Source organism: Streptomyces sp. NPDC052701 (assembly GCF_040678355.1).
Taxonomy (GTDB): domain Bacteria; phylum Actinomycetota; class Actinomycetes; order Streptomycetales; family Streptomycetaceae; genus Streptomyces.
The window spans coordinates 1-47218 of the sequence record NZ_JBFATO010000047.1; the positions used below are offsets into that span (position 1 = coordinate 1).

43 protein-coding genes are annotated in these 47218 nt (G+C 73.5%); 13 read left to right on the forward strand and 30 right to left on the reverse strand.

Going from position 1 to position 47218, the window contains the following annotated elements; translation table 11 throughout:
- Positions 1-387: 387 nt before the first annotated feature.
- Positions 388-996 (reverse strand): TetR/AcrR family transcriptional regulator, encoded by a 609-nt coding sequence (locus AB0L29_RS32520; protein WP_365832411.1) that lies wholly within the window; start codon positions 994-996, stop codon positions 388-390.
- A 177-nt stretch (positions 997-1173) separates the two neighbouring features.
- Between AB0L29_RS32520 and AB0L29_RS32525 the strand changes: the two genes are divergently transcribed.
- Both AB0L29_RS32525 and AB0L29_RS32530 read left to right on the forward strand, forming a co-directional pair.
- Positions 1174-1566, forward strand: coding sequence for an ester cyclase (locus tag AB0L29_RS32525; protein ID WP_365832413.1), 393 nt, complete (start codon positions 1174-1176; stop codon positions 1564-1566).
- Positions 1567-1655: 89 nt separating this feature from the next.
- Positions 1656-2342 (forward strand): SDR family NAD(P)-dependent oxidoreductase, encoded by a 687-nt coding sequence (locus AB0L29_RS32530; protein ID WP_365832415.1) that lies wholly within the window; start codon positions 1656-1658, stop codon positions 2340-2342.
- 192 nt (positions 2343-2534) lie between these two features.
- On the opposite strand, the gene AB0L29_RS32535 is transcribed toward AB0L29_RS32530, so the two are convergent.
- The gene (locus AB0L29_RS32535) at positions 2535-3818 is read right to left on the reverse strand and encodes an adenylosuccinate synthase (protein ID WP_365832417.1); all 1284 of its coding nucleotides are present in this window, start codon (positions 3816-3818) and stop codon (positions 2535-2537) included.
- A 189-nt stretch (positions 3819-4007) separates the two neighbouring features.
- Between AB0L29_RS32535 and AB0L29_RS32540 the strand changes: the two genes are divergently transcribed.
- A complete protein-coding gene (locus tag AB0L29_RS32540) occupies positions 4008-4868 on the forward strand; it encodes a diacylglycerol kinase family protein (RefSeq protein ID WP_365832419.1) in 861 nt (286 codons plus the stop codon).
- A gap of 211 nt (positions 4869-5079) precedes the next feature.
- Here the strand turns inward: AB0L29_RS32540 and AB0L29_RS32545 are convergent, their stop codons facing one another.
- On the reverse strand, positions 5080-5583 hold the full coding sequence (locus tag AB0L29_RS32545) for a MarR family transcriptional regulator (protein WP_365832421.1): 504 nt from the start codon (positions 5581-5583) through the stop codon (positions 5080-5082).
- Between the two features lie 103 nt (positions 5584-5686).
- On the opposite strand from AB0L29_RS32545, the gene AB0L29_RS32550 reads away from it, so the two are divergent.
- Together AB0L29_RS32550 and AB0L29_RS32555 are read left to right on the forward strand one after the other, a co-directional pair.
- Positions 5687-6592, forward strand: a complete 906-nt coding sequence (locus tag AB0L29_RS32550; protein WP_365832423.1) for an ABC transporter ATP-binding protein — start codon at positions 5687-5689, stop codon at positions 6590-6592.
- Entirely contained in the window at positions 6589-8196 is a 1608-nt protein-coding gene (locus tag AB0L29_RS32555; protein WP_365832425.1) for an ABC transporter permease, read from the forward strand. The genes AB0L29_RS32550 and AB0L29_RS32555 overlap by 4 nt, the downstream gene beginning before the upstream one ends.
- Positions 8197-8337: 141 nt before the next feature.
- On the opposite strand, the gene AB0L29_RS32560 is transcribed toward AB0L29_RS32555, so the two are convergent.
- From AB0L29_RS32560 to AB0L29_RS32595, 8 genes are all read right to left on the reverse strand, one after another.
- On the reverse strand, positions 8338-9558 hold the full coding sequence (locus AB0L29_RS32560; RefSeq protein WP_365832427.1) for a cytochrome P450: 1221 nt from the start codon (positions 9556-9558) through the stop codon (positions 8338-8340).
- Positions 9559-9670: 112 nt separating this feature from the next.
- Positions 9671-10336: a response regulator transcription factor gene (locus AB0L29_RS32565; RefSeq protein ID WP_365832429.1), complete on the reverse strand. Its 666-nt coding sequence runs from the start codon at positions 10334-10336 to the stop codon at positions 9671-9673.
- Positions 10333-11703: a histidine kinase gene (locus AB0L29_RS32570; RefSeq protein WP_365832431.1), complete on the reverse strand. Its 1371-nt coding sequence runs from the start codon at positions 11701-11703 to the stop codon at positions 10333-10335. Before AB0L29_RS32570 ends, AB0L29_RS32565 begins: the two co-directional genes overlap by 4 nt.
- A gap of 74 nt (positions 11704-11777) precedes the next feature.
- The gene (locus AB0L29_RS32575; RefSeq protein WP_365832433.1) at positions 11778-12491 is read right to left on the reverse strand and encodes a response regulator transcription factor; all 714 of its coding nucleotides are present in this window, start codon (positions 12489-12491) and stop codon (positions 11778-11780) included.
- Positions 12488-13840, reverse strand: coding sequence for a sensor histidine kinase (locus AB0L29_RS32580; protein WP_365832435.1), 1353 nt, complete (start codon positions 13838-13840; stop codon positions 12488-12490). Before AB0L29_RS32580 ends, AB0L29_RS32575 begins: the two co-directional genes overlap by 4 nt.
- Positions 13833-15044, reverse strand: a complete 1212-nt coding sequence (locus tag AB0L29_RS32585; protein ID WP_365832437.1) for an acyltransferase — start codon at positions 15042-15044, stop codon at positions 13833-13835. The genes AB0L29_RS32580 and AB0L29_RS32585 overlap by 8 nt, the downstream gene beginning before the upstream one ends.
- Complete coding sequence (locus AB0L29_RS32590) at positions 15037-16092, reverse strand: alpha/beta hydrolase (protein WP_365832439.1); 1056 nt, start codon at positions 16090-16092, stop codon at positions 15037-15039. The genes AB0L29_RS32585 and AB0L29_RS32590 overlap by 8 nt, the downstream gene beginning before the upstream one ends.
- Before the next feature lie 170 nt (positions 16093-16262).
- Positions 16263-17138 (reverse strand): alpha/beta hydrolase, encoded by an 876-nt coding sequence (locus tag AB0L29_RS32595; protein ID WP_365832441.1) that lies wholly within the window; start codon positions 17136-17138, stop codon positions 16263-16265.
- Positions 17139-17372: 234 nt separating this feature from the next.
- Here AB0L29_RS32595 and AB0L29_RS32600 point away from each other — a divergent pair, with 234 nt between their 5' ends.
- Positions 17373-17999, forward strand: a complete 627-nt coding sequence (locus AB0L29_RS32600) for a TetR/AcrR family transcriptional regulator (protein WP_365832443.1) — start codon at positions 17373-17375, stop codon at positions 17997-17999.
- 35 nt (positions 18000-18034) lie between these two features.
- On the opposite strand, the gene kynU is transcribed toward AB0L29_RS32600, so the two are convergent.
- Together kynU and AB0L29_RS32610 are read right to left on the reverse strand one after the other, a co-directional pair.
- Positions 18035-19252 (reverse strand): kynureninase, encoded by a 1218-nt coding sequence (gene kynU / locus AB0L29_RS32605; protein WP_365832445.1) that lies wholly within the window; start codon positions 19250-19252, stop codon positions 18035-18037.
- Positions 19245-20075 carry a tryptophan 2,3-dioxygenase family protein gene (locus tag AB0L29_RS32610; RefSeq protein WP_365832447.1) on the reverse strand — a complete coding sequence of 277 codons (831 nt, stop codon included), beginning with the start codon at positions 20073-20075 and terminating at the stop codon, positions 19245-19247. The genes kynU and AB0L29_RS32610 overlap by 8 nt, the downstream gene beginning before the upstream one ends.
- A gap of 386 nt (positions 20076-20461) precedes the next feature.
- Here AB0L29_RS32610 and AB0L29_RS32615 point away from each other — a divergent pair, with 386 nt between their 5' ends.
- Positions 20462-21106 (forward strand): ScbR family autoregulator-binding transcription factor, encoded by a 645-nt coding sequence (locus AB0L29_RS32615; RefSeq protein WP_365832449.1) that lies wholly within the window; start codon positions 20462-20464, stop codon positions 21104-21106.
- A 99-nt stretch (positions 21107-21205) separates the two neighbouring features.
- Positions 21206-21625: a DUF3151 domain-containing protein gene (locus AB0L29_RS32620; protein ID WP_365832451.1), complete on the forward strand. Its 420-nt coding sequence runs from the start codon at positions 21206-21208 to the stop codon at positions 21623-21625.
- Between the two features lie 63 nt (positions 21626-21688).
- Here the strand turns inward: AB0L29_RS32620 and fbaA are convergent, their stop codons facing one another.
- The 7 genes from fbaA to AB0L29_RS32655 all read right to left on the reverse strand — a co-directional run bounded on the left by fbaA (position 21689) and on the right by AB0L29_RS32655 (position 28352).
- Positions 21689-22711: a class II fructose-bisphosphate aldolase gene (gene fbaA, locus AB0L29_RS32625; protein WP_365832453.1), complete on the reverse strand. Its 1023-nt coding sequence runs from the start codon at positions 22709-22711 to the stop codon at positions 21689-21691.
- A 123-nt stretch (positions 22712-22834) separates the two neighbouring features.
- Positions 22835-23383 (reverse strand): orotate phosphoribosyltransferase, encoded by a 549-nt coding sequence (gene pyrE, locus AB0L29_RS32630; RefSeq protein ID WP_365832455.1) that lies wholly within the window; start codon positions 23381-23383, stop codon positions 22835-22837.
- 10 nt (positions 23384-23393) lie between these two features.
- Positions 23394-24191, reverse strand: coding sequence for an aldose 1-epimerase (locus tag AB0L29_RS32635; protein ID WP_365832457.1), 798 nt, complete (start codon positions 24189-24191; stop codon positions 23394-23396).
- A 48-nt stretch (positions 24192-24239) separates the two neighbouring features.
- A complete protein-coding gene (locus AB0L29_RS32640; RefSeq protein ID WP_365832459.1) occupies positions 24240-25157 on the reverse strand; it encodes an SRPBCC domain-containing protein in 918 nt (305 codons plus the stop codon).
- A 265-nt stretch (positions 25158-25422) separates the two neighbouring features.
- Positions 25423-27084 carry a polyamine aminopropyltransferase gene (locus AB0L29_RS32645; RefSeq protein ID WP_365832461.1) on the reverse strand — a complete coding sequence of 554 codons (1662 nt, stop codon included), beginning with the start codon at positions 27082-27084 and terminating at the stop codon, positions 25423-25425.
- Positions 27085-27189: 105 nt separating this feature from the next.
- The gene (locus tag AB0L29_RS32650; protein ID WP_365832463.1) at positions 27190-27708 is read right to left on the reverse strand and encodes a DUF2617 family protein; all 519 of its coding nucleotides are present in this window, start codon (positions 27706-27708) and stop codon (positions 27190-27192) included.
- Positions 27709-28085: 377 nt separating this feature from the next.
- A complete protein-coding gene (locus AB0L29_RS32655) occupies positions 28086-28352 on the reverse strand; it encodes a hypothetical protein (protein ID WP_365832465.1) in 267 nt (88 codons plus the stop codon).
- 152 nt (positions 28353-28504) lie between these two features.
- On the opposite strand from AB0L29_RS32655, the gene AB0L29_RS32660 reads away from it, so the two are divergent.
- Positions 28505-29698 (forward strand): pyridoxal phosphate-dependent aminotransferase, encoded by a 1194-nt coding sequence (locus AB0L29_RS32660; RefSeq protein ID WP_365832467.1) that lies wholly within the window; start codon positions 28505-28507, stop codon positions 29696-29698.
- A gap of 112 nt (positions 29699-29810) precedes the next feature.
- On the opposite strand, the gene AB0L29_RS32665 is transcribed toward AB0L29_RS32660, so the two are convergent.
- On the reverse strand, positions 29811-30338 hold the full coding sequence (locus AB0L29_RS32665) for a YbjN domain-containing protein (protein WP_365832469.1): 528 nt from the start codon (positions 30336-30338) through the stop codon (positions 29811-29813).
- A 166-nt stretch (positions 30339-30504) separates the two neighbouring features.
- On the opposite strand from AB0L29_RS32665, the gene AB0L29_RS32670 reads away from it, so the two are divergent.
- On the forward strand, positions 30505-30981 hold the full coding sequence (locus AB0L29_RS32670; protein ID WP_365832471.1) for a hypothetical protein: 477 nt from the start codon (positions 30505-30507) through the stop codon (positions 30979-30981).
- Positions 30982-30999: 18 nt separating this feature from the next.
- Here the strand turns inward: AB0L29_RS32670 and clpB are convergent, their stop codons facing one another.
- Positions 31000-33597 carry an ATP-dependent chaperone ClpB gene (gene clpB, locus AB0L29_RS32675; protein ID WP_365832473.1) on the reverse strand — a complete coding sequence of 866 codons (2598 nt, stop codon included), beginning with the start codon at positions 33595-33597 and terminating at the stop codon, positions 31000-31002.
- A 121-nt stretch (positions 33598-33718) separates the two neighbouring features.
- On the opposite strand from clpB, the gene AB0L29_RS32680 reads away from it, so the two are divergent.
- Positions 33719-34132: a TIGR03618 family F420-dependent PPOX class oxidoreductase gene (locus AB0L29_RS32680; protein WP_365832475.1), complete on the forward strand. Its 414-nt coding sequence runs from the start codon at positions 33719-33721 to the stop codon at positions 34130-34132.
- Between the two features lie 160 nt (positions 34133-34292).
- Here the strand turns inward: AB0L29_RS32680 and AB0L29_RS32685 are convergent, their stop codons facing one another.
- A complete protein-coding gene (locus AB0L29_RS32685; protein WP_365832477.1) occupies positions 34293-34628 on the reverse strand; it encodes a hypothetical protein in 336 nt (111 codons plus the stop codon).
- Positions 34629-34953: 325 nt separating this feature from the next.
- On the opposite strand from AB0L29_RS32685, the gene AB0L29_RS32690 reads away from it, so the two are divergent.
- On the forward strand, positions 34954-35937 hold the full coding sequence (locus tag AB0L29_RS32690) for a helix-turn-helix transcriptional regulator (protein ID WP_365832479.1): 984 nt from the start codon (positions 34954-34956) through the stop codon (positions 35935-35937).
- A 126-nt stretch (positions 35938-36063) separates the two neighbouring features.
- On the opposite strand, the gene AB0L29_RS32695 is transcribed toward AB0L29_RS32690, so the two are convergent.
- From AB0L29_RS32695 to AB0L29_RS32725, 7 genes are all read right to left on the reverse strand, one after another.
- Positions 36064-37128 (reverse strand): helix-turn-helix transcriptional regulator, encoded by a 1065-nt coding sequence (locus tag AB0L29_RS32695; RefSeq protein ID WP_365832481.1) that lies wholly within the window; start codon positions 37126-37128, stop codon positions 36064-36066.
- Positions 37129-37468: 340 nt separating this feature from the next.
- Entirely contained in the window at positions 37469-38575 is a 1107-nt protein-coding gene (locus tag AB0L29_RS32700; RefSeq protein ID WP_365832483.1) for a substrate-binding domain-containing protein, read from the reverse strand.
- A gap of 470 nt (positions 38576-39045) precedes the next feature.
- On the reverse strand, positions 39046-39498 hold the full coding sequence (locus AB0L29_RS32705) for a helix-turn-helix domain-containing protein (protein WP_365832485.1): 453 nt from the start codon (positions 39496-39498) through the stop codon (positions 39046-39048).
- 4 nt (positions 39499-39502) lie between these two features.
- A complete protein-coding gene (dnaJ, locus tag AB0L29_RS32710) occupies positions 39503-40675 on the reverse strand; it encodes a molecular chaperone DnaJ (RefSeq protein ID WP_365832487.1) in 1173 nt (390 codons plus the stop codon).
- A gap of 36 nt (positions 40676-40711) precedes the next feature.
- Positions 40712-41413 carry a nucleotide exchange factor GrpE gene (grpE, locus tag AB0L29_RS32715; RefSeq protein WP_365832489.1) on the reverse strand — a complete coding sequence of 234 codons (702 nt, stop codon included), beginning with the start codon at positions 41411-41413 and terminating at the stop codon, positions 40712-40714.
- Positions 41410-43248 carry a molecular chaperone DnaK gene (gene dnaK / locus AB0L29_RS32720; RefSeq protein WP_365832491.1) on the reverse strand — a complete coding sequence of 613 codons (1839 nt, stop codon included), beginning with the start codon at positions 43246-43248 and terminating at the stop codon, positions 41410-41412. Before dnaK ends, grpE begins: the two co-directional genes overlap by 4 nt.
- Before the next feature lie 34 nt (positions 43249-43282).
- Positions 43283-44572, reverse strand: coding sequence for an MraY family glycosyltransferase (locus AB0L29_RS32725; protein ID WP_365832493.1), 1290 nt, complete (start codon positions 44570-44572; stop codon positions 43283-43285).
- A gap of 213 nt (positions 44573-44785) precedes the next feature.
- Between AB0L29_RS32725 and AB0L29_RS32730 the strand changes: the two genes are divergently transcribed.
- A complete protein-coding gene (locus AB0L29_RS32730) occupies positions 44786-47083 on the forward strand; it encodes a (Fe-S)-binding protein (protein ID WP_365832494.1) in 2298 nt (765 codons plus the stop codon).
- Positions 47084-47218 lie beyond the last annotated feature (135 nt).

Below are 47218 nucleotides of genomic sequence, written 5' to 3' on the forward strand. Positions count from 1 at the left end.
CCCGAAGCCCTATGTCTGGACGAAGACCGCAGACGAGATCCTCGAACGCCTCGCAAGTTATCTGAACAGAATTCCTGACTCAGAAGACTAGGGCCCGTCGTCGAATTCCCGTCGTCCGCCCGGAGGGCGGGCCCCACGGTGTCAGGTGCGTGCTCTCGGCGTGCCGGGCGCCGACCCTCGTACGGGATGTACTCGGGTCCGCGCCCGGTGCGGCGAGAGGGCGTGCAGGGCGTCGCGGGGCAGGCGGGAGTTCGACGACAGGCCCCAGGGCCCGTCGGCCCCGGCAGCGGCTCGGCCCCCTTCACCCCGGTCGCCGCACCGCCGGCCGCCGGCCGCCGGGACCAGCCGCGTCCTCCGGGGCGACCGGAGGACGAACGCCGGCGGTCCTCAGGGGAGCGGCCAGGTGCGCAGGGCGGCGTCGGCCATCCCCTGGAGTTCGTCGCGGCCGACACCGCTCGCGGCCTGCACGGCGATCCCGAACGCCAGGGTGGTGACGTAGCGGGCCAGTAGCCCCGGATCGGTCTCCGCAGGCAGGTCGCCCTCGTCGACGGCTCGCTGGAACCGCTCCCGGATGCGGGAGTGGCCGTTGTTGCGCCAGGCGGCGAGGAGGTCACGGACCTCCCGCCCGGAGTCGCCGGCGGCCAGGGCGCCCTGCACACCCAGGCATCCGTGGGGATGGGCGGGGCGGGTGGTGGTGCGAATGACGCCGGCCAGGATCGCGGTGGCGACACCGAGGGCGGTCGGCTCCTCCAGGGCACGGGTCAGGTATGCGCTCGGGCCTTCGGTGTAGCGCTCCAGGACCTTGCGGAACAGCTCCTCCTTGTTGCCGAAGGCCGCGTACATGCTGGTGGTGGAGATGCCCATCGCCTCGGTCAGGCCGGCCAGGCTGGCCCCCTCGTAGCCGCGCTCCCAGAAGACCAGCATGGCGCGCTCGAGCGCCTCGTCGACGTCGAATCCCCGCGGTCGGCCGATCGGGCCGCTCTGTTTCGTCCCCACCCCCGCAGTCTAACTCTTCCGCATCGATCGCTACAGAAGTGTTACTGTTCTACTTCTGCATCGATCGCTGCAGAAGTAGAAGGTCCCGCGCCCCGGCACCTCCGCCGGAGCCCCGGAGCGGGACCGCCACACAGACCGCAGCCCCGCTCCGGGACTGCCGAACGGAAGGGCCGTCCGATGCCCGACAGCGAGCTGCGCGACTTCTACCTGCGCTACATCGAGGAGCTCAACGCCCACAGGTTCGACGGCATGGACGCCTTCATCGACGACCGGACCACGCTGAACGGTGAGCCGGCCACCCGGGACGACCTCATCGCGGTGCAGAAGGCCGACGTGGACGCGGTTCCGGACCTCCACTGGGAGCTCAAGGAACTGCTCTTCGACGGTGACCGCCTGGCCGCCCGTCTGGTCAACACCGGCACCCCGGTGAAGGAGTGGCTCGGCGTGACTCCCACCGGCGCCTCGTTCGAGATCACCGAGTACGCCGTCTACCAGGTCCGCAACGGACGGTTCGTGCACATGACGGCCCTGCACGACGCCGCCGAACTGCGCCGGCAGCTCACCGGCTGAGCTCCGGACCGGCGCCCGCAACCCGAAGAACGGTCCGGACACCATCGACGGCCCGCCCGGGCCGCACACCCCGTGAGGACAGCACAGACATGACCATCACACTGATCACCGGCGCCAACAAGGGCATCGGTTTCGAGACGGCCAGGCAGCTTCTGGCACTGGGCCACGTCGTCTACGTCGGTGCGCGTGACGTCGAGCGGGGCGAGAAGGCCGCGGCGGAGCTCGGCGCACGGTTCGTGCAGCTCGACGTGACCGACGACGCCTCGGTGAGCAACGCGCTGGCGACGATCGATTCGGCCGAGGGCCGGCTCGACGTCCTGGTGCACAACGCGGGCATCCTGGGGGACGGAACCGTCGACGGCCCCACGGCCCTGCGGGTCTTCGACACCAACGCGGTGGGGATCGTGCGCGTCACGGAGGCGGCGCTCCCCCTGCTGCGCAAGTCCTCCAACCCCACCGTGGTCACCGTTTCCAGCAGCGCCGGGTCCTTCTGGGCGGTGACCAATCCGGACCGGCCGGAGTACGGCCTGCCGCTGGCGCTCTACTCCGCGTCCAAGTCCGCGGCCACCATGCTCACGGTCCAGTACGCCAAGTCCCACCCGGGCATCAAGTTCAACGCGGTCGAGCCCGGCACCACCGCCACCGACATGACCGCGGCCTACGGAATCGGAAGGACGCCGCAGGAGAGTGCCCGCGTCGTCGTGCGTCTGGCAACCCTCGACGCGGACGGTCCGACGGGGACCTTCCAGGACGAGACCGGGGAACTGCCCTGGTAGCCGTGCGGGAACGATCGCCGGCGTGCCCGGGGGCCGGGCCGGCCGCGGCCGCCGGAGCGGCGTCCCGCGCACCGCGCCCGCCCGCCTCCGCCGGCGCCCCCTCCGCGCCGGTCCGCACGGGCCCGGGCCACGCCGTACGACAGCGCCCCGCCCGGCCGGAGCCGGGCGGGGCGGAACCCGCGCGCGGGGGACCTACAGGAACGAGTTGATCTGGATCGTCTCGTCGCGGCCCGGGCCGACGCCGATCGCGGAGATCGGGGCGCCGGACATCTCCTCCAGGGCCTTGACGTACGCCTGGGCGTTCTTCGGCAGGTCGGCGAAGGTCTTCGCCTTGGAGATGTCCTCGGACCAGCCCGGGAGCATCTCGTAGACCGGCTTGGCGTGGTGGAAGTCCGTCTGGGAGTAGGGGAGCTCCTCGACGCGCCGGCCGTCGATCTCGTACGCCACGCAGACCGGGATCCGCTCCCAGCCCGTGAGGACGTCGAGCTTGGTGAGGAAGAAGTCGGTCAGGCCGTTCACCCGGGTCGCGTAGCGCGCGATCACCGCGTCGAACCAGCCGCAGCGGCGGTCGCGGCCGGTGGTGACGCCCCGCTCGCCGCCGATGCGGCGCAGCGCCTCGCCGTCCTCGTCGAACAGCTCGGTCGGGAACGGGCCGGCGCCGACGCGGGTCGTGTACGCCTTGAGGATGCCGATGACCCGGCTGATCTTCGTCGGGCCCACGCCCGCGCCCGTGCAGGCGCCGCCCGCGGTCGGGTTGGAGGAGGTGACGAAGGGGTACGTGCCGTGGTCGATGTCCAGCAGGGTGCCCTGGCCGCCCTCGAAGAGGACGACCTTGTCCTCCTCCAGCGCCCGGTTCAGGACCAGGACCGTGTCGGCGACGTACGGCTTGATCTTCTCGGCGTAGCCCAGCAGCTCCTCGACCACCTGCTGCACGGCGATCGCGCGCCGGTTGTAGAGCTTGGTCAGGATCTGGTTCTTGACGTCGAGGGCCGCCTCGACCTTCTGGGTGAGGATCGACTCGTCGTACAGGTCCTGCACCCGGATGCCGACGCGGTTGATCTTGTCGGCGTAGGTCGGGCCGATGCCGCGCCCGGTGGTGCCGATCTTGCGCTTGCCGAGGAAGCGCTCGGTCACCTTGTCGACCGTGACGTTGTACGGCGTGATGATGTGCGCGTTTCCGCTGATGAGGAGCTTGGAGGTGTCGACGCCGCGCTCGTTCAGCCCGCTCAGCTCGGAGAGCAGGACCGACGGGTCGACGACGACGCCGTTTCCGATGACCGGCGTGCAGCCGGGTGACAGGATTCCGGAAGGGAGCAGGTGCAGGGCGTACTTCTGGTCGCCCACGACTACCGTGTGGCCGGCGTTGTTGCCGCCCTGGTATCGCACCACGTAGTCGACGGATCCGCCGAGGAGGTCCGTCGCCTTTCCCTTGCCTTCGTCACCCCACTGAGCACCGAGCAGCACAAGTGCGGGCACGCGCGTACACCCCTTCCGGGCGGGGCATGTCCATGGTCAAGGGCGTACGCGGTGGGTTCCCGCCACGTGCACCGCGACCCCCATCGGTCGCAACCGTCGGACCGGATGCCCCGGAATAGACGAAGCCCCTGGCGCGACAGCGCAGCGCAAGGGGCTCTTGCACAAAGATGCTACCCGAGGAAGCGAGGCATGGCCGAGGTGGCGACTCCCGCGACGTCCGATCAGCTGCTGGTGGTCATCGATCCGGTCGCCCGCAGGACGGACGGCGAATCCGTACGCATCGCCAAGGACGTGCTCAGCGCGGGCGCGGCCACGAAGGTGTGCCTGCCGGACGGGCCGGAGGAGTTCGCCCGGGCGCTGCGGCGGCGCGGGTCGCGGCGGCCGGTGGTGGTCGGCGACGACCGCACCCTGGTCCGCGCGGTGACCCTGCTGCACCGGCAGCGGGAGCTGGCCGGGTGCGCGCTGGCGGTGGTGCCGGTCGGGAGCGGGCTGTCCCTCGCCCGGTCGCTGGGCGTGCCGGCGGGGACGGTGGCGGCGGCACGGGCCGTGCTGGAGGGGGTGGAGCGGCGGATGGACCTGCTGGTGGACGACAGCGACGGGGTGGTGCTGGGCGCGCTGCGGATCCCGCCGCTGCACGCGGCGGCGGGGCGGCAGGCCGCGGCGGAGGCGGCCGGGCACCCGTGGCTGCGCACGTACCAGTCCCTGGTGCGGACGCTGGTGCCGGTCCGGCCGTCCCGCGGTGTCGCGCCCGTTCCCGCGCCCGGGCCCTCCCGGCTGCGGGTGGAGGTCGACGGGGAGACGCTCGTCGACCTGGACCAGCCGGTGGAGGCGGTGTCCGTCACGCCGGCGGAGGCGGGGCTGGCCGGGGTGGAGGTGCGGCCGGTGTCGGTGGGGGCGGAGGCCTCGCCGTTGCTGGCCCGGGGCCGGACGGTGACCGTCTCCGGGGCGCACTTCCGGTACCGGGCGGACGCGGCGGTGTCGGGGCCGGTGCGGACGCGGACGTGGCGGGTGCGGGAGGGGGCCTGGGGGCTGACGGTGCCGGAGAGCTGACGGTGCCGGAGAGCCGACGGTGCCGGAGAGCCGACGGTGCCGGAGAGCCGACGGTGCCGGAGGGTTGACGATGCCGGAGTGCGGGAGGGCGCCTGGGGGCTGACCGTGCCCGGAGGACTGACCGTGCCGGGGGCGCCGTGGGCCGGTCCCGGTTCTCACGCGCGTCCGGCGCCGGGCCGGGTCAGGGCCGGGGCAGGCGGTCAGGCCCGGGTCAGGCCCGGTCGCGGCCGAAGAGCCGTTCGCGGTGGGCCCGCCAGCGCTCCATCATGCCGGTGAGGTCCCGCTCGATGAACTCGAAGAACGCGAGCGTCTCGGTGAGCCTGCGGCCCGCCGGGGTGTCCGCGCCGAGGCCGGCGACGCCCTCGCGCAGGGCGTCCTCCCAGCGCTTGATGATCGCCTCGCGGTTGGTCAGGGCCTCGTACCACTGGTCGCTGTGCACCCGGTACCGCTCCCGCCGCGAGCCGGGCTCCCGCTCGCGGGACAGCATGTGCAGCTGCGCGAGGTAGCGCACCGCCCCGGAGACCGCGGCGGGCGAGATCCTCAGCTGCTCGCCCAGCTCGGCGGAGGTCAGGGCGCCGGTGTCGGAGGCGAGCAGGGCCGCGAACACCCGGGCGGGCATCCGCGGCAGGCCGGCCTCGACGAGCTGGGCCGCGAAGTGCTCCACGAAGCGCGAGACCGCCTCCGGGTCCCGCGCCGCCGCCTTCCGTTCCGTCATCCCTCGATCATCTCCCCTGGTCGGGCACCGCCCCGAAAGTCTACGTGGGGTTCATGAATTTCCTTAACTTCACAAATTTCTGAAAAGAGCGTACGTTCGGAGCATGACGAAGGCCATCACCGTCTCCGGACTGCACAAGTCGTTCGGGCGCACGCGCGCCCTCGACGGCCTCGACCTGGACGTCGCCTCCGGTGAGGTGCACGGTTTCCTCGGCCCCAACGGCGCCGGCAAGTCCACCGCCATCCGCGTCCTGCTCGGCCTGCTGCGCGCCGACTCGGGCGCCGCGCGGGTCCTCGGCCGCGACCCCTGGGCGGACGCGGTGGAGGTGCACCGCCGCATCGCCTACGTCCCCGGCGACGTCACGCTGTGGCGGAACCTGTCCGGCGGCGAGGTCATCGACCTGTACGGCCGCCTGCGCGGCGGGCTGGACGCCAGGCGGCGCGCGGAGCTGGTCGAGCGGTTCGAGCTCGACCCCACCAAGAAGGGCCGGACCTACTCCAAGGGCAACCGGCAGAAGGTGGCCCTGGTCGCCGCGTTCGCCTCGGACGCCGACCTGCTGATCCTGGACGAGCCGACGAGCGGTCTGGACCCGCTGATGGAGGAGGTCTTCCGGCGCTGCGTCGCCGAGGAGCGCGACCGGGGGCGCACGGTCCTGCTCTCCTCGCACATCCTGAGCGAGGTCGAGGAGCTGTGCGACCGGGTGAGCATCATCCGCAAGGGCCGCACGGTGGAGAGCGGTTCCCTCGCCGACCTGCGCCATCTGACGCGGACCAGTGTGGCGGCGGAACTCGTGGGCCCGCCCGACGGACTGTCCCGCCTGCCGGGCGTGCACGACCTCGACGTGCGGGGTCGGCGGGTCCGGCTCCAGGTCGACACCGACCGGCTGGACGGGGTGCTGCGGCTGCTGAGCGAGTCGGGGGTGCGGTCGCTGACGTCGACGCCGCCGACGCTGGAGGAGCTGTTCCTGCGGCACTACCGCGACGAGGCCGGCGAGGTGACCTCCCGATGAGCGCCGCCTCCCACGCCGTACGGTCCGGCGGCTCCCGCCCGCTGGCCGGCACCGGCCCGCTGCTGCGGTTCGCCCTGCGCCGCGACCGGCTGACGATCCCGCTCTGGCTCGCGGTGAACGCCCTGCTGGTGCTCTCCATGCCCGGCACGCTGAGCGGCCTGTACGGCTCCCCCGCCGAACGCGCCGGACTGGTGCGGCAGGTGGAGGCCGACTCCGCGCTGCGCGCCATGGTCGGCCCGGTCTTCGGCGACTCCCTCGGCGCGCTGACGGCCTGGCGGGTCGGCGTCTACGCGGGCGTCCTGGCCGCCGTGCTGAGCCTGCTCGTCGTCGTGCGCCACACCCGCGACGAGGAGGAGAGCGGCCGGCAGGAACTGGTGGCCTCGGGAGCGGTGGGCCGCCGGGCCTCCCTGACGGCGGCCCTGCTGGCGGCGGCCGCCGCCGACGCCGCCCTGGCGCTGCTGGTGACGGCCGGGCTGGCCGGGCAGGGCGCGCCGGGGGCGCTGGCGTTCGGGCTCGGGATCGCGGGCACGGGCCTGTTCTTCGCGGCCACGGCGGCGGTCGCCGCGCAGCTGACGCAGAGCGCGCGGCTGGCCCGCGGCCTGACGGCGGGGGCCCTGGGCGCCGCCTTCGTGCTGCGCGCCGCGGGCGACGCGGCGACGGACGACGGCTCCTCGGTCCTGACGTGGCTGTCGCCGCTGGGCTGGCTGGAGAACCTGCGCCCGTTCGCGGACGAACGCTGGTGGGTGCTGGGGCTGTTCGCGGCCGCGACCGGGCTCCAGGCGCTGGCCGCCTACGCGCTGGCCGGCCGCCGGGACGTCGGCACGGGCTTCCTGCCGACGCGGCCGGGGCCGGCGTCCGGGCGGCTGGGCGGCGCGGGCGCGCTGGCCTGGCGGCTGCAGCGGGGCGCCGTACTGGGCTGGAGCCTCGGCTTCCTCCTCGCCGGGGCGGTGTACGGCGGGATGGCGCGGGGCGTGGCCGACCTGGTCGGCGAGAACGACGGCGCCCGGCGGATCATCGAACGGATGGGCGGGCAGTCGGGCCTGACGGACGCGTTCCTGTCCACGATGGCCGGGATGCTCGGGATGATCGCGGCCCTGTACGTCGTGGCGTCGGTGCTGCGGCTGCACGGCGAGGAGACCTCGGGGCGGGCCGAGCCGGTGCTGGCGAACGCGGTGGGGCGGCTGCGGTGGGCCGCGGGACACCTGGCGGTGGCGTTCGGCGGCTCGGCGCTGCTGATGCTGCTGGCCGGGCTCGGCCTGGCCGCGGGCCACGGCGGACGGGCCGGCCCGATCCTGGGGGCGTGCCTGGTGCAGGTGCCCGCGGTCTGGGTGGTCGGCGGGCTGGCGGTGCTCCTGCACGGGCTGGCGCCCCGGGCGGCGACGGCGGCGTGGGCGGTCGCCGGGGCCTTCCTGCTGATCGGCTGGGTGGGGCCGGCGCTGGACGTCCCGCGCGCGGTGCTGGACGTGTCGCCGTTCGGGCACCTGCCGAAACTGCCGGGCGGGGGGATGGAGTGGGGGCCGGTGCTGTTCCTGGCCGGGCTCGCGGCGGTGCTGGTGGGGGCGGGACTGGCAGGGCTGCGGCGGAGGGACCTGATGGTCTCCTGACGGTCCGGGGGCACCCCGGCCGGACCGCCGCCCTCCTCAGCGGACGGGCGGGCGGCCCGCCGGGGTGCCCGTGGCCGTCCGCCGGGTCCCGGCCCGGCCCTCCCGGTGACCGTCGCGGCGACGCTCAGGACACCTCCACGCTCAGGACACCTCCACGCTCAGCCCCTCCAGCCCCCGGATCACGAAGTTCGGCTTCCGCTCCGGCTCCGTCACCGGGCTCAGCGTCGGGGCCTTCTCCAGCAGGGCCGTCATCGACGCCGCCAGTTCGATGCGGGCCAGCGGGGCGCCGATGCAGTAGTGGATGCCGGCGCTGAAGGAGATGTGCGGGTTGTCCGCGCGGGCCACGTCGAGGCGGCCGGGGTCGGCGAAGACCCGCGGGTCGTGGTTGGCGGAGCCGAAGAGCAGCGCGATCTCCGCGCCCCGCGGGATCACCGTGCCGTCGATCTCGACGTCGTCCAGGACCCAGCGTTCGAAGAGCTGGAGCGGGGTGTCGTAGCGCATCAGCTCCTCGACCGCCGTGGGCACCAGGGAGTGGTCCGCGCGCAGGGCGGCGAGCTGGTCCGGGTTGCGGAACAGCGCCCACCAGCCGTTGACCGTGGCGTTCACGGTCGCCTCGTGGCCCGCGTTCAGCAGCAGGACGCAGGTGGAGACCATCTCCTGCTCGGTGAGGCGGTCGTCCTCGTCGTGGGCCGCGATCAGACCGGAGATCAGGTCGTCGCCGGGCTCCTTGCGGCGCCGGGCGATCAGCTCGCGCAGGTACCCGGAGAACTCGACCGACGCCCTGACCGCCCTGGCCGCCGTCTCCCGCGACGGGTTCAGCTCGTACATCCCGCAGATCTCCGCCGACCAGGGGCGCAGGGGCGCGCGGTCGGACTCCGGGATGCCCAGCATCTCGGCGATCACCGCGACCGGCAGCGGTTCGGCCACGTCCCGCAGCAGGTCGCCGCCGCCCGCCGCGACCAGGCGGGACACCAGGTCGTCGGCCAGCCGCCGCACGTACGGCCTCAGCCGCTCCACCGTGCGCGGCGTGAACGCCTTCGACACCAGGCGCCGGATCCGCGTGTGGTCCGGCGGCTCCAGGTCGAGCATGCCGTGGTCGTTGAGGGTGTGGAACGGCTCGTGCTCCGGCGGGGGCGGGGTGCGGCCGAACTCCTCGTGGCTGAAGCGGTGCAGATACGTCCGGCCCAGGCGCCGGTCGCGCAGCAGCGCCGAGACGTCCGCGTGGTGCGGGACGAGCCACTGGTGCGTCGGCTCGAAGAAGTGCACCCGGCCCCGTTCCCGCAGCTCGGCGTAGGCGGGGTACGGGTCGGCGAGGAACGCCGGGTCCCACGGGTCGAACGCGAGGTCGGAAGAGGCTGCCATGGACGGACGGTAGCCCGGCCCCCGGCCCGCTGAACAGGGCCGTCCTCCCGGGCCCCGCCGCCGGGCCCCGGCGTCCGCCCCGGGACCCCGCCGACGATGGCCCCGGCGCCCGTCAGCCCGGCGTCACCAGCCGGGCCTCGTACGCGAAGACCGCCGCCTGGGTGCGGTCGCGCAGGCCCAGCTTCACCAGGATCCGGCTCACGTGCGTCTTGATCGTCGACTCGGCGACCACCAGCCGCTCGGCGATCTCCGCGTTCGACAGGCCTTGCGCGATCAGCACCAGCACCTCCGTCTCCCGCTCGGTGAGGTCGCCGTACGCCCCCTGCGCGGACGGCATCAGGCGCGGGGCCTCGGACAGCTTGGAGAACTCGGTGATCAGCCGCCGGGTCACCGACGGGGCGAGCAGCGCCTCCCCGGAGGCGACGACCCGCACCCCGTCGGCGAGCTGGCGGGCCGAGGCGTCCTTGAGCAGGAAGCCGGAGGCCCCGGCGCGCAGCGCCTGGTAGACGTACTCGTCGAGGTCGAAGGTGGTCAGCACCAGCACCTTCGCCGCGCCGTCGGCGGCGACGATCTCCCGGGTCGCCTCGATGCCGTTCAGCTCGGGCATGCGGATGTCCATCAGGACCACGTCGGGGGCGAGTTCGCGGACCCGCTGCACCGCCTCCCGGCCGTTGACGGCCTCACCGACGACCTCGATGTCCGGCATCGCGTTCAGCAGGACCGAGAAGCCCTCGCGCACCATCATCTGGTCGTCCGCGATCAGGACGTGGATGGTCATGCCCGTGCCTCGTTTCCGTCGCCCGCCGCGGGGACCGGCAGGAACACCGCGACCTCGTAGCCGCCGTCGTCGGACGGGCCGGCCGTCATCTCCCCGTTCAGCATGGTGACCCGTTCGCGCATGCCCGTGATGCCGTGCCCCGCCCCGGGCGAGGGCTTGACCAGGCCCGGCTCGGGCGCCGGGCCGTTGACCACGCGCACCCCGAGCCCGCCGAGGACGTACCCGATCTCGACGCGGGCGCTCGCGCCGGGCGCGTGCCGCAGGCTGTTGCTCAGCGCCTCCTGCACGATCCGGTACGCCGACAGCTCCACCCCGGGCGGCAGCGGGCGCACCGCGCCGGTCACCACCTTGTCCACCGCCAGCCCGGCGTCGCGCACGTTGGCCAGCAGGCCGTCGAGGTCGGCGAGGGTGGGCTGCGGGGCGTCCGGGGCCTCGTAGTCCTCGGCGCGGACCACGCCGAGGACCCGGCGCAGCTCGGTGAGGGCGGCCACCGCGTTCTCGCGGATGGTGGCGAAGGCGCGTTCCAGCTCCGGCGGCGGGTTCTCCACCCGGTAGGGCGCGGCCTCGGCCTGGATGGCGACCACCGACATGTGGTGGGCGACCACGTCGTGCAGCTCCCGGGCGATGGTGGTGCGCTCCTCCAGCAGCGTGCGCCGGGAGCGTTCGTGCGCGGTCACCGTCTGCTGGGCGGTCACCTCCTGCTCGGCGGCGCGGCGGATGTGCCAGACGGAGACCACCAGGAGGGCGAAGGCGGACGTCACCATCATCGGCGCGCTGTTGGTGTAGTAGTACGCGCCGCCGAACACGACGTCCGCGAGGAAGCCGTACGCGGCGGTCAGCACCCACATCCAGACGGCGGTCCGGGGCCGGGTGCGCAGCGCCACGACGACCAGCACCGCCAGGTGGCAGACGAACGCGCCGGGCATCCACGGCCAGTCGCTCCCGTTGCCGTTGAGGACCGCGACCACCGGGGTCACCCCCAGCGACAGCCAGAACGCGCCGACCGGCCGGACCAGCGTGGCGAGCACCGGCAGGGCGCACAGCAGGCCGGTCAGCAGGGCCGACACGTCCCCGCCGGCGGCGCCGCCGCTCAACGCGCCGGCGCACAGGGCGAGCAGCGCGACCGCCCCCACCAGCGCGTGCGGGAGGTGCTGCGCGGCCGGGCGCAGCCGGGCGGGCAGCCGGCGGACGAACGGGCCGTCGGTGTGCCGGGGCGGCAGCGACCGGTAGGCGAAGGCGTCGTGGAACAGGTCCTGGCGCAGTCCGCGCAGGGCGTTCTGGGCCAGCCGGTACTCCGGGCTGCGGGAGGTCTTGGCCCCGGCGCCGGACGGCGGGGCCGGCGGCTGCAGGTGAGTCGTCTCGGTCACGCCCACACGGTAGGCCGACCGGGGGACGCCGGTCGTCCCCGCTGAGACGGGTTGTGGGGCGTCCGTCTCAGGTACTACGGGAGCCGTCCCCACGGCCTGGGTACCGTGCCGTGTCGCCCACGGCCTCGGTACCCCTGCGGCCGGACCAGCCCCGACTCGTACGCGAACACCGCCGCCTGGGTGCGGTCGCGCAGGCCCAGCTTCACCAGGATGCGGCCGACGTGCGTCTTCACGGTCTGCTCGGCGACCACCAGGTGCCGGGCGATCTCCGCGTTGGACAGGCCCTGCGCGATCAGCGCGAGCACCTCCGTCTCCCGCTCCGTCAGATCGCCGACGCGTTCCCTGAGCGGGGCGCGGGGCCGGTCGTCCAGGCGGGAGAACTCGGTGATCAGCCGCCGGGTGATGCCGGGCGCGAGCAGCGCGTCCCCGGCCGCGACCACCCGCACCGCCTCCGCGAGCTGCTCGGCGGAGGCGTCCTTCAGCAGGAACCCCGACGCCCCGGCCCGCAGCGCCTCGTACACGTACTCGTCGAGGTCGAAGGTGGTGAGCACCAGCACTCTGACGTGCGGGGTCGCGGCGGTGATGCGGCGGGTGGCCTCGATGCCGCCCAGCTCGGGCATGCGGATGTCCATCAGGACGACGTCCGGGGCGGTCCCGGCGACCTTCGTGACGGCGTCCAGGCCGTCCACCGCCTGGCCGATCACCTCGATGTCGGGCTGGGCGTCGAGCAGCACGGTGAAGCCCTGCCGGACCATCTGCTGGTCGTCGGCGATCAGTACGCGGATCATGCGGTGTCGTCCTCGGTGCGGTGGGGGGCGGGTGCGGCGGTGCCGGCCCGGGAGGGGGCCGGGAGGTAGGCGGAGACCCGGTAACCGTCGCCGGACCAGCGGTGGGCCGTCAGCCTGCCGCCGAGCATCACCGCCCGTTCCCGCATGCCGAGCAGCCCGTGCCCGGCGCCGGAGGACGGCGGGGCCCCGCGCGTCGGCCCCGTGTTCGTCACCTCCACCCGCAGTCCCCGGCGGTCGTAGGCGAGGGCGACGTGGGCGGTGGCACCGGGGGCGTGGCGCAGGACGTTGCTCAGCGCCTCCTGCACGATCCGGTACGCGGACAGTTCCACGCCGGGCGGCAGCGGCCGCCGCTCACCGGTGATCCCGGTGGTCACGGTCAGTCCGGCGGCCCGGGTGTTCTCCACCAGCGCCGGGAGCCGGTCGAGGGTGGGCTGCGGGGCGTGCGGGGCGGCACCGGAAGCGTCCTCGCGCCCGTGGCCGGCGGGGTGTTCGGAGCGCAGCACGTCCAGCACGCGGCGCAGTTCGGCCAGCGCCTCGACCGCGTTCTGGCGGATGCCGGCGAGGTTCTCCCGCAGCGCCTCGGGCGGGTCCTGCACCAGGTGCGGGGCGACCTGGGCCTGGATGGAGATCACCGACATGTGGTGGGCGACCACGTCGTGCAGCTCCCGTGCGATACGGCTGCGTTCCTCCAGCAGGGTGCGCCGGGCCCGCTCCTCGGCGGTGAGCGTGGTCTGCTGCACCAGCTCGGCACGGGCCTCGCGGCGGCCGCGCAGGGCGGTGCCGAGGACGACGACGACGGCGGACAGGACGACGGCGAGCTGCCCGGTGGGCTGGTAGTCCACCCCGCCCCACACCCCTTGGAGGAGGTAGGTGAGCAGCGCCGTCAGGCCCAGCGCCTCGACCGAGACGCGGGTGCGCACCCGCAGCGCGAGCAGCAGCAGGACGAACAGGTGGGCGACGATCCCGGCGGGGGTCCAGGGCCAGGCGAACGCGTGGCCGCCGACGGTCATCCGGGCGTGCGTCACGGCCGCGCCCAGCAGCGTGGCGGCCGCCGACAGCCACCACGCCGGGACCGGCCACCGCAGCGCGAGCACCATCGCGCCGGACTCGGCGGCGACGATCAGGACGGCGGGTCCGGAACCGACCCCGGCATAATCCAGCAACTGGTCCAGATCACCGACCAGCACCCCGAACGCGACCAGGCACACGACGCCGTGCGGCAGCCAGCGCAGCCACTTGGACGGCGGCAACGGATCAGCCCGCCACGTCCACAGGTCGTCCCGCAGCACCCGCAGCCACCGCGAGACGAGCCCCACCCCCTTGTCCGCCACGCCGCTCAGCCTAGACATGGCGTACGTCCTCGGCCGCACCCCGGTCCGGCGGCCGGTGCGCCCGCACCACCCGGGACCGCCGTTCGTGCCGCCCGCCGCCCCGCTCCCGGGACCGGAACGCCGCCCAGCAGACCGCGAGGACGCCGGCGAGCACCGGCAGCCAGGCCAGCCGGGCCGCGACCCAGCCGGGGCCGTCGGGGCGGGTGTGCAGGCCGGGGAGGCGGCCCAGGAGGAGACCGGTGGCGGTGGTCGCCATCAGGGCGGTCTGGTGCCAGAGGAAGACCGTCATCGCGGAGAGGTTGACCAGGGCCACCGCCGCCCAGGCGACCGGCCTGCGCATCGCGCCCCGCAGCCGCTCCCGCAGCAGCAGCGCGAGCCCGCACTGGGCGAGGCCGAAGGTGACGGCGGCCAGCGTCGGCGGGTTGAGGTTGGAGACCCCGGCGCCCGGGACGCCGACCATGGACGCCGGGTAGCCGGCCCCGGCGACGAGCGCGGCCGTGGCCGCCGTACCGCCCAGCAGCAGGATCCAGCCGGAGCGGCGGCGCTCCAGCTCGCCCCGGGTCCAGGCCGCGCCCAGGGTGTAGGGCACCAGCCAGCCGGCCGCCAGGTTCACCCAGCCGAGCCCGTCGGGGGCGCCGAGTCCGAAGCGCAGCACGTCCACGTGCAGGACGACGGCCAGCGGCCACAGCGGAGACAGCCGGGTCAGCAGCGGGGTCGCGGCCGTCAGGGCGGCGAAGACCAGCAGGAACCACAGCGGGGACAGGGCAAGCCTCACCAGCGTGCGGATGGTCGCGAACTCGGCTCCGGAGAGCAGGAGCGTGGCCGTGACGACCGTCCACAGGGCGAGGAGGGCGGCGACCGGTGCGAACAGCCGGACCAGCCGGCCGCGCAGCCAGTGGCGGTACGGGATGCCGCGGGCGCGGGCGAAGGCGTGGGAGCGGGTGGCGACGTGGCCGCCGACCAGGAAGAACACGGCGAGGGTCTGGAACGTCCAGGAGACGGGGGCCAGCCGGGGCATGTGCTGCAGGGGGCTGGCCGTGTGCAGGGTGCGGCCGTCCGCGACCAGGGCGGTGACCAGCCAGTGCCCGAGGACGACACCGAGGATCGCGACGGCGCGCAGGGCGTCCACGGCCCGGTCGCGGTGGTCCGGGGTGGCCGCGTCGATGCGCCGGGCGCCCCGCCGTACGCCGTGGGCGAAGCTGCGCGGGCTCAGGTCAGTCACGGGTCACCGCCCCGGTCTCGCCCAGGACGATCCGGGCCAGGTTGGCCAGGGAGGTGGAACCGGGGGCGAAGTAGTCGCTGTGGCCGCCGTCGCCGGCCGCGAAGACGCGGGCGCCGAAGGCCGGGGAGACGGGGTCGGTGCCGAAGCCGACCGTGGTGCCGAACAGGTCGGCGCTGACGTGCGGGACGTGCCCGACCCAGTCGCCGGCGCCCCGGGCCGCCCAGATCCGGGCGCGGGTGCGCAGGTCGGCGGCGGTGTCGGCGCCGGTGCCGGGGCTGCCGAGGAGGACGATGGCGTCGGCGTCCAGGCCCGCCGCGGCACGGGCGCAGACGACGGAGCCGTAGGAGTGGCACAGGAGGGAGACGCGGGACCGCCGTCCCGTGACGCCGCGCACGTCCCGGACGAGCGCGCGCAGCCGGGGCGCCGCCTGCTCCGCCCGGTCCGTGGTGGCGACCGCGGTGCTGATCGTGCCGGGTGTCGCGTAGCCGAGCCAGGCGACGACCGCGGTCCGCGTGCCGGCCGGTGCCTCGCGGGTGAGGCGTTCGTGCAGGGCGACGGCGGCGGCACGGAACCGGCCGTAGGTGTCGAGGCCGGTGTCGGAGCCGGGGACCAGGACGGCGACGCGGTCGGCGCGGGCGAGGTCGCCGAGGACCTCGGTGGCCAGTCCGGGGCCGCGGCCGTCGAAGGCCAGGAGCTGCCGGGAGGGGCCGGCCAGCGCGCGGTCGGCCGCGGCACGCCGCCGGTCGCCGTGCTCGGCGGCCCTGCGGGCGGCCTCCTCGGCGTTGGCCCGGTGGGCCGCGTAGGTCGCGTCGAGGGTGGCCGCGGTCGGCGGGGCGGGCGTGGCCGGCGCGGGGGCGGGGACGCCCGGCCGGGCCGCTCCGGCCACGGGCAGGGCCACGGCCGAGGCGATGAGCGCGGCGAGCCCGGTACGGCACCACCGCCGCGCCCGGCGCCGTCCCGCCGCGGGCCGGCCGTCCCTCACCGGTGGCGCGCCGGCGTCCCCGCCCTCCGCCGCCGTCCGGCTCCCGTGTCCCCGTCCCCGCCCCATGGTCGTCCCGCCTTCCCCTCCGCCCGGTCACCGGGCCCGTCGGGAAGGGAAGTTACGGAGCGGGGCGGGTAACCCGCGTCCCGCCAGGGGACTCACCTGCGGGGTAGCTCTCAGGTACTACGGGTATGACCGGGCCGCTGCGGGTACGGCCGGGCGGTCCCGCGGGGCGGTCACCAGGCGAGCTGGGCGATCTCCTCCGCCACCACCGCGCACGCGTCCGCCGCCGGATCGATGAGCGGGAAGTGGCCGACGTCCTCCAGCAGCGTCAGCCCCACCACCTCGCCGGCCCGCGCCGCCGCGTCCGCGTACGCCTCGGCCACCGCCTGCGGGACGTCGAGGTCGGCGCGGCCCTGGACGAGCGTGGTCGCGATGCCGGTGGGCAGCAGGAGCGCCGGGTCGGCGTACGGCCGCCGCTCGGCGAAGTCCTCCCGCCCGCCGAGGAGCTGGCGTACGGCGCCCGCGCACACGTCCAGCCGGCCGGCGACCTGGAAGTCGGCGATCGGGGCGAGGGCGACCACGCCGCGCAGGGGCGCCGGGCGGTCGGTGCGCCAGGGGGCGTCGGCGGGCAGGACGTGCCGGGCGGCGGCCCACAGCGCCAGCTGGCCCCCGGCGGAGTGGCCGGTGACCACCATGCGGCGCGGGTCGGCCTGCGGCAGCGCCTCCCGGGCGAGCGCGGGCAGGGCGTCCAGCGCGGCGGCGACGTCGTCGAAGGTGTCGGGCCAGCGGCCGGCGACCGGGCCGCCCGCCCCGGCCCCCTCGGTGCCGCGCCGGTACTCGACGCTGGCCACCGCGAAGCCCCGGCGGGCCAGGAAGTCCGCGAACGGGCTGATGTGCCGGCGGTCGTAGGGAGCGCGCCAGGCGCCGCCGTGCAGGACCACGACCAGCGGAACCGGGCCGCCCGGCCCGGCCGTCCGGCGCGGGGCGTGGAAGTCGATCACCTGGTCGGGGTGGCCGCCGTAGGACGCGGTGGCGTCGGGGGCGACGGGCGGATGCGAGAAGAGCGACTTCTCCTCGGCGGCCCGGGCTGCTGCGACGTCGTCCGTCATGCTCCAACCTCTCAGCAATGATCAGAAATGACCAACAATGACCAGCAAGGATCGGCAAGGAAACGTGTGCGGCGGGCCAGGCGGCCGTGCGGCCGCTGGCGGGGACGGTACCAGGCCGGTGACGTGCACGGACACGGGGTCGTCACGCTCGGTGAGGGACAAACGGTTCTGTTGTTCCGTTACGCTGGCGTCCTGTCCGGCGTGCGAGTCCGTACGTTCCCCGAGGAGGCCGCCATGCCCGCCGAACCCGGCACCCAGCGCCCCGGAGGGCGCACCGCGCGGGTCCGTGCGGCCGTGCTGCGGGCCGCCGGGGACGTGCTGGCCGAACAGGGCTTCGCCCACCTCGACCTCGCCGACGTCGCCCGGCGGGCCGAGGTCGGCAGGACGACCGTGTACCGGCGCTGGGGCTCGGCGGCGGGCCTGGTGGCCGACCTGCTCCAGGACATGGCCGAGCAGTCGCTGCCCCGCACGCGGACCGGCTCCGTCCTCGGCGACCTGCGCGCCAACGCCTCCCTGGTGCAGCGCACCCTCGCCGACCCGCGCCAGGGCGCCCTGTTCCGCGCGGTCATCGCGGCGGCGGCCTGCGACGAGCGGACGGCCCGGGCCCTGCGGCGGTTCTACGACGTCCGGATCGCCGAGTGGGCCCCCTGCGTGGAACAGGGCGTGGCCCGCGGCGAGCTGCCGCGGGGGACCGACGCGGCGGCGGTCGTGCGGGCCGTGTCGGCTCCCCTGTACTACCTCCTGCTGACCACCGGGACGCCCCCGGACCCGGCCGCCGCCGACCTGGCGGCGCGCGCGGCGTTCGCCGCGGCGGCGGCCGGGGCGTACGTCACCGCGCGGGACGCCCGGCAGGACGGCTGAGCCCCGGGGCGCCCGGCCCCGGAGGCCCCCCGGGCTCACCCCAGGATCTCCCCCAGCACCCGCGCCGCCCGCTCGACGTCGGCGAAACCCACGTACAGCGGGGTGAAGCCGAAGCGCAGCACGTCGGGCGCCCGGAAGTCGCCGACCACACCCCGCTCGACCAGCCGCCTCATCACGTCGCCGGCGTCGTCGCAGCGCAACGCCACCTGGCTGCCCCGCTCGGCGTGCGCCGACGGCGTCAGGCACTCGACCCTGCCCTCGGGGACGTGGTGCGCCACGCACTCCAGGAAGAAGTCCGTCAGCGCCAGCGACTTGGCCCGCACCGCCTCGACGGACACGCCCTCCCACACCTCCAGGGCCGCCTCCAGGGCGAGCATGGAGAGGATGTCGGGCGTGCCGACCCGGCCGCGCAGGGCACCGGGGGCCGGTGCGTAGTCGGGGCGCATGCCGAAGGGCTCCGCGTGGGAGTTCCAGCCGGGCAGCGGGGAGTCGAAGCGGTCCTGCAGGGCGCGGCGCACGTACAGGTACGCCGGTGAACCCGGGCCGCCGTTGAGGTACTTGTACGTGCAGCCGACCGCGAGGTCGACGCCGTGCTCGTCCAGGCCCACCGGCAGCGCGCCCGCGCTGTGGCACAGGTCCCACACGACGCAGGCGCCCGCCGCGTGCACGGCCGCCGTCAGCGACGGCAGGTCGTGCAGCCGGCCCGTGCGGTAGTCGACGTGGTTGAGGAGGACGGCGGCGGTGCGCTCGCCCAGGACGCCCGGCACCTGGTCCGGGGCCGCCGGCCGCAGCGTGCAGCCGGTCAGCCGCGCCACCGACCCGGCGATGTAGCCGTCCGTGGGGAAGGTCGTCGCGTCGACCACGATCTCGTCGCGGTCCCGCCCGGCGAGCCGCGCCAGCCGCACCGCCCCCACCAGCGCCTTGAAGACGTTGACGCTGGTGGAGTCGCCGACGACGATCTGGCCGGCCGCCGCCCCGACCAGCGGGGCGATCCGGTCGCCGATCCGCTCCGGCGCCGTCCACCAGCCGCTCTCCTCCCAGGACCGGATGCGCAGCTCGCCCCACTGGCGGCGCACGACGTCCGCGACGCGGTCGGGGACGGCGGCCGGGAGGGCGCCCAGCGAGTTGCCGTCCAGGTAGACCCCGGCGCCGCCGGACGCCGTGTCGAGCACGAACTCGGCGCGCTTGTGGGCCAGTTCGTCGGCCGCATCCAGCTTCTCGGCCTTGGTCACGAGTTCGGTGGGTTCAGACATACGACCGCGCCGTCCACAGCTCGGGGAACACGTTCTTCTGCGCCCGCTTCTCCAGCCAGGCCACCCCGGCGGAGCCGCCCGTGCCGGCCTTGGCGCCCATCGCGCGGCGGGTGGCGACCAGGTGGTCGTTGCGCCAGCGCCACACCAGCTCGGCGACATCGGTCAGCGCCTCGCCCAGCCGGGTCAGTTCGGCGTTCTGGTCGCCCCGGTAGACGGCCGCCCAGGCCTCCTCCACCTCCGACGACGGCTCGTACCGCCGCGACACGTCGCGCCGCAGCACGGCCTCGGGGATCGCGTACCCGCGCCGCGCGAGCAGCCGCAGCACCTCGTCGTACAGGCTCGGCTCGTGCAGCGCCTTCTCCAGTTCGGCGTGCACGCGCGGCGCGCCCCGGTGCGGGACGAGCATGGACGCGGACTTCTCGCCGAGCAGGAACTCCAGGCGGCGGTACATCGCCGACTGGAATCCGGAGCCCTCGCCGAGGGCGGAGCGGTACGAGTTGAACTGGGCCGGGGTGAGCTGGCCCAGCGGCTTCCAGGAGGCGTTCAGCGCCTCCAGCTCCCGTACGGACCTCTTCAGCGCGGCGGTCGCGGTCGGTACGTCGTCGCCGCGCAGCGCCTGTGCCGCCGTCTCCCACTCGTGGACGATGACGGTGAACCACAGCTCCATCACCTGGGTGGTGACCAGGAAGACCATCTCCCCGGGATCGTCGGAGAGGGGCTGCTGGAGGTGGGTGAGCACGTCCGCCTTGACGTAGTCCTCGTACGGCGTCGTTCCCTCGAAATCGAGATGCGGGGTCTCCGGCTCGTGAGCCTCGTGGGACATCGCTGTCTCCTGTTGTGCACTCCGGGTAGCGGTCCGCCCTGCCGTTACCGGCACGGGGCCCCGGTCCCCACCGGCATCCTCGGTGATCGGCTGCCGGTCCGGCAAGGCGGGTCCCGGCAACGTTCCGCCGCGGACGCCGCCCCGTCCGCCGTGAGCTGCGGCGGGCGCGTCCGCGGCGACCGCCGCGTGCGGCACGGCGCCGGCCGCCGGCCGGGTGACGCGCGCCCGGGAGATCCGCGGTCCCGCCGGCGAAGTCCCGCCGGCGCAGAAAATATACCTTCGGGAAGGTATATTGCGGTGCGGAGATCTGCGATCCTCGGGAAGGCGGCCGAAGGGCCCGGACCGCCCCACGACGTGCGCACCACCTCAGGGGAGCGAACACCGCCATGACCACCGCGCCGACCCACGCCCACGACACCAGGCCGCGGCGGCCCAAGCAGGAACGGGCCGTGCGCACGCGCGAGAAGGTGCTCGACACCGCCGCCCGGCTGTTCGCCGAGCGCGGCTACACCGCCACCTCGGTCGTCGACGTCGCCGAACAGGTCGGCATGACCAAGGGCGCGGTGTACTTCCACTTCAGGAACAAGGAGGCGATGGCCGTCGCCGTCGTCGAGAACGACCACCGGTTCTGGCCGGACCTCCTCGCCGAGGTCCGCGCCGAGGGGCTCGACGCCCGGGAGACCGTCCTGCGGTTCCTGGACCGCGCCGCCGAGGCCTTCCGCAGCGATCCCGTGGTGCAGGCGGCCACCCGGCTCCGCTCGGAGCGCTCCCTCATCGGCACGGCGCTGCCGGAGCCCTACGTCGGCTGGATCGAGCTGCTCACCGGGCTCTTCGAGGAGGCCGGGAGGGCGGGCCGGCTCAAGGAGGGCCTGACGCCGCGGGCCGCCGCGCACGTCGTGGTCGCCTCCTTCCACGGCGTGCAGCACGTCTCCGACGTCCTGCACCGGCGGACCGACCTCATGGACCGCTGGCAGGAGCTGCGCGACATCACCCTGGAGGCGATCCTGCCGCGCCCGCGCGAGGGGAGGTAGGCGTCCCGCCCGGGGCGGCGGCCGCACGGCGGCGGACCGGGTGCGGGTGCGGCCCGGCACCCGCGCACCCGGCCGGGCGACGGGTGGCAGACTTCCCCCATGACGACGCACAAGAACCTGCTCGGTGGCCCCGACCCGACCCTCCTGCCCGCGAACGAGGAGGCGGACCGGCTGCTGGCCGAGGAGTCCCTGCCGCCCGCCGACGTCGCCGCCCGGTTCCCGACGTTCTCCCTGGCCTGGGCCCTGCTCGCCGACGAGGCCCACGCGGCGGGCCGGGTGATCGAGTCCTACGCGTACGCCCGCACCGGTTACCACCGCGGTCTCGACGCGCTGCGGCGCAGCGGCTGGAAGGGGCACGGGCCGGTGCCGTGGAGCCACGAGCCCAACCGCGGTTTCCTGCGCTGCCTGGCCGCCCTCGCGCGCGCGGCCGAGGCGATCGGCGAGAAGGACGAGGCGGAGCGCTGCCGGCAGTTCCTCCAGGACAGCGACCCCGAGGCGTACGCCGCCCTGCGGGCCTGACGGGCGGTCCCGGACAGCCGGAACGGGGTGCCGGAGGGCCGGCACCCCGTCCACGGGTTCCGCTTACTTGATCTTCGTGCCGGTCGAGCGCAGGTGCTGGCAGGCCTCGACGACGCGCTTGGCCATCGACGCCTCGGCCAGCTTGCCCCAGGTGCGCGGGTCGTAGGTCTTCTTGGAGCCGACCTCGCCGTCGACCTTCAGGACGCCGTCGTAGTTCCTGAACATGTGGTCGGCGATCGGGCGCGTGAAGGCGTACTGCGTGTCCGTGTCGATGTTCATCTTCACGACGCCGTTCTCCAGCGCGGTGCGGATCTCCTCCTCGGAGGAGCCGGAGCCGCCGTGGAAGACGAAGTCGAACGGCGACTGCTTGCCGAAGCGCTCGGCGACGCCCTCGTTCAGCTCCTTGAGCAGCTCGGGACGGAGCACCACGTTGCCCGGCTTGTACACGCCGTGCACGTTGCCGAAGGACGCGGCGAGCAGGTAGCGGCCCTTCTCGCCCAGGCCCAGGGCCTCGGCGGTGCGGATCGCGTCGTCGACCGTGGTGTACAGCGAGTCGTTGATCTCGTGGGAGACGCCGTCCTCCTCGCCGCCGGTCGGGGTGATCTCGACCTCGAGGATGATCTTCGCGGCGTGGGTGCGCTCCAGCAGCTCCTGGGCGATGGCCAGGTTGTCGGCCAGGGTCTCGGCGGAGCCGTCCCACATGTGGGACTGGAACAGCGGGTTCCGGCCGGCCTTGACGCGCTCCTCGGAGAGGGCCAGCAGCGGGCGCACGTACCCGTCGAGCTTGTCCTTGGGGCAGTGGTCCGTGTGCAGGGCGATGTTGACGTCGTACTTCTCGGCGACGATGTGCGCGAACTCGGCCAGGGCCACCGCACCGGTCACCATGTCCTTGTTGTGCTGGCCGCCCAGGAACTCGGCGCCACCCGTGGAGATCTGGACGATGCCGTCGCTCTCCGCCTCCGCGAAGCCGCGCAGGGCCGCGTGCAGGGTCTGGGTGGAGGTCACGTTGATGGCCGGGTAGGCGAACTTCCCTGCCTTCGCCCGGTCCAGCATCTCGTTGTAGACCTCGGGAGTTGCGATGGGCATCTGTCCGCTCCTTGTATCTGCGGTGGGAGTGCTGCGTACTTTTCGGCCCTGACCTAGAACCTTGGGTGCGACGTCATCGTCGGCCCCATCTTTCCAGACGGACGGGGAGGGGCCGAGGGGACCTCAGTCCAGGCCCAGCTCGTCCTTCGAGTACGCGAACAGGTACGGCACCCCCGCGCCCTCCCGGATCTTCTCCGCGGCCCCGGTCGCCCGGTCGACGATGGTCGCGACGGCCACGACCTCGGCGCCGGCCTCGCGCACGGCCTCCACGGCGGTGAGCGGGGAGCCGCCGGTGGTGGAGGTGTCCTCCACCACCAGGACCCGGCGGCCCGCGATGTCCGGTCCCTCGACGCGCCGCTGCAGCCCGTGCGCCTTGGCGGCCTTGCGCACGACGAAGGCGTCCAGCCTGCGGCCCCGCGTGGCGGCCGCGTGCAGCATGGCGGCGGCCACCGGGTCGGCGCCCATGGTCAGCCCGCCGACCGCGTCGAAGTCCAGTTCGGCGGTCAGGTCCAGGAGGACCTGACCGACCAGCGGGGCGGCCTCGCCGTCCAGGGTGATGCGGCGCAGGTCGACGTAGTAGTCGGCCTCCAGACCCGACGACAGGGTCACCTTGCCGTGCACCACGGCCTTGTCCTTGATCTGCTGCAGCAGCGCGCCGCGTACCTCGCTCATGGGGGTCAGCTTAGAGGCGCCGCCAGCGCCAGGTCGTGCTGGCCTCCAGCGGCTCCAGGGGCGTGACCAGGCGCGGGAGGGTGTTCAGCCCGTCGGGGGGCCCGGTCTGCGGTTCCACGCACACGGCCTCGGCCTGCTCGTCGTAGAGCACGACCCACTGCTCGGGGCTGGTCACCCTCAGCTCCAGCCGCCCCGGCCAGGTGAGGGTGACGTCGACGCCGCCGGGCATCCCGAAGCAGTCGTCCCAGGGACCGGGACCAGGGGCGATCCGGTTGCCGGTGGGCAGGTGGTCCTCGCCGCGCTCCTCCTGCCAGACGGGGTCGAAGTCGATGCGCACGTCCTGGGCGCCCTCCCCGCCCAGGTTCCGGTTGAACCACGGGTGCCAGCCGATCTGCGCCGGGAAGGAGGACGCGTACGTCTCCACGGACATGGTCAGCGTCAGGGCGTCCTCGGCGAGCGCGACCACCTGGGTGACGCGGCCCGGGTAGGGCCAGGGGGCGACGAGGTCGTAGGTGAGGACGGCTTCGTCCGCGCCGGTGCGGGCGGTGCGCCAGGCGCCGTCCCGGACGGTGCCGTGGATGGCGTGCGGGCCGGCGTTGCGCGGCATCTGGTGGACGGTGGCGCCGTCCCGGAAGCGGCCGTCGCGGATGCGCCCGCACCACGGGACCATCGGGAAGCACCCGAACCGCTCCCCCTGCCGGAGCAGTTCGACGCCGCCGAGCCGCAGCCCGCCCACCCGGCCGCCGTTGCCCGGCTGCACGGTCACCTCCGCGTCGCCCGCGGTCAGCGTGATGTCTTCGTTGCTCACGGGACGACCCTACTGGGGTGATCGGGAGGGCCCGCCCGCCGAGTTCCGTCAGCGGCGCCTGCGCAGGGCCCGCACCGCCACGACCGCCGAGGCCAGGGCCAGGGCCGCCGCGGGGGCCGCCCAGCGCAGGGGCGCCGGGGACGCGACGGTCTGGGGCGCGGGCACGGGGGCGTAGCGGCCGCGCGGCGGCGCGTGGTCGACCTCCTCGGCGCTGCGCCCGATCATCGTGCGCCGCGCGTGCGCCGCCTCGGCGACGGGAGCCGCGTCCCCGGAGTCCTCCCGACCGTCCCGATCGTCCTGATCTTCCTGGCCGTCCTGATCTCCCTGGCCGCCCTGGTCGTGCCGGCCGCCCCGGTCGTGCCGGTCCTCCGCGGAAGGGGGCGGCGCCGCGGTGCCGTCGGCGGGCGCGGGGACGGGGCTGTCGTCGGCGTCCGGTGTGGTGTCGAAGTCGTCGGTCGCCCGGGGCTCGAAGTCTCCCGCGGCCAGGTAGTCGTCCGGCTCGGGCTCGGACTCCGGCTCCTCCCCCGGTGCGGTGCCGGCGCCCCGCGCGGCGGCCCCCAGGTTTTCGGCGCAGCGGCTCAGCAGCCGGGCCACGGCCGTCCGCACCGCGTCCGCCGGGAGCTGCGCGATCCGCCCGTCCGCGGTGGCCGTGCCGTCGAACACCAGCGTCGTGCCGCCGTCCGCGTCCCGCAGGCGGACCCGCAGCGAGAGCCTGACCGTGCCGGTGCCGCGCGCCTCGGCCGCACCGCCCTCGACGGCGTACGCCCCGTCCCGCTGCCGCGACAGCCGCACGGAACCCCGGTAGGTGACGGAGTGGCCGCCGACCCGGACCTTCAGCCGCCCGGCGACCGGATCGGCCCCGGCGTCCTGCTGGAGCCCGGGAACCGCCCGGGCGACCCGCGCGGGATCGTCCAGCACCGCCCTGAGCCGCTCGGCCGCGACCGGAACGAACACCTCGTGCTCCATGTCAGCGAACCCTACCCAGCCGGTGGCCTCTCGCACCCCGGTCGGCACCGAAGTCACGGACCGCCCGGCGCCGCCGGCGCCGTCCGCGGCGCCGACGCGCCGGCCCCCGGGCCGACGCCTCCACCGGGGGCCGGGAACCGCGGGGAAGAGCGCGCCGCCGGACACGGCGCCCGGCCACCGCGCGCGGTGAGGGGCCGCCCGGCCGGGGCACCCGGCCGCCCCGCGGCGCGAGGGCCCGTCCGGTGGCAAAAGCCGGTGGCGGGGGTCAGCTCCGGTACCGGGGGTGCACCAGCGTCGACGGCGGCAGGCCCCGGACCCGGGTGCGGGAGGCGGCCCGGGCGCCCTCGGCGAGGGAGGCGTCGGTGAGCGTGCGCGGACGCGGCGCGTCCGGGGTGAGGCGCAGGCCGGGGGCCGAGCGGGCGGCCAGGACGAAACCCCGGTCCCGGACGGCGCCGAAGGCGCGGGCCGGGCCGCCGCCGGGCCCGGCGGCGTGACCGGCGCGGCGGCCGGCCACGCGGTACGGGGCGGTGCGGAACCCGGCCGCGCGCAGCGTCGACTCCACCGTCCAGAACACGCGGGGGCGGGCCGAGACCGGGCCGGCGTGCACCACGAGACGGCCGCCGGGCGCCAGCGCGCGCCGCGCCAGGCCGTAGAACTCCCGCGAGTACAGCTTCGTGCCCGCCGTGACGCCCGGATCGGGCAGGTCCGAGACCACGACGTCGTACGCCGCCCGCGGCGCGCCGCGCAGCCAGGCGAAGCAGTCCGCGGCCGTCACGCGCACGCGCGGGTCGTCGAGGGCGTGCCGGTTCAGCGCGGACAGCGCCGGGTCGCGGCGGGCCAGCCGCACCACGCCCGCGTCGGGGTCGACGACGTCGACCCGCTCCACACCCGGGTGGCGCAGCACCTCCCGGACGGCGAGGCCGTCGCCGCCGCCGAGGACGAGCACGCGGGCGTGCGGGCCGGTCATCGCGGGGTGGACGAGGGCTTCGTGGTGGCGGCGCCCGTCGCGGCCGCCGGTCCGCGGCCGGCCGTCGAGGAACAGTTCGAGGGGGCGGCCGTGCGCACCGCCGGTGAGCACCACTTCCTGCACGTCGGTGCGGAGGGCCACCCGGACGTCGTCGCCGTACACCGCGTGCCGGGCGGCCCGCTCGAAGTCGTCGACGAGGACCGCGGCCGAGGCGAGGACCGCCAGCACGCCGGCGCACGCGGCGGGCAGCAGCCGGCGGGCGCGGCGGGTCAGGTCCCGGTGGAACAGGCCGAGGACGAGCGCGCCGCCGGCGACGACGTTGACCGTGCCGGTGAGCAGCGCCCCGGTCAGCTGGCCGAGGAACGGCAGGAGGAGGAAGGAGAAGGCGAGACCGCCGACGAGGGCGCCGACGTAGTCCGCGGCGAACAGGTCGGCCACCGCGCCGCCCGCGTCCTGGCGGCGGACGCGCTGGATCAGCTCCATCAGCAGCGGGACCTCGGCGCCGATCAGCAGGCCGCAGGTGAGGGAGAGGGCGACCAGGAGGAGGCGGGAGCCGCCGGACCACCAGCCGCCCCAGTCGCCGGTCCAGGCGAACACGGCGTACAGGGCCATCGGGCCGCAGCCGCCGGTGAGGGCGAGCGCGGCCTCGACCGCGCCGAAACCGGCCGCCGCGTGCCGGCGCAGCCGCTTGGCGGCCAGGGAGCCGAGGCCCATCGCGAAGACCATGACGGACAGCACGACGGACGCCTCGGTGACCGAGTCCCCCGTCAAGGACGAGGCGAGGGCGACCAGTTGCAGTTCGTACACCAGCCCGCAGGCCGCGCAGACGAACACGCACGCGAGGACCAGGAACCTTCCCGTGCCCGGCCGGACGGGCAGCCGCGCCGGGGCGCCGGAGCCGCCGGGGCCGCCCCAGGACGGCGGGGAGCCGGGCGGGGCGGGCGCGTGCGGTTCGATCACGCTGCGACGGTACGTCACGCCCGCACTGCGCTTCGTCACCCACACGAGTGCTGTTTGTTTACACCTGCCCGGTTTCGGTGTGGGCAGGGGCCGCCGGCCGTGCGGTCACAGGGCCGCCGGCACCCGTACCCCCACCTTCGTGTACGTCGCCACCAGCTGCCCGTCCTGCGGGTAGGCGTGCCAGGTCCGCCAGCGCACCTGCCCGTCCCGCCGCTGGGCCAGCATGGCCGTGAAGGCGTGCGGGCTGCCGGGGAAGACACCGGCGAGGCCGTGGGGGTGCTCGGAGACCAGCGCCAGCAACTCCTGGGCGCGGCCCGCGAAGGAGCCCGGCGAGAGCGCCTCGACCCGGGCCGAGAACTCGTACTCCCAGGCACCGATCCGCTCGGCGACGCCCAGCGGCAGGGGCGTGCTGCTGCCCGAGATGCACGCCACCGTCTCCGAGCAGCTGCCTCCCTCCTCCTCCAGGAGGACCTGGTGGGACGCGCCGAGGAGCCGCAACTGCAGCTTCGCGCCGGCCAGTTCGAGGTCGAGCGTGGCCAGGGCGGGAAGCGGCTCGCGCCCCAGGGCCCAGGCGAGATCGGCCGCCCGCGTGTCGGTGTAGGCGGTGTTCAGGGTCGTGAGCATGGATCGGCTCCGCAAGCACACATGGAGAGGGAGGTGTGGGTCCTGCGTACCCCGGTCGCGTCGGGGATGCGGCCCGGTCAGCCCGGCCGGCCGGACAGAAGGTGTCCGAGGGACGTCCGAGGGGCTGCGTCGGCGCTCTAGAGGGAATCACGGACCGTGGAGCCACCACAGCGTTTTTACCTAACTTCGGAGGATTTCCATCCCTCAGGGGGCTCTACAGCTCACCTGTTCAACCTCGGCGTGCGCCGGACCGGCCGGGAGGTGCGCCGGAGCGCGGCCGCGCGAGGAACGCGCGCGGAACGGGACGCGGGGTCCGCCCCAGGTGCGGACCCCGCTCGGTGTGTGCGGCCCCCCTCCCGGAGGCCTGCCGCCCCGTGTCAGCTGCCTCCGCCGCACCCGCCGCCACCGCCGCCTCCGCAGGACGACCCGCCTCCGCAGGACGAGCCGCCGCCGGAGTGGCCCCCGCCGTCCCCCGAGGAGCCGGCGAACCCGCCGGCGGCCCACCAGCTGCTGTCGCCGCCGCCGTGCGAGCCGGAGGCGATCCGGCCGCGCCCCGGCCGCGTGCGTCCGCCCCTGCGGGCGAGCGACACCAGCGCCGCGACGAACAGCACGGCGATCACTGCCAGGATGATGCCGATGACCATGGCGCCACCCTCCTTCCGTTCCGCCGGGGAGGTCCCCGGTCGTTCCCCCGAAGCGGCCCCCCGTGGGCGCCTCGCTCGTTGCGTGACCGGGAGATGCCCGGCGCCGCCGCGGCCCAAAGCAGAGTTGAGGAAGTCCAGAGCTTCGGCGCAGGATGGCCGGCATGACCTCCAGCGCGCGCCCCCTCCTGAACCGCCGGCTCGCCGAGTTCGGGACGACGATCTTCGCCGAGATGTCCGCCCTCGCCCTGCGGACCGGCTCCATCAACCTGGGCCAGGGCTTCCCCGACACCGACGGGCCGCAGGAGATCAGGGAGGCGGCCGTGCGGGCCCTGCGCGACGGCCGCGGCAACCAGTACCCGCCGGGGCCGGGCGTCCCGGAGCTGCGCACCGCGGTCGCCGCCCACCAGCAGCGGCGCTACGGCCTGGCGTACGACCCCGACACGGAGGTCCTCGTCACGGCCGGCGCCACCGAGGCCATCGCCGCCGCCCTGCTGGCCCTGCTGGAGCCGGGCGACGAGGTGATCGCCCTCGAGCCGTACTACGACTCGTACGCGGCGTGCATCGCGATGGCCGGCGGCAGGCGCGTGCCGGTCACCCTGCGCCCGTCCGGGGGACGCTTCCGCCTGGACCTCGACGAGCTGCGCGACGCCGTCACCGACCGCACCCGGCTGCTGCTGGTCAACACCCCGCACAACCCGACGGGCACCGTCCTCACCCGCGAGGAGCTGGCCGCGATCGCCGGGCTGGCCGTGGAGCGGGACCTGCTGGTGGTGACGGACGAGGTGTACGAGCACCTGGTCTTCGACGGGGCCGAGCACCTGCCCCTGGCGTCCTTCCCGGGCATGCGCGAGCGCACGGTGACGATCGGCTCGGCGGGGAAGACGTTCTCCTTCACCGGCTGGAAGGTGGGCTGGGTGACGGGGGCCCCGGGCCCGGTCGCGGCGGTCCGCTCGGCGAAGCAGTTCCTCACGTACGTCTCGTCCGGCCCCTTCCAGTACGCGGTGGCCGAGGCCCTGGCCCTGCCCGACGCGTACTTCGAGGCCTTCCGCGCGGACCTGCGGGCCAAGCGGGACCTGCTGGCGGCGGGTCTGGAGGAGGCGGGCTTCACGGTGTTCCGCCCGGCGGGCACGTACTTCGTCACCGCCGACATCCGCCCCCTGGGCGAGACGGACGGCGTCGCCTTCTGCCGCTCCCTGCCGGAGCGGGCCGCGGTGGTCGCCATCCCCAACGCGGTGTTCTACGACCACCGGGAGGAGGGCGCGCCGTTCGTGCGGTTCGCGTTCTGCAAGCGGACGGACGTGCTGGAGGAGGCGGTGCGGCGGCTGAAGGGCCTCGCGGGCGCCTGAGGGCCCGGTCCGGCGCGCGGCCGTGGTGGCCGGCGCCGGGCCGGGCTGCGCCGTGCGTGCGGCGCGTACCCGGCCGTGCGCGCCGCACACCGCCGTGGGGGCCGGTGCGGCCCTACTCGTCGTCCTCGGGCTTGTCCGCCTCGTTGATCTCCTGCTCCAGGCCGAGCTGCTCGACGAGCCACTTGTCGAACTCGATGGCGGCCCGCACCCAGCTGACCGTCGAGGAGACGAAGTGCTCCAGGCTCACGCCCATGCCGATCAGCATCTGGGCCTCGCCGATCAGGCGGACGGTGCCGTCGTCGTGGGTGTGGGTGTAGACCTTGGGCCACAGGGTGCGCCGGTTCCAGTCGTCGACGGACTCCAGCAGCTGCGGCTTCTCGTCGATCTGGTGCGGCCGGTCGTAGAACGTACGCACCGAGAAGACCTGCTGGTCGCCCTCGCCGCGGAACATGAAGTAGGTGCGGAACTGCTCCCACGGCGCCGCGAGGTCACCCTCGTCGTCGACGACGTACTTGAGCTCCATCTGGTCGAGGAGCTGCTTCACGAGGTCCTGATCCGGGACGACGGGGCCCGCCGGTCCTTGGGGCTGCGGCTCGGGCTGGCCCCCGAAGTTCGGAATCGAGGACGGGTCGATGCTCACCGTGATTTTCCCTTCGTACGGATCCCGCCATCCTCCCCCATGCGGGGAGGGGGGTGGCAAGCCCCGACGGGCCCTGTCAGCCCTCGGCTGACACGATCCGGTCACCGCGCAACCTCCACCGGCGCGGCACCGTCCTCCCGAGCGGCGGACGAAGGGGGCGGTGGTCATGGCGGCACCGGGGCGAGGCCGTACGAGGCGGGAGCTGATCCCGCCGGTCCTGGCGGTGCCCGTGGTCGTCCTCGGGGCCCTCGTCGCGGGCGTCGCCCTGCGGGCGTCCTCCGGCGGCGAGGACGACGCGCGTACGGGTGCGGCGGCGGTCCCGTGCGCCGAGGCCCTGGCCTTCGGGGCCGCCGAGCGCCCCGCGGGCGCGGACGCGCGCGACTGCACGGTCCAGCGCGGCATCGACACCTCCTACAGCGCGGTGCTGCGCATGCCCCGCGAGGACGTGCGCGGCTGGCTGCGCACGACCTATCCGGACGCCCCGGAGCCCCGCACGGGCGGCGGCGTCCGCGGGGCGCTCCGCCTGGAGGTGACCCACGAGAACGGGCTGCCCGGCACGGCCGAGGCGCACGTGGTGCAGGTGCGCGTGGAGAACGAGAACGCCGAGACGGCGCTGGTGCGCTTCTCGGCGTTCACGATGTGACGTCCGGTCCCACGGGTCCTACAGCGTCTTGCCGGTGGCCGGTCCCACGAGGAGCCCGTCCCCGAAGCGGTCCACCCGGACGGTGTCGCCGTCCTTGATCTCCCCGGACAGGATCTCCTTGGCGAGCCGGTCGCCGATGGCGGACTGCACCAGGCGGCGCAGCGGGCGGGCGCCGTACGCCGGGTCCAGGCCCTCCTCCGCGAGCCAGGCCAGCGCCTCCGGCGTGATGTCCAGGGTGAGGCGCCGCTCGGCGAGCCGCCTGGCCAGGCGGTCGATCTGGAGCTTGGCGATGCGCTCCAGCTCGGGCTTGGTCAGGGCGGAGAAGACCACCAGGTCGTCCAGGCGGTTGAGGAACTCTGGCTTGAAGGAGGCCCGGACCACCTCCAGCACCTGCTCCTTCTTCTGCTCCTCGGTGGTCAGCGGGTCCATCAGGAAGTGGCTGCCCAGGTTGGAGGTCAGCACCAGGATGGTGTTGCGGAAGTCGACCGTGCGGCCCTGTCCGTCGGTCAGGCGGCCGTCGTCCAGCACCTGCAGCAGGATGTCGAAGACCTCGGGGTGCGCCTTCTCCACCTCGTCCAGCAGGACGACGCTGTACGGGCGGCGGCGGACCGCCTCGGTGAGCTGGCCGCCCTCCTCGTAGCCGACGTAGCCGGGCGGGGCACCCACCAGGCGGGAGACGCTGTGCTTCTCGCTGTACTCCGACATGTCGATGCGGACCATCGCCCGCTCGTCGTCGAAGAGGAAGTCGGCGAGCGCCTTGGCCAGTTCCGTCTTGCCGACGCCGGTCGGGCCCAGGAAGAGGAAGGAGCCGGTGGGCCGGTCGGGGTCCGAGATGCCCGCGCGGGAGCGGCGCACGGCGTCCGAGACGGCCCGTACGGCCTCGCCCTGGCCGATGAGGCGCTTGCCGATCTCCTCCTCCATGCGCAGCAGCTTCTGCGTCTCGCCCTCCAGCAGGCGGCCGGCCGGGATGCCGGTCCAGGAGGCGACGACGTCGGCGATGTCGTCGGGGCCGACCTCCTCCTTGACCATGGTGTCCCTGGCGGCCTCCTCCTCGGCCTCGGAGGCGGCCTCCAGCTCCTTCTCCAGGGCGGGCATCTCGCCGTACAGCAGCTTGGAGGCGGTGTCGAAGTCGCCCTCGCGCTGGGCGCGTTCGGCCTGGCCGCGCAGGTCGTCGAGCTTCTCCTTGAGCTCACCGACCCGGTTGAGGGACTGCTTCTCCTTCTCCCAGCGGGCGGTCAGGCCGCGCAGTTCCTCCTCCTTGTCGGCGAGGTCGCGGCGCAGCTTCTCCAGGCGCTCGCGGGAGGCCTCGTCGGTCTCCCGGCTCAGGGCCAGCTCCTCCATCCTCAACCGGTCGACGGAGCGCTGGAGTTCGTCGATCTCGACGGGCGAGGAGTCGATCTCCATGCGCAGCCGGGAGGCGGACTCGTCGACCAGGTCGATGGCCTTGTCGGGCAGGAAGCGGGAGGTGATGTAGCGGTCGGACAGGGCCGCCGCCGCCACCAGCGCGCTGTCGGCGATCTGCACCTTGTGGTGGGCCTCGTAGCGGCCCTTGAGACCGCGCAGGATCGCGATGGTGTCCTCGACGCTCGGCTCGCCGACGAAGACCTGCTGGAAGCGGCGCTCCAGCGCCGGGTCCTTCTCGATGCGCTCGCGGTACTCGTCGAGGGTCGTCGCGCCGATCATGCGCAGCTCGCCGCGGGCCAGCATCGGCTTGAGCATGTTGCCCGCGTCCATGGCGGAGTCGCCGCCGGCGCCCGCGCCGACCACCGTGTGCAGCTCGTCGATGAAGGTGATGACCTGCCCGTCGGAGCCCTTGATCTCCGCGAGGACGGTCTTGAGGCGTTCCTCGAACTCACCGCGGTACTTGGCGCCCGCGACCATCGCGCCCAGGTCGAGCGCGACGAGCCGCTTGTCCTTCAGCGACTCGGGCACGTCGCCCTTCACGATCCGCTGGGCGAGGCCCTCGACGACGGCGGTCTTGCCGACGCCGGGCTCGCCGATCAGGACGGGGTTGTTCTTCGTGCGGCGGGACAGCACCTGCACCACGCGCCGGATCTCCTGGTCCCGCCCGATGACGGGGTCGAGCCCGCCCTCGCGGGCGGCGGCGGTGAGGTCGGTCCCGAACTTCTCCAGGGCCTTGTACTGGCCCTCGGGGTCGGGGGTGGTCACGCGGCGTCCTCCCCTCGCCTTGCGGAAGGCCTCCAGCAGCTTCCTCGCGTCGGCGCCCTGCCCGCGGAGCACCTCGCCGGCCGCGCCGCCCTTGGCGGCGACGCCGATCAGCAGGTGCTCGGTGGACAGGTACTCGTCGCCCAGGTCCTGGGCGCGGGACTGCGCGTCCGCGATCACCGCGAGCAGCTCCCGGTTGGGCTGCGGGGGCGCGACGGTGGAACCGGTGACGCTGGGCAGCCCGGCGAGGATGCGCTCGGTGCCGGAGCGTACGGCGGCCAGGTCGGCCTCGACCGCGACGAGCAGGTCGGTGATGTTCTCGTTGTCCTGCCCCTGGAGCAACGCGAGGAGCAGGTGGGCCGGGGTGAGGTCGGGGTGCCCCTCGGTCACGGCCCGGTTGCTGGCCGCGTTGATCGCGTCCCGGCTCCGGTTGGTCAGCTCGGCGTCCACGTTCCCTGTCTCCTCCTTGCGTCAGCGGTCATCCGTACTGACTTGAGTAACGTACACAAAGTTGAGTCTATTCCACTCAAGGTGCCGCACGGGAGGGCTGCGGCGACTAAGTTCCGGATCCATGGCCACGTACCCGCAGGACCCGGGCGCACCCGACGCGCCGTACCTCACCTTCTGGCAGGAGCGGCACCTGTGCACGCTGACGACCCCGCGCCCGGACGGCACGCCGCACGTCGTGCCCGTCGGGGTGACGTACGACCCCGGGGCGCGGCTGGCCCGGGTCATCGCGGACGGGGCGAGCAGGAAGGTGCGCAACGTCCTCGCCGCGGGGCGGGAGGGGGCGGCGGTCGCGGTGTGCCAGGTGGACGGCCGGCGGTGGGCGACGCTGGAGGGCCGGGCCCGGGTCCGGAGCGAGCCCGAGCGGGTGGCGGAGGCGGAGCGGCGGTACGCGGAGCGCTACGGCAGGCGCCCCTCGCCCAATCCGTCGCGGGTGGTGATCGAGATCGAACTGACGCGGGCGATGGGCCGGGGGTGACGGCACCCGGCCGCGCACCGGCCGTTTCCGGCCAGGAAGCAGCGGGCGGACACCGGGGGACGTGCCGCGGAAACTGCAGCGGCGTCACCGTGTTCAGGTCACGGTGACGCCGCTGCGGGGGGGAAGCACCTGAGCGATCTGTTACGACGGGGGAATCGCGTCAGGCACTGCGGGGGGTGGCCGAGATGGTCCGGGGCGCAGGGGAGCCGGCCTCCACCTGCTGATGGTCACGCTGGTCCAGGTTCACGAAGATCATTCCGTACCGGATGGCGCACCGTACGGGCTGCGGCGCCCCCCGAGGCCGCCGCAGACACCGGTACGCCCGCACGTCTCCGTCCTCGTCGCGGGTGACGACGACCGGTTCGCCGAACACCGTCACCATCAACGAGTCACCGCTGTGGGGGATGGCGGTGACCAGGTCGATGAAGTGCCAGCCGGACCGGTAGGCGGTGGCCATCTCACGACGGAAGGAGCGGTCATCGGGTGGAGTCGTCATGTCACGACCAAATGCTGTCTGCGGGAGAGGCCTGGGCGTCCTCACCGGCGAGCCCGGCCGCCGCCCCCGGTACTGACCACCTGCTGTCCGCTCGTACGTCACCCTTCGCATCGGAGAGGCCGTTCAGCGTTCCGAAGGCCACAACGACGGAGAAGGTGGCGACAAGCACCGAGCGAAGCATTCTCTTACGCATAGTCGGCTTCGTCCTCACTTGAAGGTCCCCTCATTCCCCCGTCGGATAAGACGATGGCTCATTCGGGCACGTCATGGCCACACAATCGGTGCATCATGTTCCTGCACGTTCAGGACCCTGGGGGGTGGAGATTTGACAACAAATCGGACCAAGGCGACACATCCCCATGCCATTACCGAACTGTGCGAGGAGGGGGAGCGTCTTTATGCGAACGCCTTGCGCGCAGGACGTATCGCCCGTGTGGAGGTCGAACCCGCCCCGTGTCTGATGGAGTTCGCCCTCCTGCACCCCGATCCCGACGACGCCGACTGGCTGCGTCCGGTCCCCCCGTCGGTCGCCCTGGCCCAACGGCTCAATCCGATCGAACGCGAGATCTCCGAGAAGCGCCGGACGTCGATCGAACTGGCCGAGATGTTCGAGCCGTTCATGGCGCTCACCGCCCAGGACGTGGCCCCGACGCACGCGATCACCGTGCTGGAGGGGCTCGACCGCATCAACGCCGCCCTCGACCTGGCCACGGACCAGTGCCGCAACGAGATGCTCACGGTCCAGCCGAGCGCCCGCCACCCCGAGCGCCGGGTGATCGAAGGACTGGAACGCGACCGGACCCTGGTCGAGCGGGGCGTGCGGATCCGGACCCTGTACCAGCACACGGCCCGCTACAGTCCCGAACGGCTCGCCTACGTGGACCAGTTCGCCAACGGCAAGGCGGAGTACCGCACCATCGACGAACTGGTCGAACGCCTCATCATCTGCGACGAGACCGTCGCCTTCATCCCCATCCGGGACGACCGCCAGGTCGCGCTGGAACTGCGCCACCCCGGCCTCGTCGCCTACCTGGTCAAGGTCTTCGAGTTCATGTGGGGCCGCGCGGTCCCGCTGAGCGCCGGCGCCCCCTACGAGACCGCCCCCGACGGCATCACCGACATCCAGCACTCCATCGCCAAACTCCTCGTGGAGGGCCACGTCGACGAGGCCATCGCCCGCCGCCTGGGCATGAACGTCCGCACCTGCCGGGCCCACATAGCCAAGCTGGCACACGCCCTGGGCAGCGGCAGCCGGGCCCAGCTCGGGTACCTCATCGCCCAGTCCGGGATCCTGGAGAAGGATCACTGAGCCCCGGGGGAACCGCCCCGGACCGCGGCCGGGCCCCGCCGGACCGCGGCGGGCGCCTCAGGCTCAGGACAGGACCCTCCGCCCGCCCACACCGCGGCACGCGCCGACGGCCCGCGCCCGCGCCCGCTACGAACGGCCGCGCGGCGGCGCCGGGGCCCGCACGTCCGGGGATCCCTGCTCGGGAAGCCTGACGGAGGCGGCGGAGCGCGGCGTGCCGTCCAGGCCGGCCTGCGCGATCCGGACGCCGAGCTGGGTGCGGCTGGCCGCGCCCAGGGTCTCCGACAGGCGCGCGATGTGCGCCCGGCAGGTCCGCACGCTGATGCCCAGCCGTTCCGCGATCACCGCGTCCTGGTGGCCCTCCGCCAGCAGCGCCGCGATGGACTGCTCGCGGTGCGAGATGCCCTCGATGCCGGTGTCCGGCAGCGGCGCGGTCAGCGGGATCGCCAGCCGCCACAGCCGCTCGAACACCGTGACCAGGTACCCGACCAGCGCCGGGTGCCGCAGCTCCAGCGCCATGGTGCGCTCGCTGTTGGCGGGGATGAAGGCCACCGTGCGGTCGAAGAGGATCAGCCGGTCGATGACCTCGTCCAGCGTGCGCGCCTCCACCGCGTCGCCCATCAGCTCCAGGTAGGTGAGCAGGCCCTGGCCGTGCCGGGCGACGTGCGTGTACAGGTCCCGCATCCGCACCCCGCGCCCGCGCAGCGCCAGCGCCCGGTGCAGGCCCTCCGACAGCTCGTGCTCGCGGCGGATGCCGCCGGGCTGGACGGTGAGCACCTCGGTCGTGCACGCCTTCGTCGCCTCGTCCATCGCGGCCTGGATCCGCGCCAGCCCGTCCAGCACCCGGATCGCCGGGCCCTCCGCCGGCGACGGGGCCGACGGCACCTGGCGGCCGAGGCCGGCGTACCGCTCGAAGGCCTCCACCGCCGAGCCCACCCGCCGCTGGCTCGCGCTGATCTCGTCGTACATCCCGCGCAGCAGCCGGGTCATGACCTCCTGCGGGGAGGTCGGCACCAGCCACTCCATGTCGTCGGGATCGGGGTGCAGCAGGGCGAGCTCCAGCAGGCAGGGCACCGGTTCCGCGTCCCGGCGCGGCACACGGCCCCGCCGTACGGCCCGGGAATACACGCGATCCCCGGCCTCGCACAGTCGGTCAGCACCGTGTGGATGCTCGTCCGTCCCGTGCCCGGCCATCGCCCATCCCACCCCCGGTTGCAGCGTCTTTCCGCAGCGCAACTATGCGCGGACCGGACGTGCTCCGCAACACGGCTCCTGCCCCCGCGGCCGCCGGAAGACACCGGTACGCACCGGTATTCCCCGCCTCCGCCCGCCGCTCCGCGGCAAAGGGCCGAATCTCCCGCCCGGTCACGCGCGGACGCCCGGGAGGCGGGCCCGCCCGGGAGACGGGCCCGCTCGGGCCCGGCGGCGCGCGGTGTCCGGGCCGTCGTCCGGGAAGGGGAGGGGGGCGGCCGCGGCGACGGTGCCGGGGAGCGCCGGGACGGCGGTGCTCCCCGGGCCCGCGTGCGCCCGCCGCCTACTTCAGCCCGATGGCCTCGCACGCCGCCTTGTACTTGGCGGTGCAGATGCTGGACACCTTGTGGATGCCGTCGGCGACGACGGTGTCGTCGATGTTGGACTTCGTCAGGGCGACGACGGGGACGAGCTGGGCGGGGATGTCCTTGTGCGTGGGGCTGTCGACCCGGTCGCGGGCGAGCGCCTCGAACTGGATGTCCCGGCCCTGGACCCTGGCCACGGCCATCTCCGCGGCGCTCTCGGCCTCTTCGGGGTAGGGCTTGTACACGCTCATGTACTGCTCGCCGGCGACGATCCGCTGCACCGCCTCCAGCTCCGCGTCCTGGCCGGTGATGGGCGGCAGGTCGGTCACGCCCGCGGCCTTGAGGGCCTGGACGATGCCGCCGGCCATGCCGTCGTTGGCGGAGTAGACGCCGGCGATGTTGCCCGCGCCGATGGCGCTGATGGCCTCGGCCATGTTGGCCCGGGCGTTCTCCGGCTTCCAGTCCTTGGTGTCGTAGGACCTGGCGATCGTCACCTTGCCGTTCAGCTCGGAGAGCGCACCGGCCTTGAACTGCTTGGCGTTGGGGTCGGTGGGCGAGCCGTTCATCATGACGATCTTGGAGGAGAGGGAGGCGCCGTCACCGAGGGCCTCCATGAGGGTGCGGCCCTGGACCTCGCCGACCAGCTCGTTGTCGAAGGAGACGTAGGCGTCGATCGGACCCTCGGCCAGCCGGTCGTAGGCGATGACGGGGATGCCGGCGTCCTTGGCCTTCTGCACGCTGTCCGCGATGGCGTGCGCGTCGACGGCGTCCAGCAGGATGACGTCGACCCGGTCGTCGACCATCTTCTGCATCTGGGCGGCCTGCTTGTTCGCGTCCGACTCGGCGTTGGCGTACAGCACGCGGCCCTTGTCTCGGGTGAGGGACTCGACCTTGTCCTTGATGATGGGGTAGTCGAAGTTCTCGTACCGGGTGTTGGCCTTCTCCGGCAGCAGCAGCCCCACCGTGATGTCGTTGCCCTTCGTCGGGCTCGCGTCGTCGCTGCTCCCGGTCGCGTTGAGCACGCCGCAGCCGGCGAGCATGACGGACATCGTGGTGGCGGCCACGGATATGGCGATACGACGCATGCGGGGACTCACTTCAGGTGCGTTCCGGACGTGGGCACAGCATTGCGGCCCATGTGTCTGAAAAGACAACGCGGCGACGGTCCCCGGCGTCAAGGGAAACCACTTAACGAGATGGCAACACCACGCTCCGCAGCACCGATCACTGCGCAGCGAAACCACCCCTGACCATCCTTTACGGACTTTTCACCCCGGAGAGAGGGCCGTTCAGCACCGAAGACCCGCACCACCGACACCTTTCCTCCGCAGTCGTGATCACGACGATTTCCCGCCACCGCCCCGACGCGACCGGAGGACCGAACGATCCCGGCCAGACGCGCGACGGCCGCGGCGGCGGCCAACCACGCCCACTCGGTGCACACACGGCGGTTCCTCGCGAACACCGCCTTCCCGGGCACCCGGAGAAAACCGGCCACCGGCACGCGGAAGGGGCCCGGAGTGCTCTCCGGGCCCCTTCGTCATGCGTGCGCGCGTCAGTCGGGCTGCTGCTGCCGCTTCGGCCGCCACACCACCAGCGCGCTGGTCTGCTGGACCTCCTGATACGGCACCAGGTCGCGGCGGTAGGACGCGTGCACCGCCGCCTCGCGCTGGCGCATCGCCGCCGCGGCCCCGTCGAGGGCGTCCTCCAGTTCGGCCACGCGGGCCTGGAGCGCGGCCACCTGGTTCTCCAGTTCGATGATGCGCTTGATACCGGCCAGGTTGATGCCCTCGTCCTGCGACAACTGCTGCACCTGCCGGAGCAGTTCGATGTCGCGGGCCGAGTAGCGGCGGCCCCGGCCGGCGGTGCGGTCCGGCGACACGAGCCCCAGACGGTCGTACTGACGCAGCGTCTGCGGGTGCAGACCGGAGAGCTGGGCCGCCACCGAGATGACGTAGACCGGGGTGTCCTCGGTCAGTTCATACGGGTTGCGCCGACGGCCGTCCATCTCATCAAGCTCCCTTCGCGGCCTGGAACAGCTCCGCCCGCGGGTCCTCGCCCGCGGTCGCCTCGCGATACGCCTCGAGCGCGTCACGAGCCTTCTCCGACAGGTCCCGGGGAACACTCACCTCCACGGTGACCAGCAGGTCGCCGCGGGTGCCGTCCTTGCGGACCGCGCCCTTGCCCCGGGCCCGCATCGTACGGCCGTTCGGCGTGCCCGGTGGCAGTTTCAGCGTGACGGGCGGGCCGCCCAGGGTCGGGACCCGCACCTCGCCGCCGAGGGCCGCCTCGGGATACGTCACGGGCACGGTGACGGTGAGGTTGTCGCCCTTGCGGCCGAAGACGGGGTGCTCCTTGACGTGGACCACCACGTACAGGTCGCCCGCCGGGCCGCCCCGCTCGCCCGGTGCGCCCTTGCCGCGCAGCCGGATGCGCTGGCCGTCGCTGACCCCGGCGGGGATGCGCACCTGCATCGTCCGCGAGGACTTGGCCCGGCCGCTGCCCTTGCAGACGTCGCAGGGGGTCTCCGCGATCAGACCGCGGCCCTTGCAGTCCGGGCAGGGGTCGGTCAGGGAGAACCCGCCGCCGGAGCCACGCGCCACCTGCCCGGTGCCGACGCAGGTCGGGCACACCCGGGGCGTGCCGTTCTTGTCGCCGGTGCCCGAACAGGCCTTGCACGGCTGCTGGCTCGACATCCGCAGCGGGACCGTCGCGCCCTCGATCGCCTCGGTGAAGCTCAGGGTGACCTCGGACTCGATGTCCTGGCCGCGCCGCGGCTGGGTGCGGGTGGTACCCGCGCCGCCGCGGTTGAACAGGCCCCCGAAGACGTCACCGAGCCCGCCGCCGAAGCCGCCGGCCCCGCCGGCCGCCTGGCCGCCGAACAGGTCGCCCAGGTCGAAGTTGAAGGAGCCGCCGCCCGCGCCCGGCCCCGGGCGGAAGCCGCCGTTGCCGAAGAGGGCGCGGGCCTCGTCGTACTCCTTGCGCTTCTTGGGGTCGCCGAGGACGTCGTTCGCCTCGGAGATCTCCTTGAAGCGCTCCTCCGCCTTGGCGTTCCCCTTGTTGGCGTCCGGGTGGAACTCGCGGGCGAGCTTGCGGTACGCCTTCTTGATCTCGGCCTCGGTGGCGTCCTTGGGGACGCCGAGGACCTTGTAGTAGTCCTTCTCGATGAAGTCCTTGGTGCTCATCCCCGACGCCCCTCCTCTCCTGCGTGCGTCCTGACGTCAGCCCTCCTCCGGGCCACCGTTCTCCTTGCTCTCAGCGGAGTCCGCCTTCGCCTCGGTCTGCGCGCCCGGCTCCTCGGCCGGCTTGACCGTCTGCGCCCCCGGCTGGGGTTCGGCCACGGCCACCCGCGCGGGGCGGATGGTGCGCTCGCCGATCCGGTACCCGGGCTGCAGGATCGCCACGCACGTCGTCTCGGTGACGTCCGGCGCGTAGCTGTGCATCAGGGCCTCGTGGATCGTCGGGTCGAAGGACTCGCCCTCCTTGCCGAACTGCTGCAGGCCCATCTTCGCGACGGTGGTCTCCAGCGACTCGGCGACGGACTTGAACCCGCCGACCAGTTCGCCGTGTTCCCGCGCGCGGCCGATGTCGTCGAGCACGGGCAGGAGCTCGGTCAGGAGGTTCGCCACGGCGATCTCCTTGACCGCGACCCGGTCGCGCTCGACCCGGCGGCGGTAGTTCTGGAACTCGGCCTGGAGCCGCTGGAGGTCCGCGGTGCGCTCGTTGAGCGCGGTACGGGCCTGGTCCAGCTGGGCCAGCAGGGCCGCGTTCTGGTCCGTGTCCCCGGCCGGGGCCGCCCCCTCCTCCTGCGAGGGGGCGGCCTTGGGCTCGGCGTCGTCGGAGGTGGCGCCGGAGGGGACGTCGGGCTGCTGCGACGGAGCCTGCGACTGCTGCTCGTCGAAGCCCGGGGTCTCCTCCGTCACGCGGCACCGTCCTTGCGCTCGTCGTCGACGATCTCGGCGTCGACGACGTCGTCGTCGGCCTTGGCCTCACCGGTGCCGGCGCCGCCGGCGGCCTGGGCGGCCTGGGCGTCGGCGTACATCGCCTGGCCGAGCTTCTGCGAGACGGCCGCGACCTTCTCCGTGGCGGAGCGGATCTCGGCGGTGTCCTCGCCCTTGAGCTTCTCCTTCAGCTCGCCGACGGCGGCCTCGACCTCGGTCTTGATCTCGCCGGGGACCTTGTCCTCGTTGTCCTTGAGGAACTTCTCGGTCTGGTAGACCAGCTGCTCGCCCTGGTTGCGGGCCTCGGCGGCCTCGCGGCGCTTGTGGTCCTCCTCCGCGTAGCGCTCGGCCTCCTCGCGCATGCGGTCGACCTCTTCCTTCGGGAGCGAGGAGCCGCCGGTGACGGTCATCTTCTGCTCCTTGCCGGTGCCGAGGTCCTTCGCCGTGACGTGCATGATGCCGTTGGCGTCGATGTCGAAGGAGACCTCGATCTGCGGGACGCCGCGCGGCGCCGGGGGCAGACCGGTCAGCTCGAACATGCCGAGCTTCTTGTTGTAGGCCGCGATCTCGCGCTCGCCCTGGTAGACCTGGATCTGCACCGACGGCTGGTTGTCCTCGGCCGTGGTGAAGATCTCCGAGCGCTTGGTCGGGATGGTCGTGTTGCGCTCGATCAGCTTGGTCATGATGCCGCCCTTGGTCTCGATGCCGAGGGACAGCGGGGTGACGTCGAGGAGCAGGACGTCCTTGACCTCGCCCTTGAGGACACCGGCCTGGAGCGAGGCGCCGATGGCGACGACCTCGTCCGGGTTCACGCCCTTGTTGGCCTCCTTGCCGCCGGTCAGCTCCTTGACGAGCTCGGCGACGGCGGGCATGCGGGTCGAGCCGCCGACGAGGACGACGTGGTCGATCTCGCTGATGGAGATGCCGGCGTCCTTGATGACGTTGTGGAACGGCGTCTTGCAGCGCTCCAGCAGGTCCGCGGTCAGCTGCTGGAACTGGGCGCGGGTGAGCTTCTCGTCCAGGTGCAGCGGGCCCTCGGCGGAGGCCGTGATGTAGGGCAGGTTGATCGAGGTCTCGGTGGACGAGGACAGCTCGATCTTCGCCTTCTCGGCGGCCTCGCGCAGGCGCTGCAGCGCCATCTTGTCCTTGCTGAGGTCCACGCCGTGGCCGGCCTGGAACTGCTTGACCAGGTAGTCGACGACCCGCTGGTCCCAGTCGTCACCGCCGAGGTGGTTGTCGCCGTTGGTGGCCTTCACCTCGACGACGCCGTCGCCGATCTCCAGCAGCGAGACGTCGAACGTACCGCCACCGAGGTCGAAGACCAGGATGGTCTGGTCGTCCTTGTCGAGGCCGTAGGCCAGCGCGGCCGCGGTGGGCTCGTTGACGATGCGCAGCACGTTCAGACCGGCGATCTCGCCGGCCTCCTTGGTGGCCTGGCGCTCGGCGTCGTTGAAGTACGCCGGGACGGTGATGACCGCGTCGGTCACCTTCTCGCCCAGGTAGGCCTCGGCGTCCCGCTTCAGCTTCTGCAGCACGAAGGCGCTGATCTGCTGCGGGTTGAAGTCCTTGCCGTCCAGGTTGATCTTCCAGTCGGTGCCCATGTGGCGCTTGACCGACCGGATCGTCCGGTCCACGTTGGTGACCGCCTGGCGCTTGGCCACCTCACCCACGAGCACTTCGCCGTTCTTGGCAAAGGCGACGACGGACGGCGTGGTCCTGGCGCCCTCGGCGTTGGTGATGACGGTGGGCTCGCCGCCCTCCAGAACGCTGACGACGGAGTTAGTCGTGCCCAGGTCGATGCCGACCGCACGTGCCATTGTGATTCCTCCAGCTGACTTGAGTGGAACAGGCTCAAGTGTGCATGACCCTCGCCGCCGGGTCAACAGAGCTGAGTCCACTTGACTCAAGTCTTATCTGCTCCTTACACGCAAGCGGGCTCTGACCTGCGGGGATATGGATCGGCGGGTAGGTTGTGGACGCGCCGTCGAGGGTCCGGCGATGCGCCCGGCCGGGTGAACCGCCGGGTGAACCGCCGGGTGAACCGCCGGGCGGACCGCCGGGTGAACCACCGGGCGGACCGCCGGGCACCCGGCCCCGGCCGGCCCCCCGGCCCGGCCTCTTCCCCGCCCCTTTCCCCGGACTCTTCCCCGGCCCCCTCCGGGTGCCGTACACCCGGACCCGCAGCAGCGCGGCCACGGCGGCCGACGCCACCCCCGCCACCCACAGCGGCGCGCCGCCCCCCGCCCGGCCGAGGTGGACGAGGACCCCGACGAGCGCCCCGCCCAGCGCTCCGGCACAGAGAAGGACGGCCGCGCCCCGCGGGGTCAGCCCGAGCCGGCGGAGCCGGTGCGCGAGATGGTCGGATCCGCTGCGGGACAGGGGCCGGCGGGCGGCCCGCCGGGAGAGGACCACGAGGACGGCGTCGGCGCTCGCCACGGCGGTCAGCGCGAACAGCACGCCCGCGCCGGAGAGGGGCCCGTGCCCACCCCGCGCGTACACGGCCGCCGCGGCCGGCACGAACCCGGCGAACAGCGAGCCGCACGCGCCGAGCCCGCTGCGCGCGGGATGCCAGTTGTGCATCAGGAAGCCGGCCAGCGCGGCGGCCAGCACGCTCATCAGCACCGCGATGCCGTCCCTCACCTCGGCCGCGGCGCAGACCCCCACCCCGAAGGCGGTCACGACCCCCACGCTCCCGGCGAGCCCGTCGGCGTGGTCCAGCCCGCGGAAGGCGAGGGCGAGGCCCGTGATCCACGCCGCGGCGAGCACCCCGCCCGCCACGCCGGTCTCCTCGTACGGCACGACGAGCGCCGCCGCGACGGCCGTGCCGAGGGCCGGCACCCGGCCGCGCAGCCGCCACACGTCGGCGAGCAGCCCGAGTCCGGCGACGGCGGCCCCGGCGGCCAGCAGCGCGCCGGCCCCGCCGCCGAGCGGCACGATCCCGCTCCCGTGCCCGATCCCCGCGACCAGGACGGTGACGAGCACGACGGCCGCTCCCCCGGACAACGGCACCCGCCCGGGGTGCCTGCGGTCCAGGACGCCGAGCCGCAGCGCGGGCGTCCGGAGCAGTGCCGTGAGCACGGCGGAGAGGAGGCAGGCGGCGGTGGCGGCGGCGATCCCGTAGAGCACGGATACGTAGAGCACGGATATAAATTAGGGGTGAATATCCCTATTTCCCATGAATAACACGAGTCGATCTCAGGCAACCCTCAGCGATTCAGATCACCCCGCACCCGGCTACAGTGCGGCGGAAGATAGGGGTAGTCTCAGGCGGACTGCATAAGTTACCGCTTAGTAATCTCGGGGAACCCGTCGCGGAGTCCCCGCTGAAACCCCTCGCAGGCCCGAGGAGCCCCCATGCAACTCGCCGCGATCATCGTGTCGCTGGTCCTGACCGTGGTCGGCGTTGCGCTGCTCGCACGCGCGATCGGCCAGTTCGTCCGGTACTTCAGGCTGGGCCAGCCGGTCCCGGCCGGCACCCGGACCGACAACCCCTACCAGCGCAGCGTGACCCTGGTGAGGGAGTTCCTCGGCCACACGCGCATGAACCGCTGGGGCATCGTCGGCATCGCCCACTGGTTCGTCGCGATCGGCTTCCTCACGCTGCCGCCGACGATCGTCACCGCGTACGGCCAGCTGTTCCAGGCCGACTGGACGCTCCCGGTGCTCGGCGGCTTCCTGCCGTACGAGATGTACATCGAGTTCATCGGGGCGATGACGACCCTCGGCATCGCCGTGCTGATCGTCGTCCGGCTGCTGAGCCTGCCCTCGCGGCCGGGCCGCAAGTCGCGCTTCGCGGGCTCGAAGATGGGCCAGGCCTACTTCGTCGAGTACGTCATCCTCACCATCGGCCTGGCCATCTACGTGCTGCGCGGCCTGGAGGGCGCCCTGCACCACGTGGACCACTACGAGGCCGCGTACTTCGCCTCGTACCCGCTGGTCCTGGCGTTCAAGGGCCTGAGCGTCGCCACGCTGCAGAACCTCGTCTACCTCTTCGCGATGATCAAGCTGAGCACGACCATGATCTGGATGATCACGGTTTCGCTCAACACCAACATGGGTGTGGCCTGGCACCGCTTCCTCGCCTTCCCGAACATCTGGTTCAAGCGCAACGCGGACGGCTCCACGGCGCTGGGCGCGCTGCAGCCGATGACCAGCGGCGGCAAGCCGATCGACTTCACCGACCCCGGTGACGACGACGTCTTCGGCGTCTCGCAGGTCGAGCAGTTCTCCTGGAAGGGCCTGCTGGACTTCTCCACCTGCACCGAGTGCGGCCGCTGCCAGTCGCAGTGCCCGGCCTGGAACACCGGCAAGCCGCTCTCCCCCAAGCTGCTGATCATGTCGCTGCGGGACCACGCGCACGCCAAGGCGCCCTACCTGCTGGCCGGCGGCGGCAAGACCATGGAGGGCGAGGAGAAGGCCTCCGAGGAGCAGCTGAAGGACGTCCCCGCCTCCGCGCTGGCCGAGGCCGAGCGCCCGCTGGTCGGCACGCTGGAGGAGAACGGCGTCATCGACCCGGACGTGCTGTGGTCCTGCACCACCTGCGGCGCCTGCGTCGAGCAGTGCCCGGTGGACATCGAGCACGTCGACCACATCGTCGACATGCGCCGCTACCAGGTGATGATCGAGTCGGCGTTCCCGTCCGAGGCGGGCACGATGCTCAAGAACCTGGAGAAGAAGGGCAACCCCTGGGGCCTGGCCAAGAAGCAGCGCCTGGAGTGGACGAAGGAAGTCGACTTCGAGGTGCCGGTCGTCGGCAAGGACATCGAGGACCTGTCCGAGGTCGAGTACCTGTACTGGGTCGGCTGCGCGGGCGCCCTGGAGGACCGCGCCAAGAAGACGACGAAGGCCTTCGCCGAGCTGCTGCACATCGCGGGCGTGAAGTTCGCGATCATGGGCGGCGACGAGAAGTGCACCGGTGACTCCGCCCGCCGCCTGGGCAACGAGCCCCTGTTCCAGGAGCTCGGCATGGAGAACGTCATGTCGCTGAACGCGGCGTTCGGCGAGGAGACGGACGAGGACGGCAAGGTCACCGAGGAGTCCCGCAAGCCGAAGTCGGCCAAGAAGATCGTCGCCACCTGCCCGCACTGCCTGAACACCCTCGGCAACGAGTACCCGCAGCTCGGCGGCGACTACGAGGTCATCCACCACACCCAGCTGCTCCAGCACCTCGTCGACGAGGGCAAGCTGATCCCCGTCACCCCGGTCGAGGGCATCATCACCTACCACGACCCGTGCTACCTGGGCCGCCACAACAAGATCTACACGCCGCCGCGCGAGATCATCGGCAAGGTCCCGGGCCTGCGCAACGAGGAGATGCACCGCCACAAGGAGCGCGGCTTCTGCTGCGGCGCGGGCGGCGCCCGGATGTGGATGGAGGAGCGGATCGGCAAGCGCATCAACAACGAGCGCGTCGACGAGGCCCTCTCCCTCGACCCCGACATCGTCTCCACCGCCTGCCCGTTCTGCCTGGTGATGCTGACCGACTCGGTCAACGGCAAGAAGAACGAGGGCAAGGCCAAGGAGTCCGTCCAGGTCGTCGACGTCGCCCAGCTCCTGCTGGACTCCGTCAAGACCCCGGTCTCCGACGAGGACGAGCCCCCGGCGGGCGCGGCCGAGTCGGAGAACGCGCCGGAGCCGGAGCCGGTGAAGTAGCACCCCGGCCGCACACGAACGGCGCCCCCGTGTCCCGCCCGGACACGGGGGCCCCGGTGGGGTGCGGGCCGCCCGGCCGGGCACCCGCCCGCCCCCTACGCGCCCCCCGGAAAACCGCCCGCGGCGCGGACCCGC

Coding starts and splice junctions, on each gene's coding strand:
- AB0L29_RS32670 (WP_365832471.1), top strand. CDS start 30,505: ATGGCGGCACCGGGGCGAGGCCGTACGAGGCGGGAGCTGATCCCGCCG.
- AB0L29_RS32530 (WP_365832415.1), top strand. CDS start 1,656: ATGACCATCACACTGATCACCGGCGCCAACAAGGGCATCGGTTTCGAG.
- dnaK (WP_365832491.1), bottom strand. CDS start 43,248: ATGGCACGTGCGGTCGGCATCGACCTGGGCACGACTAACTCCGTCGTC.
- AB0L29_RS32660 (WP_365832467.1), top strand. CDS start 28,505: ATGGCCGGCATGACCTCCAGCGCGCGCCCCCTCCTGAACCGCCGGCTC.
- AB0L29_RS32610 (WP_365832447.1), bottom strand. CDS start 20,075: ATGTCCCACGAGGCTCACGAGCCGGAGACCCCGCATCTCGATTTCGAG.
- AB0L29_RS32695 (WP_365832481.1), bottom strand. CDS start 37,128: ATGGCCGGGCACGGGACGGACGAGCATCCACACGGTGCTGACCGACTG.
- AB0L29_RS32550 (WP_365832423.1), top strand. CDS start 5,687: ATGACGAAGGCCATCACCGTCTCCGGACTGCACAAGTCGTTCGGGCGC.
- AB0L29_RS32525 (WP_365832413.1), top strand. CDS start 1,174: ATGCCCGACAGCGAGCTGCGCGACTTCTACCTGCGCTACATCGAGGAG.
- AB0L29_RS32540 (WP_365832419.1), top strand. CDS start 4,008: ATGGCCGAGGTGGCGACTCCCGCGACGTCCGATCAGCTGCTGGTGGTC.
- AB0L29_RS32595 (WP_365832441.1), bottom strand. CDS start 17,138: ATGACGGACGACGTCGCAGCAGCCCGGGCCGCCGAGGAGAAGTCGCTC.
- AB0L29_RS32545 (WP_365832421.1), bottom strand. CDS start 5,583: ATGACGGAACGGAAGGCGGCGGCGCGGGACCCGGAGGCGGTCTCGCGC.
- AB0L29_RS32620 (WP_365832451.1), top strand. CDS start 21,206: ATGACGACGCACAAGAACCTGCTCGGTGGCCCCGACCCGACCCTCCTG.
- AB0L29_RS32615 (WP_365832449.1), top strand. CDS start 20,462: ATGACCACCGCGCCGACCCACGCCCACGACACCAGGCCGCGGCGGCCC.
- AB0L29_RS32555 (WP_365832425.1), top strand. CDS start 6,589: ATGAGCGCCGCCTCCCACGCCGTACGGTCCGGCGGCTCCCGCCCGCTG.
- AB0L29_RS32650 (WP_365832463.1), bottom strand. CDS start 27,708: ATGCTCACGACCCTGAACACCGCCTACACCGACACGCGGGCGGCCGAT.
- AB0L29_RS32590 (WP_365832439.1), bottom strand. CDS start 16,092: ATGGGGCGGGGACGGGGACACGGGAGCCGGACGGCGGCGGAGGGCGGG.
- fbaA (WP_365832453.1), bottom strand. CDS start 22,711: ATGCCCATCGCAACTCCCGAGGTCTACAACGAGATGCTGGACCGGGCG.
- AB0L29_RS32600 (WP_365832443.1), top strand. CDS start 17,373: ATGCCCGCCGAACCCGGCACCCAGCGCCCCGGAGGGCGCACCGCGCGG.
- kynU (WP_365832445.1), bottom strand. CDS start 19,252: ATGTCTGAACCCACCGAACTCGTGACCAAGGCCGAGAAGCTGGATGCG.
- AB0L29_RS32730 (WP_365832494.1), top strand. CDS start 44,786: ATGCAACTCGCCGCGATCATCGTGTCGCTGGTCCTGACCGTGGTCGGC.
- AB0L29_RS32575 (WP_365832433.1), bottom strand. CDS start 12,491: ATGATCCGCGTACTGATCGCCGACGACCAGCAGATGGTCCGGCAGGGC.
- AB0L29_RS32565 (WP_365832429.1), bottom strand. CDS start 10,336: ATGACCATCCACGTCCTGATCGCGGACGACCAGATGATGGTGCGCGAG.
- AB0L29_RS32680 (WP_365832475.1), top strand. CDS start 33,719: ATGGCCACGTACCCGCAGGACCCGGGCGCACCCGACGCGCCGTACCTC.
- AB0L29_RS32705 (WP_365832485.1), bottom strand. CDS start 39,498: ATGGACGGCCGTCGGCGCAACCCGTATGAACTGACCGAGGACACCCCG.
- AB0L29_RS32655 (WP_365832465.1), bottom strand. CDS start 28,352: ATGGTCATCGGCATCATCCTGGCAGTGATCGCCGTGCTGTTCGTCGCG.
- AB0L29_RS32700 (WP_365832483.1), bottom strand. CDS start 38,575: ATGCGTCGTATCGCCATATCCGTGGCCGCCACCACGATGTCCGTCATG.
- AB0L29_RS32560 (WP_365832427.1), bottom strand. CDS start 9,558: ATGGCAGCCTCTTCCGACCTCGCGTTCGACCCGTGGGACCCGGCGTTC.
- AB0L29_RS32580 (WP_365832435.1), bottom strand. CDS start 13,840: ATGTCTAGGCTGAGCGGCGTGGCGGACAAGGGGGTGGGGCTCGTCTCG.
- dnaJ (WP_365832487.1), bottom strand. CDS start 40,675: ATGAGCACCAAGGACTTCATCGAGAAGGACTACTACAAGGTCCTCGGC.
- pyrE (WP_365832455.1), bottom strand. CDS start 23,383: ATGAGCGAGGTACGCGGCGCGCTGCTGCAGCAGATCAAGGACAAGGCC.
- AB0L29_RS32685 (WP_365832477.1), bottom strand. CDS start 34,628: ATGACGACTCCACCCGATGACCGCTCCTTCCGTCGTGAGATGGCCACC.
- AB0L29_RS32640 (WP_365832459.1), bottom strand. CDS start 25,157: ATGGAGCACGAGGTGTTCGTTCCGGTCGCGGCCGAGCGGCTCAGGGCG.